The sequence below is a fragment of the Pseudomonas asgharzadehiana genome (genome assembly GCF_019139815.1).
In the GTDB taxonomy this organism is placed as follows: Bacteria; Pseudomonadota; Gammaproteobacteria; order Pseudomonadales; family Pseudomonadaceae; genus Aquipseudomonas; species Aquipseudomonas asgharzadehiana.
Genome location: NZ_CP077079.1, coordinates 4971736 through 5029406, shown reverse-complemented (window position 1 = coordinate 5029406; position 57671 = coordinate 4971736). Strand labels below are relative to the sequence as shown.

Sequence of the window (57671 nt, the reverse complement as noted above, 5' to 3'; positions counted from 1 at the left end):
TCCCCTGCTTTAATGTACGGTGACGAGGCAGGCCTGCCACCGAATTTCGAATTACGAGAAGTGAAACCACGACCATGATGCGCAGCCACTATTGCGGCCAACTGAACGAGACCCTGGAAGGTCAGGAAATCACCCTTTGCGGATGGGTTCACCGTCGCCGCGACCACGGCGGGGTGATCTTCCTCGATATCCGTGATCGTGATGGTCTGGCCCAGGTAGTGTTCGACCCGGACCGCGCCGAGAGCTTCGCCGCCGCCGACCGTGTGCGCAGCGAGTACGTTGTGAAGATCACCGGTAAGGTCCGCCTGCGTCCTGCCGGTGCCGTGAACAAGAACATGGCGTCCGGTGGCATCGAAGTGCTGGGCTACGAGCTGGAAGTGTTGAACGAGTCGGAAACGCCGCCGTTCCCGCTCAACGAATACTCCGACGTAGGCGAAGAAACCCGCCTGCGGTACCGCTTCCTGGACCTGCGTCGTCCGGAAATGGCCGAGAAGCTGCGCCTGCGTTCGCGCATGACCACCAGCATCCGCCGCTTCCTGGATGAAAACGGCTTCCTCGACGTCGAAACGCCGATCCTCACCCGGGCCACCCCGGAAGGCGCGCGTGACTACCTGGTACCGAGCCGTACCCACGCCGGTTCGTTCTTCGCGCTGCCGCAATCGCCGCAGTTGTTCAAGCAATTGCTGATGGTGGCCGGCTTCGACCGTTACTACCAGATCGCCAAGTGCTTCCGTGACGAAGACCTGCGCGCTGACCGCCAGCCGGAATTCACCCAGATCGACATCGAGACCAGCTTCCTCGATGAAAAAGAGATCATGGGCCTGACCGAGCAAATGATCCGCAACCTGTTCAAGGAAGTGCTGGACCTGGAGTTCGGCGAATTCCCGCACATGACCTTCGAAGAGGCCATGCGCCGCTACGGTTCCGACAAGCCAGACCTGCGTAACCCGCTGGAACTGGTGGACGTTGCCGACCAGCTAAAGGACGTCGACTTCAAGGTGTTCAGCGGCCCGGCCAACGACCCGAAATGCCGCATCGCCGCCCTGCGTGTGCCAGGCGGCGCGAGCATGCCGCGCAAGCAGATCGACGACTACACCAAGTTCGTCGGCATCTACGGTGCCAAGGGCCTGGCGTACATCAAGGTCAATGAGCGCGCCAACGGCGTTGACGGCCTGCAATCGCCGATCGTGAAAAACATCCCGCTGGACAACCTGAACGCGATCCTCGATCGCGTGGGTGCGGTCGACGGTGACATCGTGTTCTTCGGCGCCGACAAGGCCAAGATCGTCAGCGAAGCCCTGGGCGCGCTGCGTATCAAGCTGGGTCACGACCTGAACCTGCTGACCTGCGAATGGGCGCCGATGTGGGTCGTTGACTTCCCGATGTTCGAAGAGAACGACGACGGCAGCTTCAGCGCCTTGCACCACCCGTTCACCGCGCCGAAGTGCTCCCCGGCCGAGTTGGAAGCCAACCCGGCAGGCGCGTTGTCCCGCGCCTACGACATGGTGCTCAACGGCACCGAGCTGGGTGGCGGTTCGATCCGTATCCACCGCAAAGAGATGCAGCAAGCGGTCTTCCGCCTGTTGGGCATCAACGAAGCGGAACAGGAAGAGAAATTCGGCTTCCTGCTCGACGCCCTGAAATACGGCGCGCCGCCGCACGGTGGCCTGGCGTTCGGCCTGGACCGTCTGGTCATGCTGATGACTGGCGCCCAGTCGATCCGTGAAGTGATCGCCTTCCCGAAAACCCAGAGCGCCGCGGACGTCATGACCCAGGCTCCGGGTGTGGTGGATGCCAAGGCACTGCGCGAGCTGCACATCCGCCTGCGCGAGACGCCGAAGGCTGAGTAAGGCTGCTGCGTGAAAGCGCGATAGGGTTGTAGGCAGTCAAAAAGGCGCATCTTCGGATGCGCCTTTGCGTTTAAAAGAGGGAAATCTCGCCTGGGGCGGGATTGATAAGGTTTCTAGAGAATTCGGAGTTGTGTTATGGCTGGCCATTCCAAGTGGGCGAACATCAAGCACCGCAAAGAGCGTCAGGATGCCAAGAAAGGCAAGATTTTTACCAAGTGGATCCGTGAGCTGACCGTCGCCGCTCGCCAGGGCGGTGGTGACCCAGGTTCCAACCCGCGTCTGCGCCTGGCACTGGACAAGGCCCTGGGCGCTAACATGAGCCGCGACATCATCGACCGCGCCGTGGCTCGTGGCGCCGGTGCGGCCGACACCGACGACATGGTCGAGCTGACCTACGAAGGTTATGGTCCGGGCGGCGTGGCGGTGATGGTCGAGTGCATGACCGATAACCGCAACCGCACCGCCGCCGCCGTGCGCCATGCATTCAGCAAATGCGGCGGCAACTTGGGTACCGATGGCTCGGTGGCCTACCTGTTCGAGCGTAAAGGGCAGATATCCTTCGCGCCGGGCACCGATGAAGACGCGCTGATGGAAGCTGCGATGGAGGCCGATGCCGACGACGTGGTGACCAACGAAGACGGCTCCATCGATGTGTTTACCTCGTTTGCCAGCTTCTACGCCGTGCGTAACGCGTTGGAGGCTGCCGGCTTCAAGGGCACCGACGCGGAAATCGTGATGTTGCCGACCACCAGTGCCGAACTGGACCTGGACGGCGCGCAGAAAGTGCTGAAGATGCTGGATATGCTCGAAGACCTGGATGATGTGCAGAACGTTTACTCGAATGCCGACATCCCGGAATCGGTAGCGGAGCAACTGGGCTGAAAAGCGCTGTAGCTCCGAATCTGGGAGGGGCTTGTGTGGGAGGGGGCTTGCCCTCGATGAGGGAGTGTCAGTAAGCACATTTGTGACTGACCCACCGCCATCGGGGGCAAGCCCCTCCCACATTGGATTCTCTGAGTATCAAGAAATGTGTTTACCCTAACCGCAGGCGTTATGACTTTAATCCTAGGTATCGACCCCGGTTCGCGCATTACCGGTTTTGGCGTGGTGCAACAGACCCCGCGCGGCTGCGTCTACGTTGCTTCGGGGTGCATCCGCACCGGTTCGGGCGAACTGGCCGAGCGTTTGCAGATTGTCTATCGCGGCGTGCGTGAAGTGATCCAGACCTACGGCCCTGTGACCATGGGCATCGAAAAAGTATTCATGGCCAAGAACGCCGATTCTGCGTTGAAGCTTGGTCAGGCCCGCGGTGCTGCTATCGTGGCTGGCGCCGAGGAGGGCATGGAGATCGCCGAATACACCGCGACCCAGGTCAAGCAGGCTGTGGTCGGCACTGGCGCGGCCAATAAAGAACAGGTGCAGATGATGGTCATGCACATGCTAAAACTCACTTCAAAACCGCAGATTGACGCTTCCGACGCCCTGGCCATCGCCATTTGTCATGCGCATACCCGTTCCAGCCTGCTGCCTCATGGGTTGGGCACCGCACGCAGTCGTGGCGGGCGGCTGCGTCTCTGATAGCATCAGCGCAATCGATATTTGCGGTCAGGCCTTTGATCTGACCCCCACGCTTTAAGGATCTGAACCGTGATTGGACGCTTGCGCGGCACTCTGGCTGAAAAACAGCCGCCGCACCTGATTCTGGATGTCAATGGGTTGGGGTATGAGCTGGAAGTGCCCATGACTACGCTGTACCGCCTGCCCTCGGTCGGCGAACCCATTACGCTGCATACTCACCTGGTGGTGCGCGAAGACGCGCAATTGCTCTATGGTTTCATTGGCAAGCGTGACCGCGACTTCTTCCGTGAACTGATTCGCCTCAATGGCGTAGGGCCAAAATTGGCGCTGGCCTTGATGTCGAGCCTGGAAGTGGATGAACTGGTGCGTGCGGTTTCGGCCCAGGACACCTCGGCGCTGACCAAGGTGCCAGGCGTGGGCAAGAAAACCGCCGAGCGCCTGCTGGTGGAGCTCAAGGACCGCTTTAAAGCGTGGGAAGTCGTACCGAGCATGTTCGCCCTGGTGCCGAACCAGCCGGACATGCCGGCGGGCCAGGTCGCTAGCGCCGAAAGCGATGCGGTCAGTGCCTTGATCTCCCTGGGCTACAAGCCGCAGGAAGCCAGCAAAGCCGTGTCGGCCATCAAAGACAAGAACCTGAGCAGTGAAGACATGATCCGCCGAGCCCTGAAGGGAATGATTTAAGTGATTGAAGCTGATCGTCTGATCGCGGCCACCGGCCCGCGCGACCGTGAAGAAGTCCAGGACCGTGCCATTCGCCCGCTGAGCCTGGCCGACTACATCGGCCAGCCCACCGTGCGCGAGCAGATGGAGCTGTTTATCCAGGCCGCGCGTGGGCGCAGTGAGTCCTTGGACCACACCTTGATCTTCGGCCCGCCGGGCTTGGGTAAAACCACCCTGGCCAACATCATTGCCCAGGAAATGGGCGTGTCGATCAAATCCACCTCCGGCCCGGTGCTGGAGCGTCCAGGCGACCTGGCCGCGCTGCTGACCAACCTTGAACCTCACGATGTGTTGTTTATCGACGAGATTCACCGCCTGTCGCCGATTGTCGAGGAAGTGCTGTACCCCGCGATGGAAGACTTCCAGCTCGACATCATGATCGGCGAAGGCCCGGCGGCCCGTTCGATCAAGCTCGACCTGCCACCGTTCACGCTGGTGGGCGCAACGACGCGTGCCGGTATGCTGACCAACCCGTTGCGAGACCGTTTCGGCATTGTTCAACGTCTAGAGTTCTATAGCACCGCCGACCTGGCAACCATCGTCAGCCGTTCGGCAAGCATTCTCGGGTTGCCGCTGGACCCGGAAGGCGCGTTTGAAATCGCCCGTCGCGCCCGTGGCACGCCGCGAATTGCCAACCGCCTGCTGCGCCGCGTGCGCGACTTTGCCGAAGTGCGAGCCAAGGGGCATATCACCAAGGCCGTGGCCGACCTGGCGTTGAACCTGCTGGACGTGGATGAGCATGGTTTCGACCACCAGGACCGGCGCCTGCTCTTGACCATGATCGAGAAATTCGACGGTGGCCCGGTGGGTGTGGACAGCCTGGCGGCCGCAATCAGTGAGGAGCGCCATACCATCGAAGATGTGCTGGAGCCGTACCTGATCCAGCAGGGCTATATCATGCGCACCCCAAGGGGCCGCGTCGTCACACGCCATGCCTATCTGCACTTCGGGTTAAACATTCCGTCACGTTTGGGTGAGATGCCTGCGGTAGACGAGTTTCTCGATGCAGTGGACGATTAAAAAGGCGATGCGGGCCGATTTATTCGAGGTTTGTGCTGTCCCAGTGTCTGGCGTCGTCAGTCAGTGGTTGGAAATGTCTTTGAGAATGCAAAAACAGTTGCTCAGCCGGATTGGCAACCTCAGGAGTAAGCACTAGAGTATGCGCGCGCAAAACGGGGATCAGTCGTTCGCACATCGCTGTCGCGTTTATTACGAGGACACCGATGCCGGCGGCATCGTGTATTACGTCAATTACCTCAAGTTCATGGAGCGGGCTCGAACCGAGCGGCTACGGGAGCTGGGCTTTGCCCAATCCCAGCTGGCAGGGGAGGACCTGTTATTCGTCGTGCACTCCAGCGAGGCGCGTTACCACGCGCCGGCGCGACTGGACGACGAACTGCTGGTCAGCGCTGAAGTAATCGAATTGAACCGTGCCAGCCTGCGTTTCAAGCAGCAGGTCAGGCGGGCAACGGATGCAACGCTGCTCTGCGAGGGGCAGTTCCTGGTGGCCTGTGTGCGCACCAATAGTTTGAAACCTCGGGCCATTCCCGAAACTCTACGTGCGGCCTTTGCCGCCGTGAGCGGCGCGGGTAAACAATCAAAGCAGGAGATTTAGCGTGGAACCTACCGTCGTCGACCATTCCTCCATGTGGAGCCTGGTCAGCAATGCCAGTGTTGTGGTTCAACTGGTCATGCTGACCCTGGTAGCCGCATCGGTTACCTCTTGGGTCATGATTTTTCAGCGCAGCAACTTGCTGCGCGCCGGTCGACGCGCCCTGGAGAGCTTTGAAGAGCGCTTCTGGTCGGGTATCGACCTGTCCAAGCTGTATCGCCAGGCCGGCAGCAACCCGGACCCCGATTCGGGCGTCGAGCAGATCTTTCGTGCCGGCTTCAAGGAATTTTCCCGCCTGCGCCAGCAACCTGGGGTTGACCCGGAAGCCGTGATGGAAGGCGTGGCCCGTGCCATGCGCGTCGCCATTTCCCGCGAAGAAGAGAAGCTTGAGCAAAGCTTGCCGTTCCTTGCCACCGTCGGTTCCGTCAGCCCGTACATCGGCCTGTTCGGTACCGTGTGGGGCATCATGAACTCCTTCCGCGGCCTGGCCCAGGCCCAGCAAGCCACCCTGGCCACCGTGGCCCCGGGTATCGCCGAAGCCCTGATCGCCACCGCGATCGGCCTGTTCGCCGCTATCCCGGCCGTTATTGCCTACAACCGTTTTGCCGCGCGCGGCGAAAACCTGATTGGCCGTTACTACACCTTCGCCGATGAATTCCAGGCGATCCTGCACCGTAAAGTGCACACCAGCGAAGAATAAGCAGGTACTCCCCGATGGCTTTAATCACTCGAGCTCGAACCAAGCGCAAGCCGGTCGCCGAGATGAACGTAGTGCCTTACATCGACGTGATGCTGGTGCTGCTGGTGATCTTCATGGTGACTGCGCCGATGCTCAACCAGGGCGTGAAGGTTGACCTGCCCAAGGTTTCCAGCGAAGCCTTGCCCCAGGACAACAACACCCAGGTGCTGACCATTTCGATCAAGTCTGACAAGACCTATTACTGGAACCTTGGCAGCGAAGTCGACACCCAGAAGCAGCAGGACAAGGCCTTGACCCTGCCGGCGATGACCGATGCGGTGACCAAGATCATTCGCTCCGGCAACGAAGGCGGCAAGCACACCCAGGTGTTCATTCGCGGCGACAAGTCGGTCGACTACGGCTCCGTCATGGGTGCCATGGGTGGGCTGCAGAAAGCCGGCGTGGGTAACGTTGGCTTGATTACCGAGGCGCCCTGATGCAGCAACAGCGAGAGCCGTCCGCCTCGGAAAGCTACTTCTGGCCTAGCGTCTGGGCAATTGCCCTGCACGTCCTGGTATTTGGCATGCTGTTCGTCAGCTTTGCCATGACCCCGGACCTGCCGCCAGCCAAGCCGATCGTGCAGGCGACCCTGTATCAGCTGAAATCGAAAAGTCAGGCCACCACCCAGACCAATCAGAAGATTGCGGGTGAAGCCCAGAAGTCGGCCGCGCGCCAGACTGAAGTCGAGCAGATGGAACAGAAAAAGGTCGAGCAGGAAGCGGTGAAGGCTGCTGCGGAACAAAAGAAAGAAGAGGCGGCTCAAAAAGCCGAGGAATCGAAAAAGGCTGACGAAGCGAAGAAGGCCGACGAGGCGAAAAAGGCTGATGAAGCCAAGAAAGCCGAGAAAGCCGCCGAAGCGAAAAAAGCCGAAGAGAAACAATTGGCTGATATAGCCAAGAAGAAATCTGAAGAAGAAGCCAAAAAGGCTGCCGAAGAAGAGGCCAAGAAAAAGGCCGCTGAAGAGGCCAAGAAGAAGATAGTCGAAGACGCGAAGAAGAAAGCCGCCGAAGACGCCAAGAAAAAAGCTGAAGCAGACGAGGCGAAGAAGAAAGTCGCCGACGACGCGAAGAAGAAAGCTGCCGCCGATGCCAGCAAGAAAAAGGCCCAGGAAGCAGCGCGTAAATCCGCCGAAGAGAAAAAGGCCCAGGCCTTGGCAGATTTGCTCTCCGACACGCCGCAGCGTCAGCAAGCCTTGGCCGATGAGCGTGGTGATGAAGTCGCGGGCAGTTTCGACGACCTGATTCGGGCACGGGCAGCAGAAGGCTGGACTCGTCCACCTTCGGCACGCAAAGGCATGACAGTAGTGCTACAGATCGGCATGTTGCCGGACGGTACGGTGACTTCGGTCAGCGTGGCCAAGGGCAGTGGCGATCCATCGTTCGACAGTTCGGCGGTTGCCGCGGTCAAGAACATTGGCCGGTTGACCGAGATGCAGGGAATGAAACCAAGCGACTTCGCTCCCTATCGTTCATTCAAGATGACATTCACACCTGAGGATCTAGCCTTGTGAGAAACCTTCTTCGAGGAATGCTTGTCGTTATTTGCTGTATGGCAGGGATAGCGGCGGCGGATGAAAAGAACATTCTGGTTACCAGCGGTAGCGATCGGGCCACCCCGATCGCGGTTGTACCGTTCGGTTGGCAGGGCGGCAGCGTGCTGCCGGACGACATGGCCCAGATCGTCAGCGACGACCTGCGCAATTCCGGCTACTACGCGCCGATTCCCAAAGGCAACATGATCAGCCAGCCGGCCCAGGCCAGCGAAGTGATCTTCCGTGACTGGAAAGCCGTTGGCGCCCAGTACCTGATGGTCGGCAACATCACGCCGGCCGGCGGTCGCCTGCAGATCACCTACACCTTGTTCAACGTGGCCACCGAGCAGCAGGTGCTGACCGGCAGCGTATCGGGCACCGCCGAACAACTGCGGGATATGGCCCACTACATCTCTGACCAGTCGTTTGAAAAGCTTACCGGCATCAAGGGTGCTTTCTCGACGCGTCTGCTGTACGTGACGGCTGAGCGTTTCTCCGTAGACAACACCCGTTACACCCTGCAGCGCTCGGACTATGACGGCGCGCGCGCCGTGACCTTGCTGCAATCGCGTGAGCCAATCCTGTCGCCGCGCTTCGCGCCGGATGGCAAGCGCATTGCCTATGTGTCTTTCGAGCAGAAACGTCCGCGTATCTTCGTCCAGCACATCGACACCGGCCGTCGTGAGCAGATCACTAACTTCGAAGGCCTCAACGGTGCGCCGGCCTGGTCGCCGGATGGTTCGCGCCTGGCGTTCGTATTGTCCAAAGACGGCAACCCGGACATCTACGTGATGAACATGGCTTCGCGCCAGATCACGCGTGTGACCAGCGGCCCGGGTATCAACACTGAACCGTTCTGGGGTAAGGATGGTTCGACCATCTATTTCACCTCTGACCGGGGCGGCAAGCCACAAATCTACAAATCGAGTATTGGCGGTGGCGGTGCGGAACGAGTGACCTTTATTGGTAACTACAACGCCAACCCTAAGCTTTCGGCTGATGAAAAGACGTTGGTGATGATTCACCGTCAGGATGGTTTCACTAATTTCCGGGTTGCGGCCCAGGATTTGCAGCGTGGAACGGTAAAAATCCTTACAGATACCAACCTTGATGAGTCAGCTACTGTTGCGCCCAACGGCACCATGGTAATCTACGCCACCCGCCAGCAGGGCCGGGGAGTCTTGATGCTCGTGTCCATTAACGGACGCGTAAGGCTCCCGCTTCCTACCGCTCAAGGCGAAGTCAGAGAACCGTCCTGGTCCCCTTACCTGAACTGACGCGGCGCTACAAAAAGAAGTACTTAACACACTGGGGTTCATTAGGAGTTTCACGATGGAAATGCTGAAGTTTGGTAAGTTTGCTGCTCTGGCTCTGGCTCTGTCCGTAGCCGTTGGTTGCTCGTCTAAAGGCGGCGACAATGCCGGTGAAGGCGCAGCTGTTGATCCAAACGCTGGTTACGGCGCTAACACTGGTGCAGTTGACGGCTCCCTGAGCGAAGAAGCTGCTCTGCGCGCTATCACCACTTTCTACTTCGAATACGACAGTTCGGACCTGAAACCAGAAGCCATGCGCGCTCTGGACGTTCACGCCAAGGACCTGAAAGCTAACGGCGCTCGCGTTGTTCTGGAAGGTAACACTGACGAACGTGGTACTCGTGAGTACAACATGGCACTGGGCGAGCGTCGTGCGAAAGCCGTTCAGCGCTACCTGGTACTGCAAGGTGTTGCTCCAGGCCAACTGGAACTGGTTTCCTACGGTAAAGAGCGTCCAGTTGCTACTGGCCACGACGAGCAGTCCTGGGCTCAAAACCGTCGCGTCGAACTGCGTAAGTAATTCGTCATGCGAACGTGCCGTCGTGCTCTAACTGTATTGGCTCTCAGCTTCGCACCGCTTGCGGTGTGGGCTGCGGTTCCTGTGGAAGATAGCAACTCTGGCTATAACAATAGCGGGAGCAGCTATCCGCCAGCGGGTTATGGCACGAACGGCGCCTATGCTGGGGGGGCGGCTACGGCCGCTCCTTCGGCACAGGGCGAACTGTTCAACCAACTGCAACGCATGCAGGATCAATTGGCCCAGCAACAGGGCGCCATTGAAGTTCTGCAGAATCAAGTGAACCAGTTGAAGCAAGAAGGCCTGGAGCGTTACCAGGATCTTGATCGACGCATAGGAGCCGGTGTTACACCTGCCGCTACTCCTGATAATTCTTCTGCCGGTGGTGCGCCAAGCGCTGCCGCCGGTGGTGCAGCAGGCGCCGCGGCTGCCAGCCAAGCCCCTGCCGCCAGCAGCGAACCGGGTGATCCGGCCAAGGAGAAGCTGTATTACGATGCAGCTTTCGACCTGATCAAAGCCAAGGATTTCGATAAGGCCAGCCAGGCATTCAGCGCGTTCCTGCGCAAATACCCGAACAGCCAGTACGCGGGCAATGCCCAATATTGGCTGGGCGAAGTAAACCTGGCGAAGGGTGATCTGCAGGGGGCGGGCCAGGCATTTGCCAAGGTCAGCCAGTTGTACCCCAAACACGCCAAAGTACCCGACTCGCTGTACAAGCTCGCTGACGTAGAACGCCGCCTGGGTCATACCGACAAGGTAAAAGGCATTCTGCAGCAGGTTGTAGCCCAATATCCGGGGACTTCCGCCGCACAGTTGGCTCAACGGGATCTGCAGCGCTTGTAAGCAATGCCGCCCGTTTAGAAGAAACCCGCGCCTGGCGCGGGTTTTTTCGTTAGAATCCACGCCCTTTTATGAAACACGCTCCTTGGAGCCTACGCGTTGGCGGGGTTCCTTGAAGTGCCTGACGGAGGCGGACAGCCTGTTTAGCTGTTACGCCCGTGGCGACTATGCAAGACACATTACGTATTACCGAAGTTTTTTACTCGTTACAGGGTGAAACGCGAACCGCTGGGCTGCCCACCGTTTTCGTGCGCCTTACCGGTTGCCCTTTGCGCTGCCAATACTGTGACAGTGCCTATGCCTTCAGTGGCGGCACCCTGCGCACCCTCGACGACATCCTGGAGCAGGTCGCCGGCTTCAAGCCTCGCTATGTCTGCGTGACCGGTGGCGAACCCTTGGCCCAGCCCAATGCCATCCCGTTGCTTAAGCAGTTGTGTGATGCCGGTTATGAAGTGTCCCTGGAAACCAGCGGGGCCTTGGACATCTCGGCAGTCGACCCACGCGTCAGCCGCGTGGTCGACCTCAAGACGCCAGGCTCCAAGGAAGCGCATCGCAACCGTTACGAGAACATCGAGCTGCTGACGCCCAACGATCAGGTCAAGTTCGTCATCTGTTCCCGTGCGGACTACGATTGGGCCAACACCAAGTTGATCCAATACGGTCTCGACCGTCGAGCCGGTGAAGTGCTGTTTTCCCCAAGCCATCACGACCTGAACGCGCGCGACCTGGCCGACTGGGTGGTGGCGGACAACCTGCCGGTGCGCCTGCAATTGCAGTTGCACAAGTACCTGTGGAACGACGAGCCGGGTCGCTGAGAGGGCGCACAAACGGCCGTCATTGCAGCCCTAACGCGTTATTTCTGATTTTTTTAAAATAAGGTGTTGAATAATCCTTAGAAATCAGTATTATACGCGCCACCACACAGCGGGTCGTTAGCTCAGTTGGTAGAGCAGTTGGCTTTTAACCAATTGGTCGTAGGTTCGAATCCCACACGACCCACCATTTTTGGCGGTTTAGAAAATCCGGAAGGCCCACGCAAGTGAGGATTTCCGGGTTTTTTTTTGCCTGGCATTTGGGCCTGACAGGTGCGCAATGCACCCGGCACTGCCAGCATTTGGCCAAAGCGCCTGTTGACTCTCCTGTTACGGGCACACCCTATCCTGAACGTTCAACTTTCAGGATGCGGTGATGATGAGTAAGCGAGTACTGGTGATTCTGGGGCACCCCTCAACCGACAGTTTTTGTGGGGCGTTGACCGAGACGTACGTGAATGCCGCCACACGTGCCGGGCACGATGTGCGTCTGTTGCGGCTGGACGCATTGCGCTTCGATCCCGTGCTGCACGACGGCTACAGACAGGTTCAGCTGTTGGAGCCGGATCTGCTCAAGGCTCAGGCCGATATCACTTGGGCTGAACACCTGGCATTTGTCTATCCGATCTGGTGGGGCGGGATTCCGGCATTGATGAAGGGGTTTTTCGACCGGATATTCCTTCCGGGGTTCGCCTTCAAGTACCGCGAAGGCAAAGCCTTTCCCGATAAGCTTCTAAAGGGGCGTACGGCTGATCTGCTGGTCACGATGGACACGCCGCCGTGGTACTACAAATGGGTCTATCGCATGCCGGGCCTGCATCAGATGCGCAAAACCACCCTTGAGTTTTGCGGCATAAAACCGTTGAACACGCTTACGTTTGGGCCAATCCTCGGTTCCGGCGCCTCCCAGCGTGAAGCCTGGCTCAAGCAAGCGCAGGCTATCGCCGGCCGTTGATGCCCGCGTGGCACAGCATCGCCTGCAACGGGCGATGCCAGCTTCATTCATATAGATACATAGCCTTTTGATATCTCCGGGTTCCCGGTTCCGGAGACATGTGTGAAGATGCGCGCGCCAAAATGCGCTTCCACACGTGTGCCATAAAAAAGGACTTTTCATGTATATCGGCAAAGCGGCCCTGCTGTCGGGCACCACCGTCAAGACGATCCGCCACTATGAAGACATCGGCTTACTGCCCCCGCCGGTGCGCGAGGGCAAGTATCGGGTCTATAGCCAGCAAAGCGTCGAGTTGCTGACGTTTATCAAGTGTGCTCAGCAACTGGGGTTCAAACTCAAGGAAATGCAGGCGATCCTTCAGGATCACCGCGGCCAGGAGCTGCCTTGGGATTTGGCCAACAAGGCCATTGCGGATAAAAAAATCGAGCTGAAAGCCCAGATCCAAGGGTTGCAGAACATCTACGACGGCCTTGAGCAATTTGAAAGCAGCCTCAAGGATGCCCAATACCAATGCCAGTTTGAGCACCTGTCCAAAACAGCCTGAACGAACGTGCTGCATGAGCTCATGAAGCGGTGCACGCGGTTCGCAAACGCCGGCAACCCATGGTTACTGAATGGTTATTGCCGGCGTCGCCCGTTTCAGCACCTAGCCCAGGGCGCCCTCGTGTGCTGGATGTTCACGTTCAGTTGCCGGTTGCTCGGGCACGATCGCTGCAAAGAACCAGGGCGATATCAGCGTCACTAACAAGATGGTCATGACCCCGCTGGAGAACAGCGCCAGCGCCACCAATGTTCCCAGATCAATCACGGGCTTGTACGCGGAAAACAGCAGCGCCAGAAACCCCACCGAGAAAATCACCACGTTGACCACCGTCGAGCGCCCGACACTGTGCATGGCCGTCAGAATTGCCTCGTCCACGTGGATACCTTGCTGCACCAGCAGCTTGATGCGCGACAGCAGATGTACGGCGTAATCCACGACGCCCACCACCAGGAACGTGACCAGCGTGGTGCCGATGTTCAGCTCGATGTTCAACAGGTACATACAGCCATACACCGTCACCGAAGTGGTCAGCAGCGTCAGCATGCCCAGGATCCCCAGCCGCACTGACTTGAGCCAGAACATCATCATCAGCGTGACCACCAGCAGCGCGAGCGAGAAGCTCAGCACCTGGCCCTGGGTGATCTCCGCCAGGATGCCGGTCCAGATTTTGGGTGTGCCGGCATGGGTGACCTGCAGGTTGGCCGGTTTGTTTACCAACAGCCAGGCGTCCAGGCGGTCCAGCAGGTCCTTGTAGTCGCTGGCCACCGAGGAGGTCATGGTATAGAGCGTCAAGGCTTTGGAGTAATCGGCGTTAAGCACGTTCTGCAAGTCGGAGCCGCCGCCGTTCTCGAACATCATGATGTGCTGCTCGATCAGCGAGTTACCGTCGACCTCAAAGGTTTCCGTTTGCCCTTCATCGTTGACGGGCGTCACCTGCTCCATGGCCTGCGGCACGCGCAGGTACGCGGGGTTCATGTCATTGAGCACGAGGTTCATGCGCTTGACGTAAGCCGCCACTGAATAGGTGTAGCTGACGTTCGGCTGAGACTTGAGAAAGTGGTCGAGTTTGTCGAGGAACTGTACCGTCTCGGTGGTCAGCGCGCCGCGCGGGGTGTTGGTGTCGAAGGCGATCCAGCCAGGGGAAGTGCCCGCGATCCGGGAACGGTTGATGAACTCATCGGAAACGCGCACCGGGCTGTCTTTCTTGAAATAGGCGATACCTGAGTCCTCGATATCGACCATGAAGGTAAATACCGTCATCAGTGCCAGCAACGGCAGGCTCACGACGAGCACCGGCTTGCGCCAGCGGATCAGGCGCGCGCAAAAAGCCACCAGGTAGCGCGAGATAATCGACTCTTTGTGTACGGTTTTACGCAGCGGCTGGTCTTTGCCCCAGATGGAGATCCACGCTGGAATCAAGAGCAGCGAGATGATCAACGCGGCCGTCAGCCCGATGGACATGAAGATGCCGAAATTGCGGATGCTGACGATGTTGTTGGTCGTAGAGATCATAAACGTGGCGATGGTGGTCACCGTGGTCAACACCACGGGCACCACCATGCGGCGCATGGTCTCGCGGTTGGCCTCGCGGTACGTCTTGCCGGCGTTGAGTTGCTCGTAATACTCAGCCATCACATGGATCGCGTCGGCGCAGCAAATCGTGAACAAGAACACCGGCAGCACACTGGTGAGCAGGTCGATGGGCACTTTCAGCAATGCCATCAGCCCCAGCGTCCAAATCGTGCAGAACAGAATATTGAACAGCGGCAGGAACACGCCCAGGGGCTTGCGGAAGAAAAACACCAGCATCGAGGTCACGAGCAGGAACACGATAGGAAACAGCAACGCCAGGTCGTGATCGATGATCTCTTGTTGGGCGGCAATGAAAATGGGGGTGCCGGCAATAAACACTTCATCGGTGAATTGCGGGTTTTGGCTCTGGTAGTCGGCGACAATCTGGCGAACCTGTTGGTAAGCCCGCAGTTGCGCCTGGGCGTCGTCTTGCTTGGTGCCCAGCTCGGCCACCACTACCGCGACTTTCTTGTCCGGGGACACCACCCCGCCGACCATTTGTTCGTTGCCCATGATCTGCGCTTCGACGGCCTGCGGGTCCATGTCCAGGCCGTGCAGAGTCTTGTGGATCCACAGTTCGCCGTCAGCGCTCAGGCTGATGTTTTCCAGGTCGGCCATCGAGGCCATTTCCTGGATCGGGTTGATGCGTTCGGCCAGAAAGGTCAGAAACTGTAGGTCGCGCGCCTCCCAGCCCTGGCTGCGCGCGTGGTCGCGCAAGGCTTTGGCCTGGGCATAATCGTTTTGGCTGAAGCCGTTGCCGAGGATATCGGTGGCCAGCAGTTGGGCACGACTGTCGTTCTCGTGCTGGCCGACAATGCGGCGCAACTCGACTTCGTCATCGGCGTTGGCCAGCATCAGCCGCCGCAGGGCTTGGGATATTTCGAACTGGGCGTTGAGCGACTGCGTGTTAAAGACGCTGTGCGCATTATTCTGGGCGACCATGACCGAGTCATAGGTGCCTGTGAACTCGCGTTGCAGTTCGATGATGGTTTTGCGTGCGGGGTGGCTTTCCTTGAGCAGGTAGGGGTTGGTGTCCGACATCAGCGAGCCGAGGGCATAGGTGAAGTAGGCCGTGATCGCCACCAGCACAAACACAATCGTTCGCGCATAGCGCTCAACGAAGTTCAGGTATCGTTCCATAGTTCAATCGGTTCCACGAAAGGCAGGCGCAGGAGTCAGCGGGCGGAGACGGCAAATTCCGGCAGGTCACCGGTTTTGAGGCCGCGCTTGATCGCGGTCTGGTTGAACAGCCAGTCGTCCAGTTCAACGTTGTATTGCAACTGGTTGAAGCGCAGCTGGGAGCGGGTGCCGGCGATGAAGTCTTCGGTCTCGCTGAGGGTGATGCTGTCGATGTGGTCGACGGTCTCGACTCTGAGCGTACGCATCTGCTTGAACATCACGCCTTTGACGTCGAAGAAATCCTGGCGCATGACCAGCTTGTTCTGCTTGTCGATCCACACCTTGAGCTGGTTGTAGCCGGTCTTGGCCAGAATCTGCGCGGACACCGGGGTGCGTTCGATGACGTAGCATTCGCGCCCGCCCAGGGTCTCTTCGCCCACCAGCGTCTGGCGGTAGTCCTCGGCGCGGATCTTGTCCAGGTCTGCGTAGGAGTAATCACTGCCCATAAACGCGCCGCGCTTGTCGGTGGTCGAGATCCGGCGGGTCTGACGGCTGACCGGCAAATACATCCACTGGCTGTCTTCGGCATTCAGGGCTTCGTGGGGGTTTTCGATGTGGAAGGCCACGTTGCGCACATCGTTGGGCGCCGAGAAGTACATGGTGAATTTGTCACTGTCCGCGTAATCCTTTTGCAGGTAGCTGAACTCGCGCACACGGCTGTTGCCTTGCTTGTCGAGCAGGATCAACGAGACCTGCGACATAAAACTCTTGCCGTCATTGCGGTCGCGGGCCTGGCGAATGATGTCGTCGGCGTTCGGCGCGGCCAGCGCAAGCGTGCTGGTGAACATCAGCAGGCTGGTGGTCAGGACCTTGAGGGGCGGCAACATAGAAATTTCCTTTTCTTTAAGTGGTTTTATCGAAGGTCAGAACAAATAACCGGCCGACACGCGCAGTTGGTCGCGTTGGCTGTATTGGCCAAACGTGCGGTCTTGTTTGCCAAAAAACACATCCACCTCCAGCCCCAGCTTCAGCCAGTCCACGGGGGTGTAGGTGAAAATGCCTTGCAGCAAGGCGTCGTCTTTGGCCGGCGGGGACATTGCCAGCACCAGCCTGGATTTGAGCCGGTCACGCAGGTGGGTGCCCTCGGCGGACAAGGTGAACAACGGCTGGCGTTTGTCCTGCACCATGCCGGCCTGCCAGTCCAGCAATTGCTGCTCTTGCCATTGCACCGAGATCAGCCAGTTGCGCAGCAGGTAGTCCACCCCCAGCAACGACTTGATCATCGGGCTCTGGCTGCTGCCCTGGGCGCGGTAGGGGTTGGTGACGTGCCAGCGATCGAAGTAAGCCACCTCGCTGCGCACCACGATACTGTGGCCGGCGTCGATCGCCAGGCCGGCGCCGCCCATGCTGTAGCGAGGGAACTGGCGCTCGAGGATCACGCGCTGGTCGTCGGCGATGCCCTCGACCGCATACACCGGGTCTTGCTGGCGTGCATTGAGGGCGACAAAACTGGCGTCTACCGCGCCGATCCGGCCGTTGGCGCTCAACCCATACGAAAATCCCTTCTGCCCGCTGTAGTCGGGCTTTGAGCCGACCACGAACGTGTCCGGGGCCGGTGCGGCGAACAGCGGCGCGTCGAATTCGCTGCCCGTGGCCGGCGCCTGGTTTTTCAGGAAGTCGGTGATCCACAAGGCTTCCACTTCCCACTCGCCCACGGGTTGGGTCAGGCGCACCATCGGCACGGCGATGCGGCTGTCTTCGAGCAAGGCCGTCACCCCTTCGCGATAGTCGATGGGGTTGACCTGGTCCAGCACCCGCAACTCATCGGCGCGCCCCCACACCACTTGCTGCCAGCCCACCGTGACCTCACCGTCACCCAGGTAATGGCCCCAGTACAGGTGGCGCCAGTCGGCACTGAAGCGATAGTCCTCGCGTGCCGCCTGGCTATAGGGGGTATGCCCGTCATAGCGTGCGTCGTAGCGAACCCGGCCCTTGGCCTTGTAGTAACCGCTGTCCCAGTTGTCTTCCAGATTGGCCTTGAAATACACCGCCTTCTGCGTGACCGGGTCATCACCGTGCAAGCGCAATGCGCTGGCCAGGCCCACTTCCGCATCGGCATGCGCCGGCAGCAGGTCCGCGCCGGCCAGTTGCGGCGCCAGCGCGACCAGGCCCAGCAGCAGGCTGCGCGTGAGCAATGCTGTGTTCATGGCTACATCCCCAACCCGGCGCCGCCATCGATCATCAGGCTCTGCGCCGTGACCCCGCTGGCTGCGGGGCTGACCAGGTAACCCACCATGGCGGCGACTTCGTCGGCTTGGATGAAACGGCGCAATGGCAGCTTTTTCTTGGCATTGCGCAGGATCTGCTCCTGGCTCATCCCGGTAATGCCGGCTTGCGTCGCCAGCTCGCCTTGCAGCATCGGCGTATCGATCCAGGCCGGTAAAATGGCGTTCACGGTGATCCGGCGCGGCGCCAGGTCCAACGCCAGTGCCTTGGTCATGCCGATAATGCCGTGCTTGGAGGCACAGTAAGCGGTGTTGCGAACCTTGCCGATGCGGCCCAGGATCGACGACAAATTGATGATTCGCCCGCGATCCGCCAGCAGCGGCAGGCACAACGAGGTGACATAAAAGGTGCCGTTCAGATTGACCGAAATCACCTTGTGCCAGTTATCCAGGTCCTCCGGTTCATTCTCGTTGCACACGCCGGCGCTGTTGACCAGCACGTCGATGTAACCCAGGCGTGCCGACAGGTCGTTGAACAAGGCCTGCACGCAGGCCAGGTCGGCGATATCGACGCCATGGGTTTCGATGCTTGCGGCAAACGCCCCGGCGCCCACCCAGCTTTGCAACTGCGCCAGGTCACGATCCACCAGGATCAGGCGATGGGCCGGGTCGTTGGCGAAGTGCTCCGCCACCGCGCGACCGATACCGTTGGCGGCGCCGGAAATCAAAAACGTTCGGGTTGCATTCATGGCATTTTCAGCCCGCCGTTGACCGACAGTACTTCACCGGTCACATACGTTGCGCGCTCGGCCAGGTACAGCACGGCCTCGGCGATGTCAGCCGGCAAGGCAAAACGCTTGATCAACAGGCGTGATTGCACTTCTTGCGCGTGGAGGTCGAGCAAGGCGGCGGTCATGTCGGTGCTGACGATACCCGGCGCTACCGCGTTGACGCGGATATTGCGCGGCGCCAGTTCCACCGCCAGGGCGCGAGTCAGCGCCTCCACGCCGCCTTTGGCAGCGGCGTAGCTGCTTTGACCCTTGCCAGGTTTTTGCGCGGCTACCGAGCTCAAGTTGATGATGCAACCCTGGCGCTGGCGCATCATGCCGGGCATCACCTGCCGGCAGCAGAGCAGGGTGCCTATCAGGTTGGTCTGGATCACTTCACTGATCGCCTCGACCGAGAGTGTCGCCAACAGACCATCGCGGGTAATCCCAGCGTTGTTGACCAGCAGGTCTATGCGCTCGAAGCGCTGTTCAACCTGTGCGAAAAAAGCCGTGATGCTGTGGGCGTCGCCGACATCGCACTGCGCCGTGAAACACGCGCGGCCCATCTTTTCGACGTCATCGCGCACCGCCTGGGCCGCCGCTTCGTCACGCACATAGCTGAAGGCAACCTGGTAACCGGCCTCGGCCAGTGCCAGGACGACCGCTTTGCCGATGCCGCGACTGCCTCCGGTGACTACCGCTGTTTTGAGGTTCATGGCCGTTCCTTAGAGTGAGTTGTGGGTCTTGAACTGCGCCAGGCCAAAACCGTGGATCGCCGCCAGGGCGCGGATCTGCTGCACTTGTTCGCGGCTGATGTCGCCGTAGGAGTAATGCTTGGTGATCCCCGCCAGCCCCATCAGCACCGACTCGGCCATGCAGGCATACAACTGGCCCTGTTTCAGATAGGCCCGCACATTCGGCGCCAGGCCATCGTTGAAAGGCGTCTGCACAATGCCGCCATGCATGTACAGCACGTCGCTGCGCTGGGCGCTTATCGCTTGGTCCACGTTCAAGGGCACGGCGATGTCGCAGATCACGCTGTGTTCGGCAAAATGCCCGGCGTCGAGAAACGGCTGCGCCGCGTTTGCCGCACACAGCACGATGCGTGCGCGCTTGAGGGCTTGCAGGTCATCGGTAACGGTGATGAAGGCGTTGGCGCCCAGGCGCTCCTGCACCAGGCGCGAGACCTGCAACCCCAACTGCGGGCTGCTGCCGTATTCCTGCAGCAATGCATGGATACCGTCGATCTGGAGCAGGCGCCGCGCCAGCAGGTCGTCGTTGGCCGTGCCCTTGAGTATCGAGCGCGCAGCGTCGGCGTAGATCAGTTGGGCGGTTTTTTCCAGGCGGCGTACCGAGCCATCACGACCGCTGCCAATCAGGATCAAATGGTCGACGGCGACGGACAGCAAAGAGGCGTAGGTCGACGCCACGTTACCGGCCGCACCGACCACGGCTGCCGTTTGCGCATGCAGCGCCAGGCCCTGTTGCTTGCAACCTTGCTCGATGGCCTCCAGGCCCATGCCGATGGTCAGGGCGTTGCCGGAGGTGAGCGCCATGTCCGGGATTTTCAGGGCCTGGCAATTGTTAGTCACGATGGAGGTGTACATTCCCAATCCGGCGACGCGGTAGCCGTCGGCGCGGGCGTCGAGGACGCGATTGCCGACTTCTGTGCGAATCACCTCCAGGTCGCCGCTGATGATGTAGTCCGCCATGGCATTGGAGTCCATGCTCAGCGGGTACAAGGTGAACTCCACCGCCATGCCCAACTGCGAGCGAATCACCACGGGGCCCACGGGCGCGGCACGGCGCTCCGGTGCGGTGCGTTGCATGAACACGCGCTTTTGCTCGGCGCTCAGTTGGCTCAAGGACGGGTCGACATCACCGAGAATGTCGGCATCGATCAAGTGGTTGATAAAGGCCACGCGCGCGACGATAGGCGTGTCCTGTGTGGCATGGGCAGCGGCGGCGACCTGGAAGCCGGTGTCACGCGGGGCGATCACCGGGATCAAGTCACTGCAGACGGTGGCGGCCAGCGGGAAGGCGTCCCCGCGTTGCAGCATGTCGCAGACTGTTTGCAACGCGCCGATCAGCCCGTCGATCTCCGCAAAGGTGATGCATGCGGGCGGTTCCAGGCGGATCACGTTGGAGTTGCTGCCCGAAGGCGCCACGCGCAGGGCTTGGAACTGCAACAGGTAGCCGGCGATCAGGTAACCCAACGCATCGTTGTACTGGGCCGATGCCTGCACCAGTGAGCTGTTGCCGCTTTGGTCGTGCAGTTCAATGCCCAGCAACAGGCCACGGCCCCGGACATCGGCGATGACCTCGGGGTACGCCGCTTGCAATTCAAGCAATGACGACTTGAGGTATTCGCCCTTGTTGTGCACGTCCTTGAGCATCGCATGGTCATCGGCGAACAGGCGATTGAGCGCCGCCAGGGCGATATGGCACGAGGCGTCGTCTTCGGCGAAGGTCGAGCTGTGGATATAGCTGAAGTCTTTTTCATAGTGGCTGCTGCGGATCACCGTGGCCGCGATCTTCATCAAGCCGCCGCCCAGCGCCTTGGACAGGCAGTAGTAATCGCCTTGCAGGTTGAAATGACTGCTGGCCAGGAAGGTGCCCGTACGCCCGAAACCCGACTGCACTTCGTCGATGATCAGCGGGCATTGCTGCTCGTTACACAGGCGGCGCAACGCCCGGTAAAAATCAGCCGGGAACTCGATGATGCCGCCTTCCCCCTGGATCGGCTCCATCAGCACGCCGGTGATCGCGCTGAATGCATCGCGCTTGACCAGCAGTTGGTCTGCGCTCCATTGCACGCTCAGCCAATGTCGGGTGTGGCGCGCCGGCAGTTCCTGGAGTTGGTGGGGCTGCTGCGGGTCGATGAACTCCACGTTCAAGCCAAAGCGCGCGAACGGCTGGCGATATTGCCGGCCATGCGTCAGTTGCACCGTGTTGACCAACTTACCGTGGAAGCTGCCGCGCAACGCGACGAACACCGGCTCTATGTGCAACTCGGCGAGGTTGTGCTGGCGCACGGCCTCAACCACCTGGCGTACCGTGGCGCTGGTCAGGTGGGCGGGCAGCAGGCCCGCCGGCAGGTCGAGGTCGGCCATGTCCACTTCACGGTAGGCGCGGTCGCTGGCGCTCAGTTGCGCCAGGTCGAAGTCCAGTTCGTCGAACCGGCGTTGCAGGTTTTTCTGGCGGCGAAACTCGGCATGCTTGACGGCAATTTCCACCGCCTCGGCGCCGCTGTTGGAAAAAGTCGAAATGTACGCTTCGCTGTTCTTCAATTCGCGGTTGAAGGCTTCGCTCAGCGCACGCCCCAAGGTTCCGGCCGTGCCGCGGATCGACATCTGCGCGTTAAACGGCACGTCGGCGCGCAGCAACGTGCAGAGTTGGTCGACAAACCCTGGGTCGTTGTGGCCGAACAAGGCGGCGCCATAGCCGCCGAGAAAATCGGTGACGGTGACTTCGTCACCCTGGCGGTTGCGGTAGAACAATTGGCTGCCCAGCGCGCGCTGGAACTCGCACTCCAGCCCCAGGGCCTGGAGCAAGTCGACAAACTTGGGGCGCACAAAATCACGGTAATCCATTACATCCATGTCCTTTAAAAGAGGAGGGTGTCGTCAAGAACGTCAGGCGTTGTCGGCCCGCTCGCTGTAGGTCAAGTGGTAACAAGCACTGAAACCGTTGTCGTCCTGGTTGAGGACCAGGCAGTCGACGAGTTTTGTCGAATGGGCGGCCCCCATCGCAAAGGGCAGGTCCGCGGCCACCGGTTGGCGCAACCCGGCAATCGGCGGCACGCACTGGGCGCGCAGGGCGCAGCGGGCGAGGATCAGGTCCGCCAGGCTGGGGGCCGCGCTGAGCAGGCCGGTTACCGCCACGCCGCTGGTAATGTGGGCGGCGCCGGTTCGGGCCAGGGTGTGGCTCAACCGCCGGTCTTTGTCGGGCTGGCCGGTAGCGCCGCACACCAGCAAATCGGCTTGCCGGTCAGGCAGGTTCAACGCTTCGACCGCCACATCGGCGGTCATTGTTTGCAGGCATACCTGGGCTTCATCGCCAAGCTCTACGCGCCGGCGCAACACCAAGGCCGCCGCGCCTTCGCCGGCGATACCGCCAGTGCCTTGCGCATCGAAAGGCAGCAGGGTGTGGGCGCCGTCGGCGCTGATCGTGCCGGCCTGCACCAGAGCGCTGAGTGCCAATGCATCGAGTTCGCTGCCCGCGCCGACGATGATGGCCACGTCGATGCGCCCGCTCTGCAAGGCGGCGCAGGCCTCACGCAATGCCGCGAGGTTGCCGCTGACGCCCTGCATGTAGGCGTTGCATTCGCATTCAAGCTTGAGCGCCAGGCTGGTCACGCCCAACAGAATGTTGCTCAGGCCTTTGAGCACCAGGAACGGGTCCTGCGCCCGCTCCTGCAAGATGCGTCGGGCCAGGTGGCGCATGTCGGCGCCTTCGGCTTGACGACAGTCGTGGAGCAACTCGCCGTAGGACGCCAGCGACGGATGGGTATACCCGCCCTGGCAGCAATAAAGACCGTAGGTCAGGTCGTCGGTGCCTGGGTTCAGATTGGCCTCGGCCAATGCCTGGCGTACCGCGCTGACGCCCCAGATGACGGCGGGCGTGCAGTAACGTTGCAGGTTTTGGGCAAGGTCCTGACGGCTGCGTTGGTGGTCGTCATAGTGGACCTGGCCGAAGGCTGTGACCCGTTCACTGTGAAACTGCAACGAGCGCAGCGGCTTGATCCCGCTGCGCGACTCGCAGGCCGCCGACCAGAACGCATCCACGCCCCAACCGCTGGCCAGTACGCAGCCGCTGCCGGCGATCGCGATGGGTACGCCGCTCATTGTGCGTGCTCCTGGTATTTACCCAGCACCAGGCAGGTATTGAGCCCGCCAAAACCGAATGAGTTGCTCAGTGCCACATCGACGCGGCGGTTCACCGTTTGATGGGCGCAGTAATCCAGGTCGCAGTCGTCGGCGGCATCGTGCAGGTTGAGGGTCGGGGTAATCCGGTCGTGCTTGCAGGCCAGTGCTGTGACGATCAACTCGGGCGCGCCGGCGGCTGCGATCAAGTGGCCGAACTGGGATTTGTTGGCGCTGACCGCCAGCCGTCGATAGTGCTCGCCTTGGGCGAACACTGACTTGATGGCGAGGGTTTCGGCCGCATCGTTGAGCGGGGTGGAGGTGCCGTGGGCATTGATCAGGTCCACCTGTTGCGGGCGGATGCCGGCGTCGTCCAGGGCGGTCTGCATCGCGAGGGCGGCGCCCCGGCCCTGCGGGTCGGGCGCAGTGACTTTGTAGCCGTCCAGGCTGCTGCCAAAACCCAGCACTTCGGCATAGGGCACGGCGCCACGGGCGAGGGCGCGCTCCAGGGTTTCGAGCACTACAAAGCCGCCGCCTTCGCCGGCCACCAGGCCGCTACGGTGGCGATCAAATGGCCGGCAAAGCCCGGTGCCCCAGCGTTGTTCGCTGCTCGCGGCACCCAACAGGTACAGCGCGGTCATGGTGTCCAGGCTCAGCACCGAATCGGCGCCGCCGGCGATAGCGACCTCGACTTCACCCCGGCGGATCATCTGGAAGGCATTGCCGATGGCCTGGGAGGCCCCCGCGCAGGCGCTGCTGATATTGACCACCGGGCCTTCGCAACCGATGTCATCGGCAATCACCCGCGCCAGGCGGTCGTTGCTCTGGCGCAGCGAGTGGTCCGCATCGACCTGGTCGACCCTGGCCATCAAATGGCGCCACGCCGGTGGCGCATCCCGCTCGCTGGAGACGGTGAGCAGCATGTCTTGGATGCTGTGGGCCGGGGCGCCGGACGCACACAGTACCGCGGCATCGCGCAGTTGCTCGCGGGTCAGGCCACTGTCGGTAATGGCTTGGCTGGCCGCCACCCAACCCAATCGGCTGCGTTTTTCCAGGGGCATTTGCCAGGCGCGATGGCCTTGCAGGTAGTCGGGCAGCAGGCGGCTGTCCACGGCGGCCGCATAGCGTACCGGGAACGTCCCGTCCGCCACGCCTTCGGGTTGCCAGGGGCGGATGCAGTGCTCCCCGCGCAGCATCTGCGCCCACATCGATTGCCATTCGAAACCGAAGCCGGTCACGGCACCCATGCCGGTTATCACAATCCTTGGTGGGCTCATGCCTGTTTCTCCGTGGTTTCGTTGGCCAGTAATACGGCGCCCCAATGGCCTGCGCGGCTGTGATCGAGCAGCAGGGTGTAGCCATCGGCGTGATCGTGAAGCGCCAGGGCGATTTCGGTCAGCAAGGCGCTGGCCCCCAAGTCGCCAGTCATATGCCGGCTGCTGTGGAAAATCGCCTGGGTGTCTGCGAACAGAAGAGGCAGGAACGGCGTACCTGGCGCGGCGACAATCCGTGCGACGTCGCGCATGCCGAGTTTTTCCCTGGCTAATGTTTGCTGGACGACTCGCTGCGCCACGGCGCTCGACCGTTCGGGCGAGGCGCTGTAGCCACGGGCGAACCCGGCAATGCGCAATGCATGTGTGCCGTTTGCCGGTGGGCGCGAGGTCAGCAACAGCGCTGCCGCGCCTTCGCCGTAAAGGCTCGCGTCTGCCTGAGGCGGGCTTTGTGTGCTGTCGCGCAGATACAGCGCAGGCGAGAGGTTCGGGCTACTGCTGACCACGACACCCGCATCGGCACGATCACCGGCGATCTGTTCAACCGCTTCGATCAGCGCATCGATCCCGGCATTGCTCTGTGAGCAGAAACCGCCCATGGGGCCGTGGCAATGCAGGGCTTCGGCCACGTAGGCCATGACGCTGCTGTTGAGCATCATCAGCGCATGCAGCGGCGGGGTATGCGCAAACAGTTGCGCGAGCAGCGCATCCGGTTGTTCGGCGATGGCCTGCACGGCCTCCCAACAGGAGCTGGGGCCATCCACTTCCGGAATGGCGGCCATCAGCGCAACCCGCTCGCCGGCGAGGTGCAAGTTATTCAGCGGGCCGGCCATACGACCGGCGCAATACAGCAGCCTGGCGCCCTGCGGTTCGACATTGCGTTGAATCTTGCGGTCGAACACCGTGGTCGGCAAACGCGGTACGGTCACTGGATAGGCCAACGGGCCTGGGGGGAAATCCAACACGTGGGCGACCGGCGCCGAGCCATGTAAGTCGGCGCACTCACTACCGGCGCTGTTGAACACGGATGCGGCGACCAGGTAGACGGGTTTTGCTTGAAGGCTGTTCATCTCATGCGTTTCCCAACACCAGCGAACTGTTGACGCCACCAAAACCGAACGAATTGGACAGCACCACCTTGATGGGCTGTTGCTGTGCTTCGGTCAGGAAGTTCAACTCAGGGAACTCGGCATTTGCCGGGTCATAGTTAAGGGTGGGCAACGCCACGCCTTGCTGCAGGGTCATCAATGACAACACCGCCTCGATGGCGCCGCTGGCCGCCAGCGAGTGGCCAATCGCCGATTTGTTGGCGGTAAACGTCATCGTGCTTGCGGCCGCGCCGAACACACGCTCGATGGCCAGTGCTTCACTGCGATCGTTCGCCTGGGTCGAGGTGCCATGGGTATTGACGTGGTCCACGGCGTCGTGGCTCAGGCCGGCACTGGCAAGGGCGGCGTTCATGCAGTGGGCGTAGTGGCTGCCATCGCGGCTGCTGGAGGTGATCTTCTGTGCTTCGCAATAATTGGCGTAGCCCAAGACCCGGCCGAGGGCGCGGGCCTTGCGTCGTTCGGCATGTTCCCTGGACTCGAGCACGAGCATCGCCGCGCCTTCGCCGAGGACGAACCCGCAGCGGTCATTCATGAACGGGCGACTCTGTTGCTCGGGTGCGAGGTCGGCACGCTGGCAAATCGCACCCAGGCCGTCGAAGCTGTAGTAGGACAATTCGTGGGCCATCAACTCGACGGCGCCGCAGATGGCCACGTCGATGTCGCCGCGCGCGATGGCGCGAAACGCGCTGCCGATCGCCATGGTTCCGGCCGCGCAGGCGTCGGAGTGGGTGCTGATATGGTCGCGAATGCCGAGCAGGCGGGCGATGTGGACCGTCTGCTGGTCGATCCGCCGAGCGAATGGGCCACCCACCAGGGTGTGGTTGTCCAGGTAGCGATCCAGGTCGACGCTGCCGGTGGCGTCCATATGGCGACTGGCTTCTTGCAGGTCACGGCTCACGCAATGCTTGTTGGCGCCGAGGAACACGCCGCTGGCCACGCGGGAAAAATCGGCGGCAACCAGGCCTGCCTGCTGCAGCGCCTGCCGGGCGACGAACTCGGCGAGCAGGCTCTGGCGCGGTAGCGTTGTAGCATCCACCGCCACCTGCGCGGCCATGGCCTGCCACTGCGCGTGGTCGATATAACCGGCGGCGCTCACCGCGAAGCCCAGTTCGGCAAACACCGGATGTTGACGGATACACGAACGCTTGCCACGGATGTGTGCAAACAGCGTTGCAGCATCCAGTGCCGTGGGGGCTACCAGCCCGTAGCCCGTGACTAAAACCTCTCGCGGCCCCATGAGCAAACTCCTAGACCGCTTGCGGCAAACGCGACGCGGCAAATTGCTCCACCAGGTGGCGAGAAATTTCATCGCCCTCCATCGGCGTCAAGCGCGCACTGCAACCGCAACACACGACTTGGCTACGCTCATTGAGACGGGCCTGGTCGGCGGCACACTCGGGGCAGGTCGCGGGCAAGTAGTTGAACATGCGGTAGCACTGCTCGGCCCAGTTGCGCACGGTCGTGGCCGCGAACACATCCGCCGGCTGCATGCCGCTGCGCAACTGTCCGGGGGTAAACGCGCTCAGGCTGTGTTCCAGAAGCTCCACGCCGGCCTGCGTGATGCGGCCTTTCTCGACCAGCCCGCTGACATCGCCAAACACCGCGACCGCATGGTCGAGTACGCTGGTCTTGGGCAGCGTGCAGCCGTAGTGGCGGCCGAGCTGAAAACTCAGGTCGACGATATCCAGCGAGTCGGCACTCAGGTCTTCCACGATGCTGCTGTGCTCATTTACATCGGCGGCATCCATCACCAGTAGCTGTGCGAGGATTTCGCGGGTGGTGGTAATGACGCTGTCCAAGTCCAGTGGATTGTTCAAAGGTTATGTCCCTATAACGCGTAAATGAGAGGGGTGTGAGCAGTGACCCTGACGGGATTTGCTTGAGGTGTTTTTGAAGGCGGGGGAGCGTAAACCCTCCTGCGAGGGGGAGAGTCAATGTGCCATTATTTTTTTTTGCTGAGCAGGAGCAGGTGTCATGGCCAGATTAGGCTTTTGAATCCATTCGATATTCTGTAGCCTTGCGCAGCTTCACCTTTACCCGTGCTTGATGAACACGATCACTTCGTCCGGCGGCGCCCGAAGGGCTCCAGAGCCGGTGGTAAACTCGACTTTCGCGCAACTGCGCCTGCAGGTCTTGCGAATATGACGCACATTTCCGAACGCCTACTGGTTCAAGCCCATCTCGACGCCAAGCAGCCCAAGGCCCTCAGCGCCGACGAAGAGGCGAGCCTGCGCGCCGCCATCGCCGCCGAGCTCAAGGCTCAGGACGCGGTGCTGGTGGCCCACTTCTATTGCGACCCGGTGATTCAGGCCCTGGCCGAAGAAACCGGCGGCTGTGTCTCCGACTCCCTGGAAATGGCCCGCTTCGGCGCCGCCCACCCGGCCAAGACCGTACTGGTCGCCGGCGTGCGTTTCATGGGTGAGACCGCCAAGATCCTCACACCCGACAAACGCATCCTCATGCCCACTCTGGAAGCCACGTGCTCGCTGGACCTGGGCTGCCCGGTGGATGAGTTTTCGGCATTCTGCGACCAGCATCCCGAGCGCACCGTGGTGGTCTACGCCAACACCTCGGCTGCGGTCAAAGCCCGGGCCGACTGGGTGGTGACCTCCAGCTGCGCGCTGGAAATCGTCGAAAGCCTGATGGACAACGGCGAGACCATCATCTGGGGCCCGGACAAACACCTGGGCACTTATATCCAGCGCCAGACCGGTGCCGACATGTTGCTGTGGGACGGTGCGTGCATCGTGCACGAAGAGTTCAAGTCCAAGCAGTTGGAAGACATGAAGGCGCTGTACCCGGATGCGGCCATTCTGGTGCATCCCGAATCCCCGACCTCGGTGATCGAGCTCGCCGATGCGGTGGGCTCCACCAGCCAGTTGATCGCTGCGGCGCAACGCTTACCGAACAAGACCTTCATCGTGGCGACCGACCGCGGCATCTTCTACAAGATGCAGCAGCTCTGCCCGGACAAGGTTTTCGTGGAAGCGCCTACGGCGGGCAACGGTGCTGCGTGCCGCAGTTGCGCGCATTGCCCGTGGATGGCGATGAACACGCTGGAGCGCACGTTGCAGTGCCTGCGTGAGGGCAGCAATGAGATCTTCGTCGAACCGTCGGTGATCCCGCATGCCGTGCGGCCGCTCAAGCGCATGCTGGACTTTACCCAGGCCGCACGTCTGAAGCTGGCCGGCAACGCCTGAGCCGAAACGGGCTCGGTCAAACCGGTGGGAGGGGTGCAAGCCCCCTCCCACCGGTTGATTTCCATTGGGCAGGGGTTACTTCTTTTGCTTTGGGACGCGCACCAGTTGCGTGTCCGAATAGATGTCATGCCAGCTGCGTTTGTGCTTATCAAACAGCGACCAGATAAACCCCAACCCCACGCACAGCCACGACGCAATCGACACCACAAAGCGCAACAGTGCCTGCCACAGGCTGATGCGTGAGCCGTCGGCGTTCTGCACGCGTACCCCCCACACCTGCATGCCCAAGGTCTGACCCGAGTGGGTCCAGAACTTGGCGAAGAAGCCAAACAGCACGAACAACAGAATCGTCGACAGCAGCGGATCGCCGTCCAAGGCGCCGGACTCGGTGAGGGTGCGCATCCTGGCTTCGCCGACGAACGCGATCCATACCAGCTTGTAGATAAACGCGGTGACGATCAGCAGTGCGGTGCACAGCAGCAAATCATAGAACATCGCTGCCAGGCGACGGCCCAGGCCAACGGCGGGAAATTCGCCTTGGGGGCTCAGCAGGGGTTTGGACATGGCAGGGCTCTCTGGAGAAAACACGCAGTTTACGGAATCGCGCCCATAAAAAAGCCCCTGATGTCATATCAGGGGCTTTTTGTCGCAGGTAGAGATCAGGCTTCTGCTTGTACTTCGTCAGCCTGCATGCCTTTTTGGCCTTGCACGGCAACGAAGGTCACTTTCTGGCCTTCTTTCAGGCTCTTGAAACCGTTGCCCTGGATAGCGCGGAAATGCACGAACAGATCCGGACCGCTTTCTGGCGTGATAAAACCAAACCCTTTCTCGTCGTTGAACCATTTAACGGTACCGCTCTGACGTGTAGACATTGTCTTCTTTCCTTTGACACTAAAATTAATGACAGCCCCTTTCACATGAAAGAGTACTGGGCTGGGTTGCAGGAAAGTAAGAGACGTCGAACGGGTTGTAGCGCAACTACTTCAGCTACTGCCCAGGTCCAGGTTCCAAGCGACCCATGCAAACACAGTGGGCAAACTCTACGCCAACTAATATGAAAAAAACAAGCCCCGCCAAACCCCAGGTTTTGCTCGGTTTCATGAGACTGGGTTGAATAATATGGAACGGACTTATTCGATAGAGTTAGTCACTTGTTATAGGGAAAACCCTATAACAATGACTATCGCTACTGCACTGTTTTATGGCGGTTGCGTTACAGATTAGTGCACGTTAACGCAACCGCGTTACTTATAGGAACAGTCAGCCACGGAAGTAACGTTGCGGCACGAATGGCATTTTACTTACACGAAGAGGCACCTTTTTCCCACGCACCAACGCAGCGACTTCGGTATCCAAGGCGGTGAATGCGCTGTCCAGGTAGCCCATGGCAAGCGGGCCGCCCAGGCTCGGACCAAAGCCGCCGCTGCACACGCTGCCGATCACCGTGCCATGTTCGTCGACGATTTCCGCGCCCTCCCGCACGGGCGTGCGCTCTTGCGGCAGCAGGCCCACGCGCTTGCGGCCGACGCCGGCTTGCTGCTGGGTGAAGATCCGGTCGGCGCCAGGGAAACCGCCGGCACGCGCACCGTCGGCACGGCGCGCCTTGGAAATCGCCCACAACAGGCTGGCTTCGATCGGCGTGGTGTCGGTGTTCATGTCGTGGCCGTACAGGCACAGGCCAGCTTCAAGGCGCAGCGAGTCGCGGGCGCCCAGGCCGATGGCCTGTACTTCGGTCTCGGCCAGCAGGCTGCGGGCCAGGCTTTCGGCGCTGGCGGCAGGCACGGAGATCTCAAAACCGTCTTCGCCGGTGTAACCCGAGCGGCTCACGTAGCAGTCCACGCCCAGCAGACGCAACGCGGCGAACTGCATGAACGTCATCTTGCTGACCTCCGGCGCCAGGCGCGCCAGCACCTTCACCGCCAACGGGCCTTGCAGGGCCAGCAGCGCGCGCTCTTCGAACAGCGGCTCGATGGTGCATTGGTCGCCAATGTGCTTGCGCAGGTGTGCCAGGTCCTGATCCTTGCAGGCGGCGTTGACCACCAGGAACAGCTCATCGTTACCCAGGTTGGCGACCATCAGGTCATCGAGGATGCCGCCTTGTTCGTTGGTGAACATGGCGTAGCGCTGCATGCCCACCGGCAGGTCGAGAATGTCGACAGGCACCAGGGTTTCCAAGGCTTTGGCGGCGTTGGCGCCGGTCAGGCGGATCTGGCCCATGTGGGACACGTCGAACAACCCGGCCTGCTCACGGGTGTGTTGGTGTTCCTTCATCACGCCCAGCGGGTACTGCACCGGCATGTCGTAGCCGGCGAAGGGCACCATGCGTGCGCCCAACTCGAGGTGCAGAGCGTGCAAGGGGGTTTTCAACAGGGTTTCGGTGGACATGTTCAGCTCCTGAAAAACGTGCCGGCGCGCCTTGAGGCGTCAGCACTCGATAATGTTGACCGCCAAACCGCCACGGGCGGTTTCCTTGTATTTGCTTTTCATATCGGCGCCGGTCTGGCGCATGGTGCGGATGACCTTGTCGAGGGATACGAAGTGCTGCCCATCCCCGCGCAAGGCCATGCGCACTGCATTGATCGCCTTGACCGAACCCATCGCGTTGCGCTCGATGCAGGGCACCTGCACCAGCCCGCCTATCGGGTCGCAGGTCAGGCCCAGGTTGTGTTCCATGCCGATTTCGGCGGCGTTTTCCACTTGGGACACGCTGCCGCCCAACACCTCGCACAAGGCGCCCGCGGCCATGGAACAGGCCACGCCGACTTCGCCCTGGCAGCCGACTTCGGCACCCGAGATCGAGGCGTTTTCCTTGTACAAAATACCGATGGCGGCGGCGGTGAGCAGGAAACGCACCACGCCGTCTTCGTTCGCACCTGGGATAAAGCGCATGTAGTAATGCAGTACCGCCGGGATGATTCCCGCCGCACCGTTGGTAGGCGCCGTGACCACGCGCCCGCCGTTGGCGTTTTCTTCGTTGACGGCCAGGGCGTACAGGTTGACCCAGTCGAGCACCGATAATGGATCGCGCAGCGCCGACTCCGGGTTCTTGCATAACTGGCGATGCAGGGCCGCCGCGCGCCGCTTGACCTTTAAGCCCCCCGGCAAGATCCCTTCATTGCGGCAGCCCGCATCTACGCAGTCCTGCATCACTTGCCAGATGTTCAACAGGCCGCTGCGGGTTTGCGCTTCCGGGCGCCACGCACTTTCGTTGGTCAGCATCACCTGGCTGATGGACAGCCCGTAAGTGGTGCAATGGCCGAGCAAGTCTTTGGCGTGCTTGAACGGGAAGGTCAGGGGCGTGGCGTCCTCGACAATCCGGTCGGCGCCGGCGGCGTCTTCGTCGACCACAAACCCACCGCCGACCGAGTAGTACTCGCGGCTGCGGACCTGGATACCCGCGCCATCGAAGGCACGGAAAATCATGCCGTTGGGGTGGTAGGCGAGGGGTTTGCGGATCATCGCCAGGTGTTCTTTCTCGTTGAACGCAATGCTGTGTTCGCCGAGCAGGTTCAAGCGGCCGCTGCTGCGCATCGCCAGGAGGCGCGCGGCGACGGTTTCAGTGTTTACGGTGTCCGGGTGTTCGCCTTCCAGGCCGAGCAGCACGGCCTTGTCGCTGCCGTGGCCTTTGCCGGTGGCGCCCAGCGACCCGTAGAGTTCCACCTTGATGCCGGTGGTGGCGCTCAACAGGTTGTCGCGCTTGAGGCCCTCGACAAAACGAGCGGCGGCGCGCATAGGGCCGACGGTGTGGGAACTGGAGGGGCCGATGCCAATCTTGAACAGGTCGAACACGCTTAACGACATGGTTGTTCTCCGGTTTCTTATTATTTTTGAGATCGTACTCGGTCAAGTGTGGGAGGGGGCAAGCCCCCTCCCACATTTGATCGAGTTGACCCTTGAGTTAGGCGTAGCTCTCGATCGATGGGCATGCGCAGACGAGGTTGCGATCGCCGAACACGTTGTCGACCCGGCCCACCGGCGGCCAGTACTTGCCTTCGACCAGCGACGCAACCGGGTACACCGCTTGCTCACGGCTGTACGGGTGGCTCCATTCGCCTACCAGTTCGGCGGCGGTATGCGGCGCGTTCTTGAGTGGGTTGTCGTCCTTGTCCAGGGTGCCGTTTTCCACCGCGCGGATCTCTTCGCGAATGGCGACCATTGCGTCGCAGAAGCGGTCCAGTTCTTCCTTGGACTCACTTTCGGTCGGCTCGATCATCAGCGTGCCCGCCACCGGGAACGACATGGTCGGTGCGTGGAAGCCGAAGTCGATCAGGCGCTTGGCCACGTCATCCACGCTGATGCCGCTGCTGTCCTTGAGCGGGCGCAGGTCGAGGATGCATTCATGCGCCACCAGGCCGTTGCTGCCGGTGTAAAGCACCGGGTAGTGCTCTTCGAGGCGACGGGAAATGTAGTTGGCATTCAGGATCGCCAACTGCGAAGCGCGCTTGAGGCCCGCGCCGCCCATCATGCTGATGTACATCCAGGTGATCGGCAAAATGCTCGCGCTGCCGAACGGTGCGGCGCACACCGCGCCCTCCTTGCGTTGCATGGCCGCATGGCCTGGCAGGAACGGCGCCAGATGCGACTTGACGCCGATCGGGCCAACGCCCGGGCCGCCACCGCCGTGGGGAATGCAGAAGGTCTTGTGCAGGTTGAGGTGGGATACATCGCCGCCGAACTTGCCCGGTGCGCAGAGGCCGACCATCGCGTTCATGTTGGCGCCATCGATGTACACCTGGCCGCCGTGGTCGTGGATGATCGCGCAGATCTCGCGGATGCCTTCCTCGAACACGCCGTGGGTGGACGGATAGGTGATCATCAGCGCGGCGAGGTGTTCGCGATGCTCGATGGCCTTGGCGCGCAGGTCTTCGATGTCGACGTTGCCACGCGCGTCGCATGCGGTCACCACCACACGCATGCCGGCCATGTTGGCGGTGGCCGGGTTGGTGCCGTGGGCCGACGATGGGATCAGGCAGATGTCGCGACGTTCTTCGCCACGGCTGTGGTGATAGGCACGAATGGCCAGCAGGCCGGCGTATTCACCCTGGGAACCGGCGTTCGGCTGCAGGGAGATCGCGTCGTAACCGGTGGCCGCGCAGAGCATGGCTTCCAGGTCGGAGGTCAGTTGCTGGTAACCGGCGCTTTGCTCGGCGGGGGCGAACGGGTGCAGGGCACCGAATTCGGCCCAGGTCACCGGGATCATTTCGCTGGCGGCGTTGAGCTTCATGGTGCAGGAGCCCAGCGGGATCATGGTACGGTCCAGCGCCAGGTCTTTGTCCGCCAGCTTGCGCAGGTAGCGCATCAGCTCGGTTTCCGAGTGGTAGCGGTTGAACACCGGGTGGCTGAGGATCGGCGACTGGCGCAGCAGCGCGGCCGGCAGGGTGCTTTCAGTGTGGGCGAAAACCGGCAGGGCCTTGCCGTCGGCGAAGATCGCCCACAGGGTTTCGATATCGGCCTGGGTGGTGGTTTCGTCCACCGACAGGCCGACACGCTCGGCATCCACCACACGCAGGTTGATGCGCTGGGCGCGGGCCTTGTCGTGCAGGGCCGCGGTGTGGGCGCCGGTGTTGAGGGTGAGGGTGTCGAAGAAGTGTGCTTGTTCGACCTTCAGGCCCAGGGCGGTCAAGCCCTTCGCCAGGATTGCCGTCAGCTGATGAATACGCTGGGCGATCTGGGTCAAGCCTTCAGGCCCGTGATACACGGCGTACATGCTGGCGATATTGGCGAGCAGCACTTGGGCGGTGCAGATGTTGCTGGTGGCTTTCTCGCGGCGGATATGTTGCTCGCGGGTCTGCATGGCCAGGCGCAGGGCCGGCTTGCCGAAACGGTCGACCGACACACCGACCAGGCGGCCCGGCATGTCGCGCTTGAACGCATCCTTGGTGGAGAAGTACGCCGCGTGCGGGCCACCAAAGCCCAGCGGCACGCCGAAGCGTTGCGCGCTGCCGATGGCCACGTCGGCGCCGAACTCACCCGGTGGGGTCAGCAGGGTCAGGGCCAGCAGGTCGGCGGCCACGGCCACCAGGGCGTTGGCGGCGTGGAAGCGTTCGGTCAGCTCGCGGTAGTCGAACACGTCACCGTTGCTCGCCGGGTATTGCAGCAGGGCGCCGAAAAAGGCGCTCACGTCGCTCAACTCGCGCTCATCGCCCACCACTACATCGATGCCCAGCGGCTCGGCACGCGTGCGCAGCACATCGAGGGTTTGCGGGTGGCTGTGTACGGAGGCGAAGAACGCGTTGCTGCTTTTGTTCTTGCTCAGGCGCTTGCAGAAGGTCATGGCCTCGGCGGCGGCGGTGGCTTCATCGAGCAAGGATGCGTTGGCGATCGGCAGGCCGGTGAGGTCGCTGATCAGGGTCTGGAAGTTCAGCAGCGCTTCCAGGCGGCCTTGGGAAATCTCCGGCTGGTAGGGGGTGTAGGCGGTGTACCAGGCCGGGTTTTCCAGTAGGTTGCGCAGGATCGGCGACGGTGTGTGGCAGTTGTAGTAGCCCTGCCCGATGTAGGTCTTGAACAGTTGGTTCTGGCTGGCGATAGCCTTGATCTTGGCCAGCGCCTCGGCTTCGCTCAGGCCGTCTTCGAGGCCGAGCACACTGGTGCCCTTGATGCTTTCCGGGATCACGCTGGCGCTCAAGGCTTCGAGGGAATCAAAGCCCAGGCTTGCGAGCATCTGCTGCTCGTCTGCCTGGCGCGGGCCGATGTGGCGGGCGATGAATTCGTTGGCGGTGCTCAAATTAATACTCATGGCGCGCTCCTCAGGCTTCAGCGTTGGCTTTGATCAGGCGGTCGTACGCATCCTGATCCAACAGCTTAGCCACTGCACTGGCATCGGCCGGTTTAAAACGGAAGAACCAGCCTTCGCCCATCGGGTCTTCGTTGACCCGCTCCGGGCTGGCGTCGAGTTTGTCGTTCACTTCCAGTACTTCGCCGTCCAGCGGCATGTATACACCGCTGGCGGCTTTGACCGACTCCACGGTGGACGCTTCAACGCCCTTGTTGTAGGCCTGCAGCTCAGGCAGTTGCACGAAAACCACATCGCCCAGCGCGTTCTGCGCAAAAGCGGTAATGCCTACGGTAACGCTGCCGTCAGCTTCGGCGCGCAGCCATTCGTGATCTTCAGTGAAACGCAACTCGCTCATGGAAACTCCTCAGGGCCAGAATCGTCTGGTGGGCGGGATTGGAATAATGAGGAGTTGCTAAGCAAAATCGCGGCCAATGTTATTAATTCCTTATAATTCAAGAAGTTAATAAAAATGGTTATGAGGTTATACGGCTGCGCTGTAGCGATTTCGCTACAGCTGGGCCTTGGAAAAAAAGCCTATGTGGATCAAAGCCTTGCATGGCGCGCAAAAAGCAGGGTTGTAGCGATATCGTTACGCTGTAGCGCTTTCAGTACACGGGATGTCGTTCCTGGACCAAAAATGCGGTCAATGTGGGAGGGGGCTTGTATTTCAGGTTTAGAGCCCATTCCCTTTGGAATCAGGGCTTGCCGGGTATGCCGTACTTGCGCAATCGATGGGCAATGGCGGTGTGCGAGGTCTGTAACCGGCTGGCCAGCTGGCGGGTCGAGGGGTAGCTGGTGTAGAGCTTTTCCAGCAGGTCGCGCTCGAAGTCTTCCATGGCCTGTTCCAGGCTGTCGATTTCGCCGTCGTTCTGGCGCGCAACCGAGGTGCCGGCGATGTCCAGGTCGCCGATGTCCACCAGGCTGCTTTCGCAAATGGCGGCGGCGCGGAAGATCACGTTCTGCAACTGGCGCACATTGCCCGGCCAGCGGTTGCCCAGCAGCGCCGGGTAAGTGCCGGGTGCCAGGCGGCAGACGGGGCGCTGGATCTGCGCACAGGCCTGCTGCATGAAGTAGCGGGCCAGCAGCAAGATGTCCTGGCCGCGTGCGCGCAGGGGCGGTACTTCGACGTTGAGGACGTTGAGGCGATAAAACAGGTCTTCGCGGAAGGTGCCTTCGCTGACCATTTTTTCCAGGTCGCGGTGAGTGGCGCTGAGAATGCGCACATTGACTTTCACTTCACGGTCGCCGCCCACCCGGCGAAAGCTGCCGTCATTGAGAAACCGCAGCAGCTTGGCCTGCAGGTACGGCGACATCTCGCCGATCTCATCGAGGAACACCGTGCCCTGGTTGGCCAGTTCCATCAGCCCTGGCTTACCGCCGCGCTGGGCGCCGGTGAAGGCGCCCGGTGCGTAGCCGAACAGCTCGCTCTCGGCGAGGTTCTCCGGCAGCGCCGCGCAGTTCAATGCCAGAAACGGCGCACTGTGCCGCGTGCTGATGGCATGGCAGGCACGCGCCACCAACTCTTTGCCGGTACCGGTCTCGCCCTGGATCAACAACGGTGCATCCAGGGCCGCCACCCGCTGCGCACGCGCCTTGAGGGTGCGAATGACCGGGGACTCGCCGAGCAGCGCATCAAAGCCTTCGGCATGGTCATGGTGCAACGCCGACAGTTGTTCGCCGATACGGTTGGGTTGGTACAGGGTCAGCAGGGCGCCGGCGTCGGTGATCGGCGTGGCGTCCAGCAGCAAGGTCTGGCCGTTGACGCTGATCTCGCGCAGCGGCAAACGAAAGCCGTTTTCCAGCAAGGTCTCCAGCAGCGCGAGGTCGTTGAACAGCTCGGCGATACTTTCGCCGGCCGGTTCGCGCCCGTACAGGGCGATCAACGCCGGGTTGGCCAACAGAATCTTGCCCGCGCTGTCCAGGGCCAGCACCGGGTCGGTCATGGCGGCCAGCAGGGCGTCGAGTTGCAGGTGGCGGCGTTGGCCGGGAAGGATGTCCACCACCGTCACCGCTTGTACGCCGTGCACGCTGAACAGGGCATCGCGCAGTTCTTCCAGCACCTCGGCGCTGAGGGTCGGGGCGTCGATGTAGACGTTGGGCGGCACCATTTCCACCGCATCCAGGTTGAGATTGCGCCCACCGAGCAAGGCCAGGACTTCCTGGGTAATGCCGACGCGGTCGATGAAGCTGACGTGGATACGCATGCAGTGGCTGACGATTCTGGGGAGCGAGAGGCGGCAAGTATGCCTTGACGCGAGGCACAGGTGAAATCTGACAAATAATGGAGATCAAAATGTGGGAGGGGGCTTGCTCCCTCCCACATTTGAACACTGTTGTGTCAGTGCAAACGCATCACGCCAGGTGTTCGGGCTTGACCGGGTCCCCGGATTTCATGTCCAACTGATGCCGCACATCTTCAAACATCAGATCGTAGTGCTTGTGGTCCGATCCCACGCTGCTGTGGGTTTTGGGGATACCGTATTTCTCGACAATCCGGGTCACGTTGCTGGCGAAGTTGTAGGCCTGATCCTTGGGCAGAAAGAACGTTTCCTTCATGTCCTTGCCCTGGACGCTGCCATGCAGGGTGAATTGCATGCCTTTGCCCTCGCTTTTATCCGTGACGACTTCGTAGTCCAGGCACAGGTCGTAGCTGACGTCGTCCTTGTTCAGCGCATGTCGCTCGATATGCAGGTGACCGGGTTCAAAGGTGGCCATAGGCGAATCTCCTCTACTTCACAGATAGGTGATGCCAGGTGTTGCCGTGCTGATGCGGGTACCGGCGCTGCCCTGGACGATGGCTTCGATGTCCGAGAGTGAACCGATCACCGCGGTTTTGCCAGTCTGGCGGGCGAACTCGCAGGCGGCTTGCACCTTGGGGCCCATGGAGCCGGCGGCGAAACCGAGGTCTTCCATGGCGTCGGGGTGGGCCTGGGCGATGGCCTTTTGGGTTGGCTTGCCGAAGTCGATAAATGCGGCGCTGACGTCGGTGGCGATCACCAGCAAATCGGCGTCCAGTTGCGCGGCCAGCAAGGACGAGCACAGGTCCTTGTCGATCACGGCTTCAATGCCTTGGAGTTTGCCGTCTTCGCCATACATCGTCGGGATGCCGCCGCCGCCGGCGCAGATCACGATGGCTTTTTTCTCCAGCAGCCATTTGATCGGGCGGATTTCGAAGATGCGTTTCGGGCGCGGGCTGGCGACCACGCGCCGGTATTTGTCGCCATCCGGGGCGATGGCCCAGCCTTTTTCGGCGGCGAGTTTTTCCGCTTCGGCCTTGGTGTATACCGGGCCGATCGGCTTGGTGGGGTTCTGGAAGGCGGGGTCGTTGGCGTCGACTTCCACTTGGGTGAGCACGGTGGCGAAGGGCACTTCAACGTCCAGCAGGTTGCCCAGTTCCTGTTCGATGATGTAGCCGATCATGCCTTCGGTTTCGGCGCCCAATACGTCCAGTGGGTAGGGCGAAACGCTGGTATAGGCCGCCGCCTGCAACGACAGCAGGCCGACCTGGGGGCCATTGCCGTGGGCGATCACCAGTTCGTTGCCGGGGTGGATCCTGGCGATCTGTTGGGTAGCGACGCGGATATTGGCGCGTTGGTTGTCCGCCGTCATGGGTTCACCACGGCGGAGCAGGGCGTTGCCGCCCAGGGCTACGACGATGCGCATAAGGAATGTCCTTCTAAGATTTATCGTTGTGAACACAGGAAAAATGTGGGAGGGCGCAAGCCCCCTCCCACATTGATTGCGTTCCTGCAGTAAAAGTTAGATATCCGCCAGTGCCGACACCAGGATCGCCTTGATGGTATGCATGCGGTTTTCCGCCTGCTCAAAGGCGATGTTGGCCGGCGACTCGAACACTTCTTCGGTCACTTCCACGCCATTGGCCAGGTTCGGATAGCGTGCGGCGATGTCTTTGCCGACCTTGGTTTCGCTGTTATGGAACGCCGGCAGGCAGTGCATGAATTTCACCCGGGGGTTGCCCGAGGCTTTCATCATCTTGGCGTTGACCTGGTACGGCAGCAGTTGCTCGATGCGCTCGTCCCACGCTTCCACGGGCTCACCCATGGATACCCAGATGTCGGTGTGGATGAAGTCCACGCCCTTCACCGCCTCGGCAGGGTCTTCGGTGATGGTGATGCGTGCGCCGCTCTCTTCGGCGAACGCCTGGCATTGCTTGATGAAATCTTCGTGTGGCCACAGGGCTTTCGGCGCGCCGATGCGCACGTCCATGCCGAGCTTGGCGCCGATCATCAGCAGCGAGTTGCCCATGTTGTAGCGGGCGTCGCCCAGGTAGGCGTAGCTGATGTCATGCAGCGGCTTGTCGCTGTGTTCGCGCATGGTCAGGGTGTCGGCGATCATTTGGGTGGGGTGGAATTCGGCGGTAAGGCCGTTGAACACCGGCACGCCGGCGAACTTGGCCAGCTCTTCGACGATTTCCTGTTCGAAACCACGGTATTCAATGGCGTCGAACATGCGCCCGAGCACACGGGCAGTGTCTTTCATGCTCTCTTTGTGGCCGATCTGCGACGATACCGGGTCGATGTAGGTGACGTGCGCACCTTGGTCATGGGCCGCTACTTCGAAGGCGCAACGGGTGCGCGTCGAGGTTTTTTCGAAGATCAACGCGATGTTCTTGCCTTGCAGGTGCGGACGCTCGGTGCCGGTGTATTTGGCGCGCTTGAGGTCGCGGGACAGGTCCAGCAGGTAGTTCAGCTCGCGGGTGGTGTGGTGCATCAGCGACAGCAGGCTGCGGTTGCGCATGTTGAAAGCCATGATGGATCTCCTTAATAGTCGATAGGGTCGCGGACGATCGGGCAGGTCATGCAGTGGCCGCCGCCACGGCCGCGGCCGAGTTCACCGGCGCTGATGGTGATGACTTCCACGCCCGCCTTGCGCAATAGGGTGTTGGTGTAGGTGTTGCGGTCGTAGCCGATCACCACGCCCGGTTCCACGGCCACCACGTTGTTGCCGTCGTCCCACTGCTCGCGCTCGGCGGCGAAGCTGTTGCCGCCGGTCTCGACCACACGCAGGGCCTTGAGGTTGAGGGCTGCGGCCACGGTGTCGAGGAAGTTGGTTTTCTCGCGCTGGATGTCGATGCCGTGCGGCTTGCTGTCGTCAGGGCGCAGGGTGAACGGGACGATCTGGTTGACCACTTCCGGGAAGACGGTCACCAGGTCGCGGTCGCAGAAGCTGAACACGGTGTCCAGGTGCATCGCCGCGCGGGATTTGGGCAGGCCGGCAACGATCACGCGTTCCACGGCTTTGTTCTTGAACAGGTTGCGCGCCAATTGGCCGATGGCTTGGTGGGACGAGCGCTCACCCATGCCGATCAACACCACGCCGTTGCCAATCGGCATCACGTCACCGCCTTCCAGCGTGGCGGCACCGTGTTCCTGGTCGGGGTCGCCGTACCAGATCTGGAAGTCGGCGTTGGTGAACTCGGGGTGGAATTTATAGATGGCGCTGGCCAGCAGGGTTTCCTGGCGTCGCGCCGGCCAGTACATCGGATTGAGCGTCACGCCGCCATAGATCCAGCAGGTGGTGTCGCGGGTGAACTGGGTGTTGGGCAGCGGCGGCAGAATGAAACTGGCGTGGCCGAGGAAATCGCGGAACATCTCGATGGTTTTGCCACCGAAGCTGCTCGGCAGGTCATCGGCCGACACGCCGCCGATCAGGAACTCGGCGATCTTGCGCGGCTCCAGGCTGCGCAGCCACGAGCCGACTTCATCGACCAGGCCCAGGCCCACCGTATTGGCGGTGATCTTGCGTTGCAGTATCCAGTCCAGCGCCTCGGGGATTGCGACGATGTCGGTCAGCAGGTTGTGCATTTCCAGCACATCAATGTCCCGCTCGCGCATCTTGGTCACAAAGTCGAAATGATCGCGCTTGGCCTGGGCCACCCACAACACGTCATCGAACAGCAATTCATCGCAATTGTTGGGGGTCAGCCGCTGGTGGGCCAAGCCTGGGGAACACACCATGACTTTGCGCAGTTTGCCGGCTTCGGAATGTACGCCGTACTTCACTTTTTCCGTGGTCATTACAGATCCTCCAGTCAGAATTACAGAGTCAGGAAGCCGTCGTAGAGCCCATAGGCCGCCACCAGGGCGCCAATGACCACTGCGGCGAAAATCAGCTTCTCGACAGGGGTGAAAATCGGTTTGCCCAGTTCATGCTTGGCCTTGGCGAACAGGATCGCGCCGGGCGCATACAGCAGGGCGGAGAGCAGCAGGTATTTGGTGCCGCCGGCGTAGAGCAGCCACACCGCGTAGATCAGCGCGATGGCGCCGATGAACAGGTCTTTGCGGCGCTCCTTGAGGGCGTTTTCGTAGGTTTCGCCGCGTACCGCCAGCAGCAGGGCATAGGCCGCCGACCACAGGTAGGGCACCAGGATCATCGAGGTGGCGAGGTAGATCAGCGACAGGTAAGTGCTGGCGGAAAACAGCGTGATCACCAGGAACACCTGCACCATGGCGTTGGTCAGCCACAGGGCGTTGGCCGGCACATGGTTGGCGTTTTCCTTGCGCAGGAACTCCGGCATGGTGTGGTCCTTGGCTGCGGCGAACATGATCTCCGCACACAGCAGCACCCACGACAGCAGCGCACCCAGCAACGAAATGATCAAGCCGACGCTGATCAACACCGCGCCCCAGTGGCCCACCACATGCTCCAGCACGGCAGCCATCGACGGGTTCTGCAATTTGGCCAGTTCAGGTTGGGTCATGATGCCCAGCGACAGCACGTTCACCAGCATCAGGAACAGCAGCACGGTGATAAAGCCGATCACGGTGGCCTTGCCCACGTCGCTGCGTTTTTCGGCGCGGGCCGAAAAGATGCTCGCCCCTTCGATACCGATGAACACCCACACAGTCACCAGCATCATGTTGCGCACCTGGTTCATCACGCTGCCCAGGTCCGGGTTTTTCACACCCCAGATATCTGCGGTGAAGATGTCCAGCTTGAACGCGAACACTGCGATCAACACGAACAGCACCAGCGGCACAACCTTGGCTACGGTGGTCACCAGGTTGATGAACGCCGCTTCCTTGATCCCGCGCAGCACCAGAAAATGCACGGCCCACAGCAACACCGAAGCGCCGATCACGGCAGCCGGGGTGTTGCCTTCGCCGAAGATCGGGAAAAAGTAACCGAGGGTGCTGAACAGCAACACGAAGTAACCGACGTTACCCAGCCAGGCACTGATCCAGTAGCCCCAGGCCGATGAGAAACCCATGTAGTCACCAAACCCGGCCTTGGCGTAGGCGTACACGCCGCCATCGAGGTCGGGCTTGCGGTTGGCCAGGGTCTGGAATACGAATGCGAGGGTCAGCATGCCCACGGCGGTGATCACCCAACCGATCAGCACGGCGCCGACATCGGCGCTGGCCGCCATGTTTTGCGGCAGCGAGAAAATACCGCCGCCAATCATCGAGCCGACGACAAGTGCAACCAATGCGCCTAAGCGAAGTTTTCCGGGAGATTCAGACATCGCATAACTCCAATGCAGGAGAAGAGAGACCACAGAATAATTCCGTGTGCTAATCAAACAGCTGACTCAGATCACTTCATTGGCACATTCCATTGTGAATTAATGACTTAGGCTGGAAATCCTTGGGCAATGGTTTTGCGCGAAAAGCCGCTTGCCAGAGCGGTTTCTGCTTTGTGGTCACGCATTGGGGCTACGTATGGACGTTTGACGCTAGACCGTTTTATGGAATGTGCAAACGTTTAAATAAAACGCTGAAGTATTTGGCGTATTTAAATTATAAATACGCCTGAACGCTATAAGTTGTCATGCCGTTGGGTTATGAGCGCGGCGCTTTTATCGCCATCGCTAATAAACGCTACACTCGCGCAGTTAGTTAAATGAGTGTGCGAGTGTCAGCGGTTAAATTCTCAGGAGTGTGCATGTCTCAACCGGCCCAGAAACTTCGACTCAGCGCCCTGATCGCCCTGGTGGTGGGTTCGATGATCGGCGGGGGGATTTTTTCCTTGCCGCAGAATATGGCGGCGCGCGCCGAGGTGGGCGCGGTGCTGATCGGCTGGGCGATCACCGCCGTGGGCATGCTGACCCTGGCCTTTGTGTTTCAGACCCTGGCCAATCGCAAGCCTGAGTTGGACTCCGGGGTGTATGCCTACGCCAAGGCAGGTTTTGGCGACTACATGGGTTTCTCATCGGCCTGGGGTTACTGGATCAGCGCGTGGATGGGCAACGTCGGTTACTTCGTGTTGCTGTTCAGCACCCTCGGGTACTTTTTTCCGGTGTTTGGCCAAGGCAATACGCCAGTGGCCATCGGTTGTGCGTCAGTGCTGCTGTGGGCTGTGCACTTTCTGGTGATGCGTGGGATCAAGGAGGCTGCGTTCATCAACCAGGTCACCACCGTGGCGAAGATCGTACCGCTGCTGATGTTTATCGTGATCGCCGCCGTGGCGTTCAAGGCCGATGTCTTCACCCGCGACATCTGGGGCCTGGGCAACCCGCAATTCGGCAGCGTGGTGGACCAGGTGCGCAACATGATGCTGGTCACGGTGTTTGTGTTCATCGGCATCGAGGGCGCCAGCGTGTATTCGGCGCGGGCCGAGAAACGCGCGGACGTTGGCCGGGCCACGGTCATCGGTTTTCTCGGCGTACTGGCGCTGCTGGTGATGGTGAATGTGCTGTCCCTGGGCGTCATGAGCCAGCCGGAGTTGGCCAGCCTGCAAAACCCGTCGTTGGCGGGCGTGCTGGAGCACATCGTCGGGCCATGGGGCGCGATGCTCATCAGCCTCGGCCTGGCGGTGTCGCTGCTGGGGGCGTTGCTGTCATGGGCGCTGCTCTGCGCGGAAATTCTGTACGCCACGGCCCATGACAAGACCATGCCGGCCTTCCTGAAAAAGGAAAACGCCAACCAGGTGCCGGTCAATGCGCTGTGGCTGACCAACGTGATGATCCAGGCTTTTCTGGTGATCACGCTGTTTTCCCACAGCACCTACACCACGCTGATTTACTTGGCCTCGTCGATGATTCTGGTGCCGTACCTGTGGTCGGCGGCCTATGCGGTGTTGTTGAGCGGGCGTGGTGAAACCTACCAAGACGCCCAGGGCCAACGCATGAAGGACCTGCTGGTGGGGGTGATTGCCTTGGGTTATGCGGTGTGGCTGCTGTATGCCGGCGGCTTGAAGTATTTGTTGCTGTCGGCGCTGCTGTACGCGCCGGGTGTGATCCTGTTTGCCCTGGCCAAGCGTGAACAGGGGCAACCGTTGTTTACCCACGTGGAAAAAGGCATTTTCAGCTGTGTGATTGCGGGCGCGGGGTTGGCGGCGTATGGGTTGTACAGCGGGGTTTTGGCGCTTTGACTGGGTTGGCTGTACTGGCCTCATCGGGAGCCCCCTCCCACATTTTGATTTGTGAACACAGTCAAATGTGGGAGGGGGCTTGCCCTCGATAGCGGTGTGACGAGTCACCACTGAGCCCGATGTGCCCCCAATTCCCCCGCCGGCAAATCCCACTGCAACGGCGTGCCGCGATGGTCAGCGGCGCCAGCAGGCGATGTGCCTGGCCCCAGGCCGTCTGAGAAGGGCCACTCTAAGAGATCATCACACCGCAGTGACAACCCCCGGTTCCAACGGCAGGTCGATGCTGGCGATAAACCCGCCGCCGGGGTGGTTGGCCAGGCTCAGGCTGCCGCCATGGCGTTCGGCGGCGCGCCGTGCGATCGCCAGCCCGAGGCCGTGGCCTTGGGCGGTCTGGCCGGGGGCGCGGTAGAACGGTTCGCCCAGTTGGCTGAGGTGTTCGGCGTCGACGCCGGGGCCATGGTCGCGCACGCTGATCAGGATGCGTTCGCCCTGGCGCTGTGCCTGCAACTCGATTGGTTGGCCTGGCGGGTTGAAGCGTTGGGCGTTGCGCAGCAGGTTATCCACAGCGCGTTCGATCATGGTCGGCCAGCCCTTCAGGTGCAGGTCGCTGTCGGTGCTCAGTTGCACCACCTGGTCCGGTGCGCTGAGTTGGGCGTCCTTTTGCAGGGTCTTGAGCAGTGGGATGAGGTCGACCTGTTCGGCGCTGGCGTTGTCGGCATCGACGCGGGCCAGTACCAGAATTTCACTGATCAGCGCTTCGAGGCGGTCGCATTCGCGGGTCAGGCGTGGCCAGAGTTTTTCGCGTTCTTCAGGGCTTGCGCGTTCGGCCAGTGCCAGGGCTATGCGCAGGCGGGCCAGTGGCGAGCGCAGTTCGTGGGAAACGTCGCGCAGCAATTGGCGCTGGCTGCCGATCAGGCTTTGCAGGCGCGCGCCCATGCGGTTGAAGTCGGTGGCCAGTACGCCGAACTCATCGCGACGGTTGGCCAGGCGTGCCAGGCTGTTTTGCTGATAGCTCGCTTGGCCGAGGTCATGCACCGCGCCGCGCAGGCGGCTGAGCGGGCGCGTGATGGACAAGGTGACGAACAGGCTGAACAGGGTCAGCACCACCAGGGCAATGGCCAATGCGCTCAAGGGCCAGGTCAGGCTGCTGCGGTGCCATTGGTCAAGTTCCGGGTGCGGAATGCGGTAGATCAACAGGTAGGTGTCGCCGGTTTTCTCGCTGGTGTACTCGGCGGTCAGGCGCCGCCAGGGCAGGTGGCTGTCCTTGTTGTCGTTCTGGCGGGCTTCAAAGGCCGCGGCGCGACGCGGGAAGGTCCCGCGCACCACCGGCTCGCCACTTTCGTTCAACACTTGCACGTCAATGTGGTACTGGCGTTTGCGCTGTTGCAGCAAATCCTGGGCAGCGTCCTCACCCTGGGCTTCGTAGAGTTGAGTCCACTCTTGGGCCAGGTTATTGAGGCCGGGGTGCCGGCTGAGAATCCACGCATCTTGATTAAGCATGTGCCCAAGCAGGATCGACAGCCCGGCAACCAAGGCGATGGCCAGCCAGAAACTGGCCAGGATGCGCCAGAACAATGAACGCACAGGAAACCCTCAAACTGGAAAAGCCCAGTGGCGGGGGGCCACTGGGCTGGGAGCATTAACGCGAGGGCATTATTGCGCTTTTTGCGGCTGTTGCGCTTTCCAGGCTTGGAATTCCTTCCACTCGGCACGGCGCTCGGCTTGCTTTTTGACGATCTCGTCGAACTTCTTCTGCTGGTCCGGCTTGAGCACGGTACGGATATCGGCCTGGGTTTTCTGGCGGCCGGCGTCGATTTCATCCTGCATGGCTTTCTGGTCGGCGGCCGGGAGTTTGTCCAGGTACTTTTTGGTCAGGTCTTTGCGAGCGTGCCATTGGTCGCCCATCAGTTTGCCGATCTGCTCGCGCTGTTCGCGGCTCAGGTCCAACTGGCTGAAGGGGCCGCCTTTGCCACGCGGACCGTGTTCACCGCCGTGGCCCGGGCCACCCATCATGTGACCGGAAGGCTCGCCCATCGGGCCTGGGCCTTCAGGCATGGCGGCCATGGCAACGGTCGGCAGGGCAGCGGCGAACATCAAAGCGATAAGGGTCTTGCGCATGGTGATTCTCCTGTCTCTATTCCGGTGAGTCCGGATGTGAGTAGGCTACGCAGATCAAGGTCAGCGGCGGTCAGGGGTGGGTAAAGCTTCTGTAAAGGCGGTTTTGATGCGAACTGACAAAACGTTCATACCGCTCAGATCAATGGCCGGCGCAAAGGCTCAGAGGCTGTAGTAGTAGCCGCGACTGCGCAGCGCCACGATGCGTGGCCTTCCATCAGGGTGAGGGCCGATCTTTTTGCGCAGGTTGCTTACGTGCATGTCCAGGCTGCGATCGTACAGGGTCAGCTTGCGGCCCAAGGCGATCTGCGCCAGTTCCTGTTTATCCAGCGGCTCGCCGGGTTGGCGCAGCAAGGCTTCGAGCAGGCGGCTTTCGGAGACGGTGAGGGCAAATTCCTGCTCATCAATGCTGACCACGCCGCGCACGGGGCTGAAGCACAGGTCGCCCAGTTCCAGTTGGGTGGAAACGGCGGCCGGGTGGCTGCGGCGCAATACCGCGCGCAGGCGAGCGGTGAGTTCGCGCGGATCGCAGGGTTTGGCCAGGTAATCGTCGGCGCCCAGTTCCAGGCCGAGGATGCGGTCCAGCGGTTCGCCGCGGGCCGAGAGCATCAACACCGGCAGCTCCGGGTGGTCGTTGCGCAATTGCTTGAGTAATTCCAGGCCACTGCCGTCGGGCAGCATCACGTCGAGCACCACGGCGGCGGGCGCGCTGTCGGCCAAGGCTTTGCGCGCGCTCAAGCCATCGTGGCAGGCGCGCACCTGGAAGCCTTCCTGGCTCAACCAACTGGTCAGCAGCTCACAGAGCTCCTGGTCATCATCTATCAGTAACAGCTCGCTCATGACTCACTCAATTTAGCCATTGTCGACGGCGACGGTGCCCCCCGCTGGCGAAGATCCCGCACAGCAAGGCGATCAGTGCGACGGCCCCGCCAGTGACAAACCATTGCTGTTGCTCGGTGAGCCATCGGGTCAGGACGCCGCCCTGTGAATCTTTGAGTTGCTGGGCCAGCCGTTGGTTCTCCTGGCGCAGGCGACTCAACTGAGCGCTTTCGCGGGTAGCGTCGGCGCTTTGCAGTTGCTTGCTCAGTTCTTCACGCTGACGTTCGCTTTCTTTCAAACGTTGCTGCAACTCGGTGATCTGGGCGCCGGCACTCAAGGACAGGGGCGTGGAACTGCCGGTGTTCGAGGTTTCTTCCGCGTGGGCCGTAGCCCCGATCATTAACACTGCCAACAGACACAACTGACGTAAGCGCATCGGAACTCCTGATTCCACACGAATATTCAGAACGTTGTCGGCAGGTTACCGAGAATAATGAGCCCTTAGGCGCTTGCCGAACGCAATTGGTTCGGCGCGGGCGGGGTCAAGGCAGCACTTGTTTGAATGGCTTGATCACCACGTCGGCGTAAACGCCCGCTGCGACATAGGGATCGGCCTTGGCCCAGGCCTGGGCATCGGCCAGGGAGTTGAACTCGGCGACGATCAGGCTGCCGGTGAAACCGGCGTCGCCCGGGTCGTTGCTGTCCACCGCCGGGTGTGGGCCTGCGAGCACGATGCGCCCCTCGGCTTGCAGCACTTTCAGGCGCTCGACGTGTGCCGGGCGAACGGAAAGGCGTTTTTCCAGCGAGTTTTCAACGTCGGTGGCAATGATGGCGTAGAGCATGTCAGTCCTCGGTTTTCGGCGTGGAAGGGTCGGTGTCATGCAGGTGGCGCGACAGGTAGATACCCTGGCCGACCAGGAACAGCACGGTCATGCCCAGGCTGCCGAAGACTTTGAAGTCGACCCAGTAGTCCTGGAAGGTAAACGCCACGAACAGGTTGGCGGCGCCGCAGAAGATGAAAAACACGATCCAGGCCACGTTCAAACGTGTCCATACCGGTTCCGGCAGTGTCAGCGCGTGGCCCATGATCCGCTTGATCAACAGGCGGTCGCCGATGAAGTGGCTGCCGATGAACGCCAGGGCGAACAGCCAGTTCACCACCGGCGCTTTCCATTTAAGGAAGGTTTCGCTGTGGAAGGCCAGGGTCAGGCTGCCGAAGACCAGGCACGCGACCAGGGTCAGCCATTGGCTTTTTTCGAGTTTGCGCTGGGAGACGAAGATCGCGCCGTAGACCACCACGGAGCTGATGATCAGCACGGCGGTGGCACTGTAGATGCCGCCGAACGTGAGTTCGTGACCGGCCAGATCGATGACCCTGGGGTCGAGTTTGTACACGATGAAAAACAGCAACAGCGGGATGAAGTCGATGAATTGTTTCACAGTAAGAGCCAGAAGCTGGATGTGGCGGCATAATAACAAACATCCTTGGTTGCGAAAGCGCCAGCTGACTTGAGGTTCAAACCCCCCGTGAATGTTGATTTGCACTGCCACAGTACGGCCTCCGACGGCGCCCTGGCGCCCGCGGTACTGGTTGCGCGTGCGTTTGAAAAAGGCGTGCGAGTCCTGGCGTTGACCGACCACGACACCCTCGAAGGCCTCGATGAAGCCCGCAGCGCGGCCCATGCGCTGGGCATGCAGTTGGTCAACGGCGTGGAATTGTCGTGTACCTGGGGCGGTGCCACCATTCATGTGCTTGGCTACGGCTTCGATCAAACCGCTGCGCCGCTGGTGCAGGCCATCGCCAATTTGCACGATGGCCGTTGGCTGCGGTCCGAGGAAATAAGCCGCAAGCTCAGCCTTAAAGGTATGCCCAACGCCCTTGAGGGCGCCCGCGCCATCCAGCAAGAGCTGGGCGACAGCGGCAACGCACCGGCCCGTCCGCACTTTGCCGACTGGATGGTGCGTGAAGGTTTTGTTAAGGACCGCGCCGAAGCCTTTCGCAAATGGCTGGGCGCCGGCAAGTTGGGCGATGTGAAGCAACACTGGCCGACTCTTGAAGACACCGTCGAGACCCTGCGGGCCTCCGGGGCCTGGGTCAGCCTGGCGCATCCCTGGCATTACGATTTCACCCGCAGCAAGCGTCGCAAGCTGGTCAGCGACTATATTGGAGCGGGCGGCCACGCCATCGAAGTGGTCAACGGGCATCAACCCGCCGAACAGGTCGGCAGCCTGGCGATTCTTGCCCGCGAATTTGGTCTGCTGGTCAGTGCCGGCAGTGACTTTCATGGCCCAGGTGGCTGGTCCGAGATCGGCGAGTATCGCCCCGTCCCGGACGACCTGCCGTTGTTGTGGGGGCGATTCAAGCATGACCCCATTATTGCCACCGTCTGAACAGGTAGAACACGTGAGTCAATTCTTCCAGATTCATCCGGAAAATCCCCAGGCGCGCCTGATCAAGCAGGCCGTGGAGATCATTCGCGCCGGTGGGGTGGTGATCTACCCAACCGATTCGTCCTACGCCATCGGTTGTCAGATCGGCGACAAAGGCGCAGTTGAGCGTGTCAGACGCCTGCGTCAGCTGGACGACAAGCACAACTTCGCGCTGATCTGCAGCGACCTGTCCCAACTCGGGCTGTTCGCCAAGGTCGACACTGGCACGTTCCGCCTGCTCAAGGCCCATACGCCGGGGCCCTACACGTTTATCCTGAACGCCACCCGCGAAGTGCCGCGCCTGCTGCTGCACCCCAAGAAGCGCACCATCGGCCTGCGCGTGCCGGAGCACCCGATTGCCCTGGCGCTGCTCGCCGAGTTGGGTGAGCCGTTGATGAGTGTGTCGTTGATCATGCCCGGCGACACCGAGCCGCTGGAAGATCCCTACGAAATGCGCCAACTGCTGGAAAAACAGGTGGACCTGATCATCGACGGCGGCTTCGGCGGCGGCAAGGCCTCCACCGTGATCAACCTGGCCGACGGCGAGCCCGAAGTGGTACGTGTCGGTTGCGGCGACCCGGCGCCGTTTATGGTCGAGGCCTGAATGTCGTCAGTGGAAACCGTCGACCCCCAGGCAGGCGCCCAGCAGGAGCTGCCGTTTGCCATGGTGTATGGCCAGGCGGTCATGGAAATGCCGCTGGACCTGTACATTCCGCCGGATGCGCTGGAGGTCTTCCTTGAAGCGTTCGAAGGCCCGCTGGACTTGCTGCTGTACCTGATCCGCAAGCAGAACATCAACATCCTCGACATCCCGGTGGCGGAAATCACTCGCCAATACATGGGTTATGTCGAATTGATGCAGTCGGTGCGCCTGGAACTGGCCGCCGAATACCTGGTGATGGCCGCCATGCTCGCCGAGATCAAGTCGCGCATGCTGTTGCCGCGTTCGGAGACAATCGAAGCCGAAGAGGACGACCCGCGCGCCGAACTGATCCGCCGCCTGCAAGAGTACGAACGCTTCAAGGCCGCGGCGGAAGGCATCGACGGCTTGAGCCGCGTGGGCCGCGATGTGGTGGTGCCCAAGCTCGACGCCCCCGAGGCCCGCGCGCGCAAGCTGTTGCCGGACGTGAGTCTTGAAGAATTGCTGATGTCCATGGCCGAAGTGCTGCGCCGTGGCGATATGTTCGAAAGCCACCAGGTCAGCCGCGAGGCGTTGTCGACCCGCGAGCGTATGAGCGATGTGCTGGAGCGCTTGAAGGGCGGCGGTTTTGTGCCGTTTGTCGAGCTGTTCACCGCTGAAGAAGGGCGCCTGGGTGTCGTGGTGACCTTTATGGCCATCCTTGAATTGGTCAAGGAATCCTTGGTCGAGCTGGTCCAGAATGAGCCTTTTGCGGCTATCCACGTGCGGGCGCGAGCCGAATAAAGAGCTGAATCGATGAATCTGACAGAACCCCGCGAACTGGCACCCTTGCTGGAGGCTTTTCTACTGGCCTCGGGTAAACCGCAATCTTTGGAGCGCCTGTTCGAACTGTTTGAAGAGGCCGAGCGCCCCGAGCCGCCAGTGTTCAAGAAAGCGCTGGAGATCCTGCGCAAGTCCTGCGAGGGCCGTGCGTTTGAATTGCGCGAAGTGGCGTCGGGCTATCGCCTGCAGATCCGTGAGAAATTTTCCCCATGGGTGGGCCGCCTGTGGGAAGAGCGCCCGCAACGTTATTCCCGGGCGATGCTTGAGACCATGGCGTTGATCGCCTATCGCCAGCCGATCACCCGCGGCGAAATCGAGGATGTGCGGGGCGTGGCGGTCAACAGCCATATCGTCAAGACGCTGCTGGAGCGCGAGTGGATCCGCATCGTCGGCTACCGCGACGTGCCGGGCAAACCGGCGATGTTCGCCACCACCAAGGTATTTCTTGACCACTTCAACCTGAAAAACCTCGACGACCTGCCGCCGCTCGCCGAATTGCGCGAGATGGAAGCCGAGCCGGTGCTGGATTTCGACGACGCGCCGGTGCCTGCGGGTTTGCAGGAGTTGGCTGATGCTACGGCCGAGCCGGAAGAGCCAAAGGATGAAACCAGCTTCCATACCTTGCTGTTGGAACTGGACGACATGGAGCAGGGCATCAAGACCGACTTTGATGATTTGCTGCGCGATGGCGTGGCAGAGCCTGAAACAGAGGTGAACGTTGAGCCTGAGGTCGAGCCCGAAGAAGACATCCTCGGCGTGGCCGATGCCCGCGAGAAACTCCTGGCCGCCGTCGCTGCCCTCGAACAGCCGCCGCTGAGCGATGAAGAGGACGAAGCCCGGGCGCTGGCCGAAGCGATTGAGGCCGAGCGCCGCCAGTTCGAAGACTGACACAGTCCAATGTGGGAGGGGGCAAGCCCCTCCCACATGGAGTCAGTGGTGTGCTGGGCGCCACCGGTCGGCGGAAAAACAAATGACTTGGCGCTTATCGACTACTCTGTGATGCGCAACGCGCGCCATGCGCGTATGATTCGCGACCCTTTGCCGACCTATTCGGCCAAGGCCCCGCTTTCAACACTCTTCAGGCCATGCCTGAATCGACCCACCGGGAGGTGCTTAAGATGAACGACAAAGACCAGAACGACAGCCAGGAAATCGGCCCAGCAGGTGAAAAACTGCAAAAGGTGCTGGCGCGTATCGGCGTGGGCTCGCGCCGCGACGTCGAGGCCTGGATCACCCAGAAGCGCATCAAGGTCAACGGCGTCGAGGCCACCCTCGGCCAGCGCGTCGACCTGCACGATGCAATCACCATTGATGGCAAGGTCATCAAGCGTGAAGAGGCCGCCGAATCGGTGCGCCGCGTGATCATGTACAACAAGCCCGATGGCGAGATCTGCACCCGTGACGACCCGGAAGGCCGTCCGACGGTGTTCGACAAGATGCCCAAGCCCAAAGAAGGCCGCTGGATCAACATCGGTCGTTTGGACATCAACACCACCGGCTTGCTGATGTTCACCACCGACGGTGAGTTGGCCAACCGCCTGATGCACCCGTCCTACGAGATGGACCGCGAGTACGCCGTGCGTGTACGTGGTGAAGTCGATGACGAAATGATCGAACGCCTCAAGGCCGGCGTGGTGCTGGAAGACGGCCCGGCCAAGTTCACTGACATCAAGCAGGCGCCAGGTGGCGAAGGTTTCAACCACTGGTACCACTGCGTGGTGATGGAAGGCCGTAACCGCGAAGTACGTCGCTTGTGGGAATCCCAGGGCCTGGTGGTCAGTCGCCTGAAGCGCGTGCGTTTCGGCCCGGTGTTCCTCAATTCCGACCTGCCGATGGGCCGCTGGCGCGAAATGAGCCAGTACGAAGTCGACATCCTCAGCGCCGAAGTCGGCCTGACGCCGGTCGCCATGCCGCAAATGAACGCCAAGAGCAAAGACAAGCTTGAGCGTATGCAGCGAAAATCGTCGCGCCCTGTAGCGCGTACCGAGCGCGTTGCCCGCACCCTGCGCCCGGCGTTGGATGCACCGGCAACCGGCGGGCGTATCTCGCGCCAGCCGCACATCGAAGGTGAGCGTCGCCCAACCGCGCCATCGCGTCAGGAAGGTGAGCGTGCTCCACGTACGCCGCGCCCTGCACCGTCCGGTGGTCGCAGCAACCGTGGTGAAGCGGATCGCCCCGCCGACAACGCCAGCACCAAGCGTCCAGCCAAGCCGGCGGCGAACAAGCGCCCCGGTCCGAAACTGGTCGCCGACGAGCCGTCGGGCAAGCGCCGTGGCGCACCGGCCGGTTCAGGTCAACGTCCTGGCTTTGGTCGCAAGAAGCCGCAGTGATGTAAAGCTGCAATGCAATAAATTGTGGGAGGGGGCAAGCCCCTCCCACATTTGGATCTCCAGTGTTTTCGAGCCCTTTGCTCAGAAGGTAAAGGCCCCATCGAATACCGGCTTGTCATCCAAGGCCAACACCCCGCTGGCGAAGATCAGGTCCAGGTGATGACTGCCTTTCTGTCCGCCGCCCAAGCCCAGATGCAACCCGCAGTGGCGCTCTTCAAAGCCCGCATTGCGTGCATATAAATCCTTTACGCCTTCGTTGGTCCCGATACCCAGTTCCTCCACGCGCCGATTGGACGGGTTGGCGTTCAAGTACTTGTTGAAATCCTCCACCAGCCCCGGCACATCACTGGCCACGCTGCAGACGGTCGAGTTTTCGATCCACAGCTCAAGCGGTGCTTGCAGCACGCCGTATTTACGTGCAAACGGAATGGTACTGAGGAAAGTACCGACAAACCTCACCTGGCCATTGATGGCTTCGCTGTGGGTGGCGATTTCGCCGGGAGCGAGATCGTGGTTGCCGATGCCGTTGATATTGGTCCATTTCTTGATGCTGCTCAGCGGCGCTTCAAGGCGAGAGCCGTGCTTGTCGGTAAAGCTCAGCACCTGGGCCTGGCTCATGCGCCGGATCAGCGTGGCATTCAGGTCGGCGATGCGCTGGGGCTCGACGCTGAAGGTGTCGTAGAAATAATCCCCATAATCCTTGAACAGCAGGGATTTTTTCCAGTGTTCGGCCATTACGCCCTGCAAGGCGCGGATAAAGTCGGGGCCCTCGGCGCGCGGGTTGGCCAGGGTCGAGGCGTCGTACAAAAACAGGTAGAGGTCGCAGGTTTCGATGGCCTGGGCCAGGGTATCGCTGGCAGCCAGGTCGAGGCGCTGCACCTGGAAGTTGAAGCGGGCGGCGCTGCTGTGGACGATCGCCTGGGCGATGGCGTCGTAGCGCTCGGTATGGCCCAGCAGCACGGTGGGGCAGTTCAGGCCGCTAACGGCCGGGTGATGGGCCAGGTAGTAAAGAAAGTGTTCGACGGCGCGGGCCTTGTCCATGACGTGTGTCCTTGTGTGCCTTGGGTAAGGAGGGCAGGCGCCGTGCGCGGCGCCTGCCGGATGGCTGTCGAGGGTTAGAACGGCCACATCGCGGTACCAAACGGTACAACGGCATCGGCCTGCATCATTTCCACGGCGGCTTCGTGGGTGGGGGCTTCGAACCAGTCGTCGAGTTGCAGTTCGGTTTCCAGGTCGTTTTCCAGTGCTTGCATGGTGTATCTCCTAGAGGGCGAAAGTTGAGAAAGGCTCGCCAGCGGGCTTCGCGGGCAAGTGGAATGAACCTAGGAGAAGCTGTTGTTTAATGCAAAAAATTTATTGACACGGTTTCATTTGGATTTTTTGTTCTGTTTTTTGGCCGTGGCTATTTATCGAGGAAATACAGGAGGCTGGCGTCGTAGGTGTTGAAGAGATTTCCCATCGCCAATTTTTCTTCGGATGACAGGTGTAACGCCTGTTTTCCGTGATGTAACGATTAATTTACGACTTGGCCTGGTTATCATTGGCCTACCGGTCGGTGTAAGGAATAGCTGACAGATCGTCGCATGCACCGTTCAGGGGCGGGCGTAAGCGGTCGAGCGGTGTACAATGCGCCGCGTTTTACTGTGACCCCCTTGCGTAACCACGCAAAAGGCCAAGACCTCAGGGTTTACCTACCCTGATCACTCCGCTCGGCCACGAGCCCTGCGGGTTCGATTTCGTCACAGATAAAAACAAACAGGTGACGCATGACCGTTAGAAAGACGCTGTATTCCAGGTGCCTGCGCTGGGGTTTGAGCGGCGCTGCTTGAGTCGAGATTCAACGCAGCAACGTGCATTCAACATCATCAAACCTTGCGTGAGACCCTTTTCATGAGTGGACCCCATTCCTCTTCAGGCGAGCTGAAACGCGGCCTGAAAAACCGTCATATCCAGTTGATCGCCCTCGGTGGCGCCATCGGTACCGGCCTGTTCCTGGGCTCGGCCGGGGTGCTCAAATCCGCGGGCCCGTCGATGATCCTGGGCTATGCGATCTGTGGCTTCATTGCCTTCATGATCATGCGCCAGCTCGGCGAAATGATCGTCGAAGAGCCGGTCGCCGGTTCCTTCAGCCACTTTGCCCACAAATACTGGGGCGGTTTCGCCGGTTTCCTGTCGGGCTGGAACTGCTGGATCCTGTACATCCTGGTGGGCATGTCAGAGCTGACGGCCGTCGGCAAATATGTGCATTACTGGTGGCCGGAGATCCCGACCTGGGTCTCGGCAGCCGCGTTCTTCGTGCTGATCAACCTGATCAACCTGGCCAACGTCAAAGTGTTCGGTGAGGCCGAGTTCTGGTTTGCAATCATCAAGGTGGTGGCCATCGTCGGCATGATCGCTTTGGGCAGCTACCTGCTGGTCAGCGGCAGCGGCGGCCCGCAAGCCTCGGTGAGCAACCTGTGGGAACACGGTGGCTTCTTCCCCCATGGCGTTGGCGGGTTGGTGATGGCCATGGCGATCATCATGTTCTCCTTCGGCGGCCTGGAAATGCTCGGCTTTACCGCCGCCGAAGCCGACCAGCCACGCACGGTGATCCCCAAGGCAATCAATCAGGTGATCTACCGCATCCTGATCTTCTACATCGGTGCGCTGGTGGTGCTGTTGTCGCTGACGCCGTGGGACAGCCTGCTGGCCACGCTCAATGCGTCCGGCGATGCCTATAGCGGAAGCCCGTTCGTGCAGGTGTTCTCGATGCTGGGCAGCAACACGGCCGCGCACATCCTCAACTTCGTGGTCCTGACGGCGGCTTTGTCGGTGTACAACAGCGGCACCTACTGCAACAGCCGCATGCTGCTGGGCATGGCCGAGCAAGGCGATGCGCCCAAGGCCCTGGCCAAGATCGACAAGCGCGGCGTGCCGGTGCGTTCAATCCTCGCCTCGGCGGCGGTGACCCTGGTGGCGGTGCTGATGAACTACTTCATCCCGCAGCACGCGCTGGAGTTGCTGATGTCGCTGGTGGTGGCCACGTTGGTGATCAACTGGGCGATGATCAGCTATTCCCACTTCAAGTTCCGCCAGCACATGAACCGCACCGGCCAGGTGCCGTTGTTCAAGGCGCTGTGGTACCCGTATGGCAACTACGTCTGCCTGGCGTTCGTGGTGTTTATCCTGGTGATCATGTTGATGATTCCGGGGATCCAGGTGTCGGTGTACGCGATCCCGGTATGGGTGGCGTTTATGGCGGTGTGTTACTGGTTCAAGAACAAACGTA

Annotated in this window: 54 protein-coding genes and 1 tRNA gene (1 of these 55 running past the window's edge); 24 read left to right on the top strand and 31 right to left on the bottom strand. The window is 61.0% G+C overall.

Annotated elements, in window-relative coordinates; all coding sequences use genetic code 11:
- The first annotated feature begins 74 nt into the window (after positions 1-74).
- From aspS to KSS96_RS22760, 16 genes are all read left to right on the top strand, one after another.
- Positions 75-1850 (top strand): aspartate--tRNA ligase, encoded by a 1776-nt coding sequence (aspS, locus tag KSS96_RS22835; RefSeq protein WP_116079235.1) that lies wholly within the window; start codon positions 75-77, stop codon positions 1848-1850.
- 135 nt (positions 1851-1985) lie between these two features.
- Positions 1986-2732: a YebC/PmpR family DNA-binding transcriptional regulator gene (locus tag KSS96_RS22830; RefSeq protein ID WP_017529218.1), complete on the top strand. Its 747-nt coding sequence runs from the start codon at positions 1986-1988 to the stop codon at positions 2730-2732.
- A 171-nt stretch (positions 2733-2903) separates the two neighbouring features.
- The gene (gene ruvC / locus KSS96_RS22825) at positions 2904-3428 is read left to right on the top strand and encodes a crossover junction endodeoxyribonuclease RuvC (protein ID WP_017529217.1); all 525 of its coding nucleotides are present in this window, start codon (positions 2904-2906) and stop codon (positions 3426-3428) included.
- A gap of 69 nt (positions 3429-3497) precedes the next feature.
- Positions 3498-4109, top strand: coding sequence for a Holliday junction branch migration protein RuvA (ruvA, locus tag KSS96_RS22820; RefSeq protein ID WP_003175802.1), 612 nt, complete (start codon positions 3498-3500; stop codon positions 4107-4109).
- Positions 4110-5168 (top strand): Holliday junction branch migration DNA helicase RuvB, encoded by a 1059-nt coding sequence (gene ruvB / locus KSS96_RS22815; protein WP_017529216.1) that lies wholly within the window; start codon positions 4110-4112, stop codon positions 5166-5168.
- 139 nt (positions 5169-5307) lie between these two features.
- The gene (ybgC, locus tag KSS96_RS22810) at positions 5308-5763 is read left to right on the top strand and encodes a tol-pal system-associated acyl-CoA thioesterase (RefSeq protein ID WP_032890914.1); all 456 of its coding nucleotides are present in this window, start codon (positions 5308-5310) and stop codon (positions 5761-5763) included.
- 1 nt (position 5764) lies between these two features.
- On the top strand, positions 5765-6460 hold the full coding sequence (tolQ, locus tag KSS96_RS22805) for a protein TolQ (protein ID WP_010208111.1): 696 nt from the start codon (positions 5765-5767) through the stop codon (positions 6458-6460).
- Between the two features lie 23 nt (positions 6461-6483).
- Positions 6484-6936 carry a protein TolR gene (tolR, locus tag KSS96_RS22800; RefSeq protein WP_161979898.1) on the top strand — a complete coding sequence of 151 codons (453 nt, stop codon included), beginning with the start codon at positions 6484-6486 and terminating at the stop codon, positions 6934-6936.
- Positions 6936-8009: a cell envelope integrity protein TolA gene (tolA, locus tag KSS96_RS22795; protein WP_017529214.1), complete on the top strand. Its 1074-nt coding sequence runs from the start codon at positions 6936-6938 to the stop codon at positions 8007-8009. The genes tolR and tolA overlap by 1 nt, the downstream gene beginning before the upstream one ends.
- Before the next feature lie 17 nt (positions 8010-8026).
- On the top strand, positions 8027-9307 hold the full coding sequence (gene tolB, locus KSS96_RS22790; protein WP_032883487.1) for a Tol-Pal system beta propeller repeat protein TolB: 1281 nt from the start codon (positions 8027-8029) through the stop codon (positions 9305-9307).
- Positions 9308-9362: 55 nt separating this feature from the next.
- Positions 9363-9863 carry a peptidoglycan-associated lipoprotein Pal gene (gene pal, locus KSS96_RS22785; protein WP_003209827.1) on the top strand — a complete coding sequence of 167 codons (501 nt, stop codon included), beginning with the start codon at positions 9363-9365 and terminating at the stop codon, positions 9861-9863.
- A 6-nt stretch (positions 9864-9869) separates the two neighbouring features.
- Positions 9870-10703 (top strand): tol-pal system protein YbgF, encoded by an 834-nt coding sequence (gene ybgF / locus KSS96_RS22780; protein ID WP_017529212.1) that lies wholly within the window; start codon positions 9870-9872, stop codon positions 10701-10703.
- A 164-nt stretch (positions 10704-10867) separates the two neighbouring features.
- Complete coding sequence (gene queE, locus KSS96_RS22775; protein WP_068937273.1) at positions 10868-11515, top strand: 7-carboxy-7-deazaguanine synthase QueE; 648 nt, start codon at positions 10868-10870, stop codon at positions 11513-11515.
- 111 nt (positions 11516-11626) lie between these two features.
- Positions 11627-11702: transfer RNA gene (locus KSS96_RS22770), tRNA-Lys, on the top strand.
- A gap of 186 nt (positions 11703-11888) precedes the next feature.
- Positions 11889-12467, top strand: a complete 579-nt coding sequence (locus KSS96_RS22765) for an NAD(P)H-dependent oxidoreductase (protein ID WP_017529210.1) — start codon at positions 11889-11891, stop codon at positions 12465-12467.
- A 160-nt stretch (positions 12468-12627) separates the two neighbouring features.
- Positions 12628-13011: a MerR family transcriptional regulator gene (locus KSS96_RS22760; protein ID WP_017529209.1), complete on the top strand. Its 384-nt coding sequence runs from the start codon at positions 12628-12630 to the stop codon at positions 13009-13011.
- A 102-nt stretch (positions 13012-13113) separates the two neighbouring features.
- Here the strand turns inward: KSS96_RS22760 and KSS96_RS22755 are convergent, their stop codons facing one another.
- The 11 genes from KSS96_RS22755 to KSS96_RS22705 are packed head-to-tail and all read right to left on the bottom strand — an operon-like array spanning position 13114 to position 27756.
- Entirely contained in the window at positions 13114-15723 is a 2610-nt protein-coding gene (locus tag KSS96_RS22755; protein ID WP_217855338.1) for an efflux RND transporter permease subunit, read from the bottom strand.
- A 35-nt stretch (positions 15724-15758) separates the two neighbouring features.
- Positions 15759-16589, bottom strand: coding sequence for an outer membrane lipoprotein-sorting protein (locus KSS96_RS22750; RefSeq protein WP_017529207.1), 831 nt, complete (start codon positions 16587-16589; stop codon positions 15759-15761).
- Between the two features lie 36 nt (positions 16590-16625).
- Entirely contained in the window at positions 16626-17909 is a 1284-nt protein-coding gene (locus KSS96_RS22745) for a DUF1302 family protein (protein ID WP_065876966.1), read from the bottom strand.
- Positions 17910-17911: 2 nt separating this feature from the next.
- Complete coding sequence (locus KSS96_RS22740; protein ID WP_017529205.1) at positions 17912-18676, bottom strand: SDR family NAD(P)-dependent oxidoreductase; 765 nt, start codon at positions 18674-18676, stop codon at positions 17912-17914.
- A complete protein-coding gene (locus KSS96_RS22735; RefSeq protein WP_017529204.1) occupies positions 18673-19410 on the bottom strand; it encodes a 3-oxoacyl-ACP reductase family protein in 738 nt (245 codons plus the stop codon). The genes KSS96_RS22740 and KSS96_RS22735 overlap by 4 nt, the downstream gene beginning before the upstream one ends.
- 9 nt (positions 19411-19419) lie before the next feature.
- Positions 19420-22287 carry an aminotransferase class III-fold pyridoxal phosphate-dependent enzyme gene (locus tag KSS96_RS22730; RefSeq protein WP_217855337.1) on the bottom strand — a complete coding sequence of 956 codons (2868 nt, stop codon included), beginning with the start codon at positions 22285-22287 and terminating at the stop codon, positions 19420-19422.
- 42 nt (positions 22288-22329) lie between these two features.
- Entirely contained in the window at positions 22330-23541 is a 1212-nt protein-coding gene (locus tag KSS96_RS22725) for a beta-ketoacyl synthase N-terminal-like domain-containing protein (RefSeq protein ID WP_065876964.1), read from the bottom strand.
- Entirely contained in the window at positions 23538-24836 is a 1299-nt protein-coding gene (locus KSS96_RS22720; protein WP_068937277.1) for a beta-ketoacyl-[acyl-carrier-protein] synthase family protein, read from the bottom strand. Before KSS96_RS22720 ends, KSS96_RS22725 begins: the two co-directional genes overlap by 4 nt.
- A complete protein-coding gene (locus KSS96_RS22715; protein ID WP_065876963.1) occupies positions 24833-25900 on the bottom strand; it encodes a beta-ketoacyl-[acyl-carrier-protein] synthase family protein in 1068 nt (355 codons plus the stop codon). Before KSS96_RS22715 ends, KSS96_RS22720 begins: the two co-directional genes overlap by 4 nt.
- A gap of 1 nt (position 25901) precedes the next feature.
- On the bottom strand, positions 25902-27176 hold the full coding sequence (locus KSS96_RS22710) for a beta-ketoacyl-[acyl-carrier-protein] synthase family protein (protein ID WP_217855336.1): 1275 nt from the start codon (positions 27174-27176) through the stop codon (positions 25902-25904).
- Between the two features lie 10 nt (positions 27177-27186).
- A complete protein-coding gene (locus tag KSS96_RS22705) occupies positions 27187-27756 on the bottom strand; it encodes an acyl carrier protein (RefSeq protein WP_026067366.1) in 570 nt (189 codons plus the stop codon).
- A 324-nt stretch (positions 27757-28080) separates the two neighbouring features.
- Between KSS96_RS22705 and nadA the strand changes: the two genes are divergently transcribed.
- A complete protein-coding gene (gene nadA, locus KSS96_RS22700; RefSeq protein WP_017529197.1) occupies positions 28081-29139 on the top strand; it encodes a quinolinate synthase NadA in 1059 nt (352 codons plus the stop codon).
- Between the two features lie 75 nt (positions 29140-29214).
- Here the strand turns inward: nadA and KSS96_RS22695 are convergent, their stop codons facing one another.
- From KSS96_RS22695 to arcD (KSS96_RS22640), 12 genes are all read right to left on the bottom strand, one after another.
- Positions 29215-29703, bottom strand: coding sequence for an RDD family protein (locus KSS96_RS22695; protein ID WP_068937278.1), 489 nt, complete (start codon positions 29701-29703; stop codon positions 29215-29217).
- 95 nt (positions 29704-29798) lie between these two features.
- Positions 29799-30011, bottom strand: coding sequence for a cold-shock protein (locus KSS96_RS22690; RefSeq protein WP_003227496.1), 213 nt, complete (start codon positions 30009-30011; stop codon positions 29799-29801).
- 388 nt (positions 30012-30399) lie between these two features.
- Positions 30400-31524 carry a glycine cleavage system aminomethyltransferase GcvT gene (gcvT, locus tag KSS96_RS22685; protein WP_065876961.1) on the bottom strand — a complete coding sequence of 375 codons (1125 nt, stop codon included), beginning with the start codon at positions 31522-31524 and terminating at the stop codon, positions 30400-30402.
- 39 nt (positions 31525-31563) lie between these two features.
- Positions 31564-32940: an L-serine ammonia-lyase gene (locus KSS96_RS22680; protein ID WP_017529194.1), complete on the bottom strand. Its 1377-nt coding sequence runs from the start codon at positions 32938-32940 to the stop codon at positions 31564-31566.
- 97 nt (positions 32941-33037) lie between these two features.
- Positions 33038-35875, bottom strand: coding sequence for an aminomethyl-transferring glycine dehydrogenase (gene gcvP, locus KSS96_RS22675; RefSeq protein WP_017529193.1), 2838 nt, complete (start codon positions 35873-35875; stop codon positions 33038-33040).
- A gap of 10 nt (positions 35876-35885) precedes the next feature.
- Positions 35886-36269, bottom strand: coding sequence for a glycine cleavage system protein GcvH (gene gcvH / locus KSS96_RS22670; RefSeq protein WP_116079218.1), 384 nt, complete (start codon positions 36267-36269; stop codon positions 35886-35888).
- A gap of 340 nt (positions 36270-36609) precedes the next feature.
- Positions 36610-38118, bottom strand: a complete 1509-nt coding sequence (gcsR, locus tag KSS96_RS22665; RefSeq protein WP_065876959.1) for a transcriptional regulator GcsR — start codon at positions 38116-38118, stop codon at positions 36610-36612.
- Between the two features lie 148 nt (positions 38119-38266).
- Positions 38267-38629 (bottom strand): DUF5064 family protein, encoded by a 363-nt coding sequence (locus KSS96_RS22660; RefSeq protein WP_017529190.1) that lies wholly within the window; start codon positions 38627-38629, stop codon positions 38267-38269.
- An 18-nt stretch (positions 38630-38647) separates the two neighbouring features.
- Positions 38648-39577, bottom strand: coding sequence for a carbamate kinase (arcC, locus tag KSS96_RS22655; protein ID WP_017529189.1), 930 nt, complete (start codon positions 39575-39577; stop codon positions 38648-38650).
- Between the two features lie 96 nt (positions 39578-39673).
- Positions 39674-40684 (bottom strand): ornithine carbamoyltransferase, encoded by a 1011-nt coding sequence (locus KSS96_RS22650; protein ID WP_017529188.1) that lies wholly within the window; start codon positions 40682-40684, stop codon positions 39674-39676.
- 11 nt (positions 40685-40695) lie between these two features.
- Positions 40696-41952, bottom strand: a complete 1257-nt coding sequence (gene arcA / locus KSS96_RS22645; protein WP_017529187.1) for an arginine deiminase — start codon at positions 41950-41952, stop codon at positions 40696-40698.
- 20 nt (positions 41953-41972) lie between these two features.
- Positions 41973-43400, bottom strand: a complete 1428-nt coding sequence (arcD, locus tag KSS96_RS22640) for an arginine-ornithine antiporter (protein ID WP_017529186.1) — start codon at positions 43398-43400, stop codon at positions 41973-41975.
- 419 nt (positions 43401-43819) lie between these two features.
- Here arcD (KSS96_RS22640) and arcD (KSS96_RS22635) point away from each other — a divergent pair, with 419 nt between their 5' ends.
- Positions 43820-45247 (top strand): arginine-ornithine antiporter, encoded by a 1428-nt coding sequence (gene arcD / locus KSS96_RS22635; protein WP_017529185.1) that lies wholly within the window; start codon positions 43820-43822, stop codon positions 45245-45247.
- A 240-nt stretch (positions 45248-45487) separates the two neighbouring features.
- On the opposite strand, the gene KSS96_RS22630 is transcribed toward arcD (KSS96_RS22635), so the two are convergent.
- The 6 genes from KSS96_RS22630 to KSS96_RS22605 form a co-directional block, all read right to left on the bottom strand.
- The gene (locus tag KSS96_RS22630) at positions 45488-46831 is read right to left on the bottom strand and encodes a sensor histidine kinase (RefSeq protein WP_017529184.1); all 1344 of its coding nucleotides are present in this window, start codon (positions 46829-46831) and stop codon (positions 45488-45490) included.
- 69 nt (positions 46832-46900) lie between these two features.
- Positions 46901-47365 carry an LTXXQ domain-containing protein gene (locus KSS96_RS22625; protein WP_017529183.1) on the bottom strand — a complete coding sequence of 155 codons (465 nt, stop codon included), beginning with the start codon at positions 47363-47365 and terminating at the stop codon, positions 46901-46903.
- Between the two features lie 159 nt (positions 47366-47524).
- Positions 47525-48202, bottom strand: a complete 678-nt coding sequence (locus KSS96_RS22620) for a response regulator transcription factor (RefSeq protein WP_003193803.1) — start codon at positions 48200-48202, stop codon at positions 47525-47527.
- 7 nt (positions 48203-48209) lie between these two features.
- Positions 48210-48617, bottom strand: a complete 408-nt coding sequence (locus tag KSS96_RS22615; RefSeq protein ID WP_017529182.1) for an SH3 domain-containing protein — start codon at positions 48615-48617, stop codon at positions 48210-48212.
- Positions 48618-48723: 106 nt separating this feature from the next.
- The gene (locus KSS96_RS22610) at positions 48724-49023 is read right to left on the bottom strand and encodes a YciI family protein (RefSeq protein WP_017529181.1); all 300 of its coding nucleotides are present in this window, start codon (positions 49021-49023) and stop codon (positions 48724-48726) included.
- Between the two features lies 1 nt (position 49024).
- Positions 49025-49621 (bottom strand): septation protein A, encoded by a 597-nt coding sequence (locus KSS96_RS22605; protein ID WP_017529180.1) that lies wholly within the window; start codon positions 49619-49621, stop codon positions 49025-49027.
- 87 nt (positions 49622-49708) lie between these two features.
- On the opposite strand from KSS96_RS22605, the gene KSS96_RS22600 reads away from it, so the two are divergent.
- From KSS96_RS22600 to rluB, 5 genes are all read left to right on the top strand, one after another.
- Entirely contained in the window at positions 49709-50572 is an 864-nt protein-coding gene (locus KSS96_RS22600) for a PHP domain-containing protein (protein WP_017529179.1), read from the top strand.
- A gap of 13 nt (positions 50573-50585) precedes the next feature.
- Entirely contained in the window at positions 50586-51215 is a 630-nt protein-coding gene (locus KSS96_RS22595) for an L-threonylcarbamoyladenylate synthase (protein WP_017529178.1), read from the top strand.
- The gene (locus KSS96_RS22590; protein ID WP_017529177.1) at positions 51216-52034 is read left to right on the top strand and encodes a segregation and condensation protein A; all 819 of its coding nucleotides are present in this window, start codon (positions 51216-51218) and stop codon (positions 52032-52034) included.
- A 12-nt stretch (positions 52035-52046) separates the two neighbouring features.
- Positions 52047-52961 carry an SMC-Scp complex subunit ScpB gene (scpB, locus tag KSS96_RS22585; RefSeq protein WP_116079215.1) on the top strand — a complete coding sequence of 305 codons (915 nt, stop codon included), beginning with the start codon at positions 52047-52049 and terminating at the stop codon, positions 52959-52961.
- A gap of 230 nt (positions 52962-53191) precedes the next feature.
- Entirely contained in the window at positions 53192-54403 is a 1212-nt protein-coding gene (gene rluB, locus KSS96_RS22580; protein WP_017529175.1) for a 23S rRNA pseudouridine(2605) synthase RluB, read from the top strand.
- Between the two features lie 81 nt (positions 54404-54484).
- Here the strand turns inward: rluB and KSS96_RS22575 are convergent, their stop codons facing one another.
- Both KSS96_RS22575 and KSS96_RS22570 read right to left on the bottom strand, forming a co-directional pair.
- Positions 54485-55444, bottom strand: a complete 960-nt coding sequence (locus KSS96_RS22575; protein WP_065876954.1) for a M29 family metallopeptidase — start codon at positions 55442-55444, stop codon at positions 54485-54487.
- A gap of 74 nt (positions 55445-55518) precedes the next feature.
- Complete coding sequence (locus KSS96_RS22570; protein WP_003175756.1) at positions 55519-55656, bottom strand: hypothetical protein; 138 nt, start codon at positions 55654-55656, stop codon at positions 55519-55521.
- 637 nt (positions 55657-56293) lie between these two features.
- On the opposite strand from KSS96_RS22570, the gene KSS96_RS22565 reads away from it, so the two are divergent.
- On the top strand, positions 56294-57671 hold the 5' portion of the coding sequence (locus KSS96_RS22565) for an amino acid permease (protein ID WP_017529173.1). Its footprint extends 44 nt past the window's final position; the window shows 1378 of its 1422 coding nt (coding positions 1-1378); its start codon is at positions 56294-56296; the stop codon falls past the right edge of the window.

Excerpts from the sequence above, each read along its gene's own strand:
- KSS96_RS22650 (WP_017529188.1), bottom strand. The coding sequence starts at position 40,684 with ATGGCTTTCAACATGCGCAACCGCAGCCTGCTGTCGCTGATGCACCAC.
- ruvC (WP_017529217.1), top strand. The coding sequence starts at position 2,904 with ATGACTTTAATCCTAGGTATCGACCCCGGTTCGCGCATTACCGGTTTT.
- KSS96_RS22830 (WP_017529218.1), top strand. The coding sequence starts at position 1,986 with ATGGCTGGCCATTCCAAGTGGGCGAACATCAAGCACCGCAAAGAGCGT.
- KSS96_RS22760 (WP_017529209.1), top strand. The coding sequence starts at position 12,628 with ATGTATATCGGCAAAGCGGCCCTGCTGTCGGGCACCACCGTCAAGACG.
- KSS96_RS22710 (WP_217855336.1), bottom strand. The coding sequence starts at position 27,176 with ATGGGGCCGCGAGAGGTTTTAGTCACGGGCTACGGGCTGGTAGCCCCC.
- KSS96_RS22730 (WP_217855337.1), bottom strand. The coding sequence starts at position 22,287 with ATGGATTACCGTGATTTTGTGCGCCCCAAGTTTGTCGACTTGCTCCAG.
- KSS96_RS22765 (WP_017529210.1), top strand. The coding sequence starts at position 11,889 with ATGATGAGTAAGCGAGTACTGGTGATTCTGGGGCACCCCTCAACCGAC.
- scpB (WP_116079215.1), top strand. The coding sequence starts at position 52,047 with ATGAATCTGACAGAACCCCGCGAACTGGCACCCTTGCTGGAGGCTTTT.
- KSS96_RS22615 (WP_017529182.1), bottom strand. The coding sequence starts at position 48,617 with ATGCGCTTACGTCAGTTGTGTCTGTTGGCAGTGTTAATGATCGGGGCT.
- KSS96_RS22610 (WP_017529181.1), bottom strand. The coding sequence starts at position 49,023 with ATGCTCTACGCCATCATTGCCACCGACGTTGAAAACTCGCTGGAAAAA.
- KSS96_RS22750 (WP_017529207.1), bottom strand. The coding sequence starts at position 16,589 with ATGTTGCCGCCCCTCAAGGTCCTGACCACCAGCCTGCTGATGTTCACC.
- KSS96_RS22715 (WP_065876963.1), bottom strand. The coding sequence starts at position 25,900 with ATGAACAGCCTTCAAGCAAAACCCGTCTACCTGGTCGCCGCATCCGTG.
- ybgF (WP_017529212.1), top strand. The coding sequence starts at position 9,870 with ATGCGAACGTGCCGTCGTGCTCTAACTGTATTGGCTCTCAGCTTCGCA.
- KSS96_RS22690 (WP_003227496.1), bottom strand. The coding sequence starts at position 30,011 with ATGTCTACACGTCAGAGCGGTACCGTTAAATGGTTCAACGACGAGAAA.
- queE (WP_068937273.1), top strand. The coding sequence starts at position 10,868 with ATGCAAGACACATTACGTATTACCGAAGTTTTTTACTCGTTACAGGGT.
- KSS96_RS22735 (WP_017529204.1), bottom strand. The coding sequence starts at position 19,410 with ATGAACCTCAAAACAGCGGTAGTCACCGGAGGCAGTCGCGGCATCGGC.
- nadA (WP_017529197.1), top strand. The coding sequence starts at position 28,081 with ATGACGCACATTTCCGAACGCCTACTGGTTCAAGCCCATCTCGACGCC.
- KSS96_RS22740 (WP_017529205.1), bottom strand. The coding sequence starts at position 18,676 with ATGAATGCAACCCGAACGTTTTTGATTTCCGGCGCCGCCAACGGTATC.
- gcvT (WP_065876961.1), bottom strand. The coding sequence starts at position 31,524 with ATGTCCACCGAAACCCTGTTGAAAACCCCCTTGCACGCTCTGCACCTC.
- gcsR (WP_065876959.1), bottom strand. The coding sequence starts at position 38,118 with ATGCGTATCCACGTCAGCTTCATCGACCGCGTCGGCATTACCCAGGAA.
- KSS96_RS22745 (WP_065876966.1), bottom strand. The coding sequence starts at position 17,909 with ATGAACACAGCATTGCTCACGCGCAGCCTGCTGCTGGGCCTGGTCGCG.
- arcA (WP_017529187.1), bottom strand. The coding sequence starts at position 41,952 with ATGACCACGGAAAAAGTGAAGTACGGCGTACATTCCGAAGCCGGCAAA.
- KSS96_RS22695 (WP_068937278.1), bottom strand. The coding sequence starts at position 29,703 with ATGTCCAAACCCCTGCTGAGCCCCCAAGGCGAATTTCCCGCCGTTGGC.
- KSS96_RS22680 (WP_017529194.1), bottom strand. The coding sequence starts at position 32,940 with ATGTCGTTAAGCGTGTTCGACCTGTTCAAGATTGGCATCGGCCCCTCC.
- arcD (WP_017529186.1), bottom strand. The coding sequence starts at position 43,400 with ATGTCTGAATCTCCCGGAAAACTTCGCTTAGGCGCATTGGTTGCACTT.
- KSS96_RS22620 (WP_003193803.1), bottom strand. The coding sequence starts at position 48,202 with ATGAGCGAGCTGTTACTGATAGATGATGACCAGGAGCTCTGTGAGCTG.
- KSS96_RS22570 (WP_003175756.1), bottom strand. The coding sequence starts at position 55,656 with ATGCAAGCACTGGAAAACGACCTGGAAACCGAACTGCAACTCGACGAC.
- tolA (WP_017529214.1), top strand. The coding sequence starts at position 6,936 with ATGCAGCAACAGCGAGAGCCGTCCGCCTCGGAAAGCTACTTCTGGCCT.
- KSS96_RS22625 (WP_017529183.1), bottom strand. The coding sequence starts at position 47,365 with ATGCGCAAGACCCTTATCGCTTTGATGTTCGCCGCTGCCCTGCCGACC.
- KSS96_RS22725 (WP_065876964.1), bottom strand. The coding sequence starts at position 23,541 with ATGAGCGGCGTACCCATCGCGATCGCCGGCAGCGGCTGCGTACTGGCC.
- arcD (WP_017529185.1), top strand. The coding sequence starts at position 43,820 with ATGTCTCAACCGGCCCAGAAACTTCGACTCAGCGCCCTGATCGCCCTG.
- KSS96_RS22660 (WP_017529190.1), bottom strand. The coding sequence starts at position 38,629 with ATGGCCACCTTTGAACCCGGTCACCTGCATATCGAGCGACATGCGCTG.
- ybgC (WP_032890914.1), top strand. The coding sequence starts at position 5,308 with ATGCGCGCGCAAAACGGGGATCAGTCGTTCGCACATCGCTGTCGCGTT.
- KSS96_RS22590 (WP_017529177.1), top strand. The coding sequence starts at position 51,216 with ATGTCGTCAGTGGAAACCGTCGACCCCCAGGCAGGCGCCCAGCAGGAG.
- aspS (WP_116079235.1), top strand. The coding sequence starts at position 75 with ATGATGCGCAGCCACTATTGCGGCCAACTGAACGAGACCCTGGAAGGT.
- gcvP (WP_017529193.1), bottom strand. The coding sequence starts at position 35,875 with ATGAGTATTAATTTGAGCACCGCCAACGAATTCATCGCCCGCCACATC.
- tolB (WP_032883487.1), top strand. The coding sequence starts at position 8,027 with ATGCTTGTCGTTATTTGCTGTATGGCAGGGATAGCGGCGGCGGATGAA.
- rluB (WP_017529175.1), top strand. The coding sequence starts at position 53,192 with ATGAACGACAAAGACCAGAACGACAGCCAGGAAATCGGCCCAGCAGGT.
- gcvH (WP_116079218.1), bottom strand. The coding sequence starts at position 36,269 with ATGAGCGAGTTGCGTTTCACTGAAGATCACGAATGGCTGCGCGCCGAA.
- pal (WP_003209827.1), top strand. The coding sequence starts at position 9,363 with ATGGAAATGCTGAAGTTTGGTAAGTTTGCTGCTCTGGCTCTGGCTCTG.
- KSS96_RS22575 (WP_065876954.1), bottom strand. The coding sequence starts at position 55,444 with ATGGACAAGGCCCGCGCCGTCGAACACTTTCTTTACTACCTGGCCCAT.
- arcC (WP_017529189.1), bottom strand. The coding sequence starts at position 39,577 with ATGCGCATCGTCGTAGCCCTGGGCGGCAACGCCCTGCTCCGCCGTGGT.
- KSS96_RS22755 (WP_217855338.1), bottom strand. The coding sequence starts at position 15,723 with ATGGAACGATACCTGAACTTCGTTGAGCGCTATGCGCGAACGATTGTG.
- KSS96_RS22720 (WP_068937277.1), bottom strand. The coding sequence starts at position 24,836 with ATGAGCCCACCAAGGATTGTGATAACCGGCATGGGTGCCGTGACCGGC.